We start from the raw sequence: 57,671 nt of genomic DNA, 5'->3' as shown, positions 1-57,671 counted from the left end.
GCGCACGGCGAACTGGCTCAGCGGGTTGTAGAAGTCGGCCTTGACCAGCTGCAGCACGAAACGCAGCAGGACGATCACCAGGTACAGGCTGACCAGGGTTTGCACCACGAAGATCGCGGCGCCGGACAGTGCATTCATCAAAAGCTCCTTATTTGCCCAGTTTCTCGGCCAGCTCGGCCGAGCGCTTCGCCGCGGCCTGCAGGGCCTTTTCGACGATGGCCTCGAAGCCGTTGGCCTGGAACGATTTGATCGCCGCTTCCGTGGTGCCGGCCGGCGAGGTCACGCGGCGACGCAGCTCGGCGGCGTCGACGTCGCTGGAAACCGCCATGCGGGCGGCGCCCAGGGCGGTCTGCAGGGTCAGTTGCGAGGCGGTCTCGCGCGGCAGGCCGAGTTTTTCGCCGGCAGCGGTCATGGCTTCGATCAGCAGGAAGAAATACGCCGGGCCACTACCGGAGACGGCTGTGACGGCGTCCAGTTGCTGTTCGTGCTCCAGCCACAGGGCGGTGCCCACGGCTGACAGCAGCTGTTCGGCCTGGCGGCGTTGTTCCATGGAGACTTCCCGGGTTGCGTACAAGCCGCTGACACCCTGACGCAGCAGCGCCGGGGTGTTCGGCATGCAGCGTACCAGAGGGATCGCGCCCAGCCAGGCCTGCAGGCTGGCGCAGGTGATGCCGGCGGCAATGGAAACCACCAGTTGGCCCGGTTTCAGGTTCGGCTTCAGTGTTTCGCAGACCGCTTTCATGACTTGCGGTTTGACTGCCAGGACGATCACGTCCACGCCATCGATAGCCTGGGCGTTGTCTTCAAAGGCTTCGATGCCGTGCTCGGCCGTGATGCGTGCGCGGGTTTCGGCACCTGGGTCGCTGGCGCGAATCAGTGCGGTGTCCAGGCCCTGGGCGCGCAGGCCGCCGATCAGGCTGGCGGCCATGTTGCCGGCGCCGATAAAGGCAATACGAGTCTTGCTCATGTCGGGTCCTTGTGGGGGAAGAGTGAGTTAAGCATGGAATCAGGCCTGGCCGTAGTCGCGCGCGCCGAACAAGGCGGTACCGATGCGGACCCAAGTCGCGCCTTGGGCGATGGCGGCTTCCAGGTCATGGCTCATGCCCATGGACAGGGTGTCAAGGCCGAGGCCGAGCTGGGCCTGCAGTTCACGCAGCGTGGCGAAAGCGGCCTCTTGCTCGGCGCGGTCCTCGGTAGGTTCCGGGATCGCCATCAACCCGCGCAGGCGAAGGCCGGGCAGGACGTTCACGGCCTGGGCCAGGGCTGGCAGTTCGGCGGGCGAGCAACCGGACTTGCTGGCCTCGCCGCTGACATTCACCTGCAGGCAGATGTTCAGCGGTGGCAGCTCGGCGGGGCGCTGCTCCGAGAGGCGTTGGGCAATCTTCAGGCGGTCCACGGAATGTACCCAGTCGAAGTGCTCGGCGATGGCCTTGGTCTTGTTCGACTGAATGGGGCCGATGAAGTGCCAGATCAAGGGCAGGTCGGAAAGCGCCTGTTGTTTTGTCAGGGCTTCCTGAAGGTAGTTCTCACCCATGTGGCACAGGCCAGCGGCATGAGCCTCGCGGATGGCGCTGGCGGGCTTGGTCTTGCTCACCGCCAGCAGCTGCACGCTGGCCGGGTCACGCCCGGCGGCCCGGGCCGCGCTGTCGATGCGGCGGGCAATGACGGAAATATTGTCTGCTAGGGTGGACATGGTTCGTCGCCGACGGCTTTGGGGTCTGCGGCATTCTACCTGCTTGATCGCCGTTGGGGAGTCTCATGGATGTGACCGACCTGCTGGCCCGGGCCGTGGCCGCGGGCGCCAGCGACCTGCACCTGGCCGTGGGCGAGCCGCCGTTGCTGCGCATGGATGGCGAGCTGCAGCGCCTGGCGGTGCCGGTGCTGACCTGCGCAGCTCTGGAGCAGGGAATGGCCGGCCTGCTCGATGACCGGCAGCGGCGGCAATGGCTGAGCGGTGATGAACTGGACCTGGCGCTGAGCTTGCCCGGCGTGGGCCGCCTGCGCTTGAACCTGTTCCGCCAGCGCAATGGGCTGGGCGCAAGCGTGCGGCTGATCCCGGCGCGGGTTCCCAGCCTCGATGAACTTGAGCTGAACGATGTGTATCAAGTCGTTGCGCAATGCCGGGATGGCCTGGTGCTGGTGGGCGGGCCGACGGGTAGCGGCAAGTCCAGCACCCTGGCGGCGCTGCTCGATCAGATCAATCGCGAACGCGCGTTACAGGTCATCACCCTTGAAGACCCTATCGAATTTATCCACAGCGGCCAGGCTTGCCTGGTCAATCAGCGGGAGATCGGCGTGCACAGCCGTGACTTCGCCCAAGGGCTGCGCAGTGCCCTGCGCCAGGACCCGGATGTGATCATGGTGGGTGAGTTGCGTGATCTGGAGAGTATCCGTCTGGCGTTGCGCGCGGCAGAAACCGGGCACCTGGTGCTGGCAACGGTGCACACCCGCTCGGCGGTGAGCAGCATCGACCGGCTGGTGGAGGTGTTCGCGGCCGAGGAGAAGCCGCTGGTGCGCATGATGCTGGCCGAATCACTGCGCCTGGTGGTGGCTCAGGTGCTGGTCAGACGGGTGGGCGGCGGCAGGGTCGCGGCACGGGAGGTGCTGATAGCGACGCCGGCGGTGCGCAACCTGATTCGCGAGGGGGGCATGGCACAGCTGCAGTCGGTGATGCAGGCGGGTGCGGCGCTGGGAATGCGGACGATGGAAGGGGCGATGCAGGCGCTCAGGCAGAAAGGGCTGGTTGATTAGCACTGCTGCATGCTGGGGCGCAATCGCGGAGCAAGTCCGCGATTGACGGTCTAGCGCTTGGCCAGGGCCAGCGTCTGCTGGTTTTTGGGCAGGACGCGCTTGGCGACCACGTAGTGCTTTTGCCAATAGGGTTTTTCCAGGCTGTCGATACTCACCCGCTTGCCAGTGCGTGGCGCGTGGATGAAGCGATCGTTGCCCAGGTAGATGGCTACGTGATTGACCCGGCGACTCTTGATGTTGAAGAAGATCAGGTCGCCCGGCTTGAGATCGCTCTTGGCCACCTTGACGCCCTGGCCCTGAGCCATCGCGTTGGAGGTGCGCGGCAGGTCGACATCGGCCACATCGTTGAACGCGTACTTGACCAGGCCGCTGCAATCGAAGCCCTTCTTCGGGCTGCTGCCGCCCCAGCGATAGGGCGTACCCAGTACGTTCACGGCGCGGCTGAGCACTTCGCTGCTCTGTTTGGGTGACATGGCCACGGCCTGCATGCCCACAGCTTGTTGCTGCTTGGCGGCGTTGGCCGGGCGAGCGCGCACGGAACTGCTGCGATACTGGATCGGGGTGCGTTTCACCGTGGCATCGGCGTTGGTCGTATAGCCGGTGAATCCGCTGGGAAGTCGTTGCTCACGGTTGGTGGCGTGGGCGGCCAGGGGTAACAAAAGGCAGAGGGTCAGCCATGTCTTGATAAAAGGTGGCATAGATGAAGCTCTTATAAGTGTTGGCGCGCAACTTTATAACAGCTTTTTGATCAGATTCTGATCCGTTGGTCGCTCAAGCACGTACCATATGTCGGGTCAAAACGAAAAAGTCACATTTTTCCTTAGAAAATTTTCGGCTATCCCACGAGGGCTTCGAATGAATGGTTATCAACAGGGTACCCCCTCGCACGACACCCATAGCAAAGTTCTCGGCTACCTGCTGTGGATCTTCGGCTTCACCGGCTCGCACCGCTTCTACTACGGCAAGCCGATCACCGGAACCCTCTGGTTCTTCACCCTGGGCCTGCTGGGCATCGGCTGGCTGATCGACCTGTTCCTGATCCCGTCGATGGACCGTGAGGCCGACATGCGTTTCGAGTCGGGCGGCGTGGACTACAACCTGGCGTGGATACTCCTGACCTTCCTCGGCATCTTCGGCGTGCATCGGCTGTATCAGGGTAAGTGGATCAGCGCGCTGATCTACCTGTTCACCGGCGGGTTGTTCCTGTTGGGCGTGCTGTATGACTTCTGGACGCTCAACAGCCAGATTTCCCAGGTCAACGCCGAGCGTCGCCGGGTATGAAAAAAGGCCTTGTCGCTACGAGCGGCAAGGCCTTTTTCATTACTGACGCCGCTGTTGCAGCAGCAGGTTGCTGAAACCTGCCCCGGCCAGTTGTTTCTGCGCCACGGTCAACTGTTCGCGGTTGCTGAACGGGCCGACCATCACGCGGTACCAGGTCTCTTCCTTCACCGTGCCTGACTCAACCTTGACCGCCTGGCCAAGCAGGATGATCTGCGCACGGACCTTGTCGGCATCGGCCTGCTTGCGGAACGATCCGGCCTGCAGGAAGAACTGGGTCGTGGCCGCTGGCTTGATCACCGGTGGTGCCGGTGGCGGTGTCTGGCCCAGCAGGGCGGCCTGGGCGCGGGCGGTATCGATCTTCGCCGCTTCCGCAGGGGTGACCGGCGTGCTTGGCACGGGCGGTTGTGCCGGCACCGGCGGGGTTTTCTCCGGCACGGCCTCGGGCGGCACGATCACTTCCGACTCAGGCAGCAGGGTGTAGAAGTCATACTTCGGCTTCACTGGTTGCTGGGGCGTCGGTGTGGTGGTCTTGCTCGCTTCGGCGACCTTCTCCTGCTTATGTTGCTCGGGCTTGGTGCGCTTGATATCAGCGCCACCGGGCTCGAGTTTCATCAGGAAGACGATGAACGCCCCCACGGTCAGGCCGACCGCCAGCCACACCCAGCCGGGGATCGGCTGCTTGGCGGGTGGCTGGTGGCGGCTGGCGCCGCGCTTGGGCGCGGGCTTTTTCTTTGCAGCCAACTTACATGCGCTCCAGGGTTTCCAGGCCAAGCAGCTCCAGGCCCTGTTTGAGGGTGCGACCGGTCAGGGCAGCCAGGCGCAGGCGGCTTTGCTGTTGTTCGGCGGTTTCGGCAGAAAGGATCGGGCAGTTCTCGTAGAAGCTGGAGAACAGGCCGGCGAGGTCGTACAGGTAGGTACACAGCACGTGAGGCGTGCCTTTTTCGGCGACGTTATTGAGGATTTCGCCGAACTGCGCCAGGCGCGCGGCCAGGTCCTGCTCGTGCGCTGCCTGCAGGACGATGCTGCCATCGACTTCGTCGAAGCCCTTGCCGAGCTTGCGGAACACGCCGGCCACGCGGGTGTAGGCGTACAGCAGGTACGGCGCGGTGTTGCCCTCGAAGTTCAACATCAGTTCGAAGTTGAAGCTGTAGTCGCTGGTGCGGTGCTTCGACAGGTCGGCGTACTTCACCGCGCCGATGCCGACCACTTCACCGATGTGGCGCAGCTCGTCCTCGGCCAGCGACGGGTTCTTCTCCTTGACCAGCGCATAGGCGCGGTCCTTGGCCTCGGTGAGCAGGTCGATCAGCTTGACGGTACCGCCATCGCGGGTCTTGAACGGGCGGCCATCGGCGCCGTTCATGGTGCCGAAGCCCATGTGTTCCATCTTCATCGGGTGGCCGACAAAGCCTGCGCGGCGGGCCACTTCGAACACCTGGTTGAAGTGCAGGGCCTGGCGCTGGTCGACGAAGTACAGGGCGCGGTCGGCCTGCAGCTTGTTGCTGCGGTAGCGCACGGCGGCCAGGTCGGTGGTGGCGTACAGATAGCCGCCATCGGCCTTCTGCACGATCACCGGCAGTGGCTCGCCTTCGGCATTCTTGAACTCTTCGAGGAACACGCATTGGGCGCCTTGGTCCTCGACCAGCAGACCCTTGGCCTTGAGGTCGGCGACCACGTTGGCCAGGTCGTCGTTGTAGGCGCTCTCACCCATCACGTCGGCCATGGTCAGCTTGACGTTGAGCAATTCGTAGGTCTTCTGGCAGTGCGACAGGGAGATGTCCTTGAAGCGCGTCCACAGCGCCAGGCACTCGGGATCACCGGCCTGCAGCTTGACCACCAGCCCGCGGGCGCGGGTGGCGAACTCCTCGGACTCGTCGAAGCGTTTCTTCGCCGCGCGGTAGAAGTTCTCCAGATCCGACAGCTCGTCACTGGTGATCGGGTTTTCCTGGAGGTAGGCCATGAGCATGCCGAACTGGGTACCCCAGTCACCCACGTGGTTCTGGCGGATGACGTCGTCACCGAGGAACTCCAGTACCCGTGCAACGCTGTCGCCGATGATGGTCGAACGCAGGTGGCCGACGTGCATCTCCTTCGCCAGGTTCGGTGCCGACATGTCGATCACCACCTTTTCCGCCGGGCCGGCCTTGCGCACGCCCAGATGGCCATCGGCCAGGGCAGCGTCGAGGCGGCCTGCCAGCGCTTCGGTGTTCTGGAAGAAATTGAGGAAGCCGGGGCCGGCGATCTCGACCTTGCTTATGTCGGCGCTGGCCGGCAGGGCGGCGATGATCTTCTCGGCCAGGTCGCGCGGCTTCATGCCGGCCGGCTTGGCCAGCATCATGGCGATGTTGCTGGCGAAATCGCCGTGGGTCTTGTCCCGGGCGTTTTCCACCTGGATCGCCGGCGTCAGCCCTTCAGGCAGCACACCGTCGGCGACGAGTTGGGTGAGGGCTTGCTGGATCAGCTGGCGAATGGTGTCTTTCATGGGGTTCTCTTTTCGACCGCAAGCGCGGTGGAGCGCTTCGATGCGCAGGTGGAAAAACTGGGCATTATCCGTTGCCGGGGGCGGGTTGCCAACCTTTTGGGGCGAGCCCGCTCCTACGCCAAACCTCAAACAGTCAGTAAAGGTCGACCGGATCGACGTCCAGCGACCAGCGCACTTGCCGCCCCGATGGCATCTGCTCCAACACTAGCAACCAGGCACTGATCAGTCGATGCAGGGGGGCACGGGCATTGGCTTGGAGCAATAGTTGCGCACGGAATCTGCCCGCCCGTCGCTCCATGGGGGCCGGCACCGGGCCGAGCAACTCGATGCCGTGCAGGCCCTGCTCGGCAAGTATGCGCTCGGCAGCGGCGCAGGCTTCGTCAAGGAAGCCTTCCGCCTGGCCCGGCTTGTGCGCGTCGGCGCGCAGCAGTGCCAGGTGGGCGAACGGCGGCAGTCCGGCCGCACGGCGCTCGCTCAAGGCCTGTTCGGCAAAGGCGAAGTAGCCCTGTTCGGTCAACTGCACCAGTAACGGGTGGTCTGCCAGGTGGGTCTGCACGATGACTTTGCCCGGTTCCTCGGCGCGCCCGGCCCTGCCGGCCACCTGGACGATCAGCTGGGCCATGTGTTCGCCGGCGCGAAAGTCGCCGGAGAACAGCCCGCCGTCGGCATCGAGGATCGCGACCAGGGTGACGCGAGGGAAATGATGCCCCTTGGCCAACATCTGGGTGCCGACCAGGATGCTCGGCTGCCCACGCTGGATAGTGGCGAACAGGTTGTGCATGGCGTCCTTGCGCGAGGTGCTGTCGCGGTCCACGCGCAGGATCGGGTAGTCCGGGAACAGCACTTTCAGGCGCTCCTCGGCACGCTCGGTACCGGCGCCCACGGGACGCAGGTCGACGTGGGCGCATTGCGGGCACTGCAGCGGCAGGCGCTCGTCGTAGCCGCAATGGTGGCAGCGCAGCACGGCGGAGCGCTGGTGCACGGTCATGCGCGCATCGCAACGTGGGCATTCGGAGAGCCAGCCGCAGTCGTGGCACAGCAATGTGGGGGCGAAGCCGCGGCGGTTGAGGAACACCAGCACCTGCTGGCCGGCCTCGAGTGTCTGGCGGATGGCCTGCTGCAACGGGCCGCTGATGCCGCTGTCCAGTGGCAGGCTGCGTACGTCCAGGCGCAGGAAGCGGGGCGCCTTGGCGCCGCCGGCGCGCTGGTTCATGCGCAGCAGGCCGTAGCGGCCACTGTGGGCGTTGTGCAGGCTTTCCAGCGACGGTGTGGCCGAGCCCAACAGGATCGGGATGTTCTCCTGGTGCGCACGCACCACGGCCAGGTCGCGGGCGTGGTAGCGCAGGCCTTCCTGCTGTTTATAGGAGCCGTCGTGCTCTTCGTCGATGATGATCAGGCCCGGGTTCTTCATCGGGGTGAACAGCGCCGAACGGGTGCCGATGATGATGTCCGCATCGCCATCACGTGCCGCCAGCCAGGCGTCCAGGCGCTCGCGATCGCCCACCGCAGAATGCAGCAGGGCGATGCGCGCGTTGAAGCGCTGCTCGAAGCGTTGCAGGGTCTGCGGGCCGAGATTGATCTCGGGGATCAGGATCAGGGCCTGCTTGCCGGCCTCGAGGGTTTCGCGGATCAGCTGCAGGTAGACCTCGGTCTTGCCGCTACCGGTGACGCCGGCCAACAGGTAGGCATGGAAGGCACCGAAGCCCGAGCGCACAGCCTCGAAAGCAGCGCGCTGTTCTTCGTTGAGCGGTAGTTCCGGTTGGGCCAGCCAGTGCTCGTGGCGCGCGGCCGGCAGGTGGCGGCGTACTTCGACTTCCACCATCTCCTTGGCCAGCAGCAGGTCGAGGCTGTCTTTGTTCAGGCCAAGCTTGCTCAACAGGCTGTGGGCCACGCCGTGGGGGTGCTGCGACAGGGTCTTGAGGGCGTCGCGCTGGCGCGGGGCACGGGCGATGCGGGGGTCTTCCAGGCGCGCACCGGGCGCGACATGCCAGAAGCGTTCCTGGCGTGCCTCGGCCGGTTCGCCCTGGCGCAGCAGAGTGGGTAGGGCCCAGTTGAGGGTGTCGCCCAGGCTGTGCTGGTAGTACTGGGCCGTCCACAGGCACAGCTTGAACAATGCCGGCGGCAGGGCTGAGACAGGGTCGAGCAGGGCGCTGGCTGGCTTGAGCTTGTCGGCAGGCACTTCGCTGTGCTCGGCGACTTCTACCAGCACCCCGATCATCTCGCGGCGGCCGAACGGCACGCGGATGCGCATGCCGGGCGTCAGTGCCTGGCGCGCCATGCTCGCGGGCGCCCGGTAGTCGAACAGGCGACGCAGGGGCGAGGGCAGGGCAAGGCGCAGAATGACGTCGGACACGCGGAAGGTCTCTGGAGGGCGTTTCACAAATCAGGCGAGCCTAGCAGACGACGGTCGGTGCAAGCGACAACTTGCGCTACGGCCGCTCTCTGGTATTATTCGCCGCCTAATTACGTGCGGTATTCAACAATAGGTGTTGGGTGGCGGCACGCAGCTCGAGGAAGTGACCATGAAAGCAGATATTCATCCGAACTACGAAGTAGTTGCAGTCACCTGCAGCTGCGGCAACAAGTTTGAAACTCGTTCGACCATGGGCAGCGTCCTGGCGATCGACGTTTGCAACCTGTGCCACCCGTTCTACACCGGTAAGCAGAAAGTCCTGGACACCGGCGGCCGCGTACAGAAGTTCGCCGATCGCTTCGGCATGTTCGGTGCCAAGAAGTAATCATGCACATGGCGAAGCCTTCGGGGTTCGCGCTGTTGCAAAAGAAGGCGCCCCTTGTGGGCGCCTTTTTTGTGGCCGCGATCTGGCATTTCCCGGCCCTGGCCTTCTGCCCGAGGCCCGACAGGGTGCAAGCGGTGGCGGTACGTCACGTGGTCGATGGCGACACCTTGCGCCTGAGCGATGGGCGCAGCGTGCGGTTGATCGGTATCAACGCCCCCGAAATCGGCCGCAAGGGGCGCTCCAGCGAACCTTATGCCGAGGCTGCCAAAAAGCGCCTGCAGGCGCTGGTGAAGGCCAGCGATGGCCGTGTCGGGCTGGTGCCGGGCGTCGAACCCAAGGACAAGTACGGCCGCATCCTGGCGCATATCTATGGCCGCACTGGCAACAATCTGGAAGCACAACTGCTCAGCGAGGGCCTGGGCTACCAGGTGGCCATTGCACCCAACGTGCAACTGTCGGGTTGTCAGCAGCAGGCCGAGCAGCAGGCGCGCAAGGCCAGGGCAGGGCTGTGGCGACAGTCACCGGTCACGCGTGGGCGCGATGTGCGGCAATCCGGATTCGCAGTAGTCGGCGGCAGGATCAACGGGATCGAGCGTAATCGCAGCGGCATCTGGCTGGAGCTTGACGAGAACGTGGTCCTGCAGGTTCCCGCTCGTCTGCAGCGCCACTTCCCCGCCAGCTTCTTCGCTAACCTCAAGGGACGCCAGGTCGAGGCGCGTGGCTGGGTGCTGGATCGTTCCCGCAAGGGCGGGCTCAAGCCTGGGCAGCGACGCTGGCTGTTGCCATTGACCGATCCGAGCATGTTGGCGCTTGTTTCTGGCTAAATAGTTGTAGACATTTTGCTATTGGATTGTACACACTGGCTCCCGTAAGCCCCGTGGGTTATAGCGTAAAGTCGTAGGCCAAAGGCCTTGACACATAGTGACCGGGCAGTCTTGTCGCCCCCCGGCTCTTTGCGTATCCTCGGCGGTCCGTCAGAACAGTAAATAGCGGAATGCCCATCATGTCAGACCTGAAAACCGCCGCTCTCGAATACCACGCTCAGCCTCGTCCGGGGAAACTGAGCGTCGAGCTCTCCAAGCCAACCGCCACCGCCCGTGACCTCGCCCTGGCCTACAGCCCGGGTGTCGCCGAGCCTGTGCGCGAGATCGGCCGTGATCCGGAGCTGGCCTACAAGTACACCGGCAAGGGCAACCTGGTTGCGGTGATCTCCGATGGCACCGCCATCCTCGGTCTGGGTGATCTCGGCCCGCTGGCCTCCAAGCCGGTCATGGAAGGCAAGGGTGTTCTGTTCAAGCGTTTCGCCGGTATCGACGTGTTCGATATCGAAGTCGAGTCGGAGAGCCCGCAAGCCTTCATCGACACCGTTCGCCGCATCTCCATCACCTTCGGCGGCATCAACCTGGAAGACATCAAGGCACCTGAGTGCTTCGAGATCGAGCGCACGCTGATCGAGCAGTGCGACATTCCGGTCTTCCACGATGACCAGCACGGCACCGCGATCGTTACCGCGGCCGGCATGATCAACGCCCTGGAAATCGCCGGCAAGAAGCTCGAAGACGCCAAGATCGTCTGCCTGGGCGCCGGTGCCGCGGCCATCTCCTGCATGAAACTGCTGGTGAGCATGGGTGCCAAGGTCGAGAACATCTTCATGATCGACCGCAGCGGCGTGATCCACGCTGGCCGCGACGACCTGAACCAGTACAAGGCCCAGTTCGCCCACGCCACCGACAAGCGCACCCTGGCTGATGCCCTGGACGGCGCAGACGTGTTCGTCGGCTTGTCCGGCCCGAACCTGCTGAGCGCCGAAGGCCTGAAGTCGATGGCCGCCAACCCGATCGTGTTCGCCTGCTCGAACCCGGACCCGGAAATCGCCCCGGAGCTGGCTCACGCTACCCGCAGCGACGTGATCATGGCCACCGGTCGTTCCGACTACCCGAACCAGGTCAACAACGTACTGGGCTTCCCGTTCATCTTCCGTGGTGCCCTGGACGTTCGCGCCAAGCGTATCAACGAAGAGATGAAGATCGCTGCCGCCATCGCCCTGAAGGACCTGGCCAAGCTGCCGGTGCCGAAGGAAGTCTGCGAAGCCTATGGTGTGCAAGCCCTGGAGTTCGGCCGTGAGTACATCATTCCGAAGCCGCTGGACGCTCGCCTGATCACCGTGGTTTCCGATGCCGTGGCCAAGGCCGCCATCGAGTCCGGTGTGGCCACTCTGCCGTATCCGAAGCACTACCCGCTCAAGAGCGTGGATGACGTGTTCAACGGCTGATCCAGTCGTAGCGTCATGAAAAAGCCCCGGCTCGCAAGAGTCGGGGCTTTTTGTGGGGCGCGGAAAACATCGCGAGACCTGTCCGTTCCCACAAGCACCTGCCTACGTTCGTGCGTGGGGGCGGGCTTGCCCCGCGAAGGGTCGATGGATCAGAACAGATCCATCGGCGCTGCTTCATCTGCCGGCAGCGGGCTGCCCGGAGCTGCGCCGTTGCCCAGTTCGTCCGCCGACGGTGGCGAGTCCTCGGCCTTGAACAGTTCGAAGTAGGCGTTCGGCGTGCTCGGTGTAGCGGCGCGGCCGCTGATTGGGTCGACGCGCAGGCTGAGGATGCCTTCGGGTTCGGCAGGTGGGTGCTCGGGCATGCCCTTGAGCGCGGCGCCCATGAAGCTCATCCAGATCGGCAGGGCCACGGTGCCGCCGTATTCGCGGCGCCCCAGGGTTTCCGGCTGGTCGAAGCCGACCCACACGGTAGTGACATAGTCAGCGTTGTAGCCGGAGAACCAGGCGTCCTTGGACTCGTTGGTGGTGCCGGTCTTGCCCGCCAGGTCCGAGCGGCCAAGGGCCAGAGCTCGGCGGCCGGTACCGCGCTTGATCACGTCCTGCAGCATGGTGGTGAGAATGTACGAGGTGCGGCCATCGATGATCTGCTCGGCAACGGCGGGCGCCTGAGGCACTTGGGGGGGCGGGGTGAGCTGGCCTGCGGCCGACAGCGCTTCGCCTGGCATCGGGGCGGTGCTGATGGGTGCCTCAGGTGCGGCGAGGCCGGCCTGGTCCTGGCTGCCCTGCGGTACGCGTGGCGGGTTGGCGGTGAACAGGATTTCGCCGTTGCGGCTCTCGACACGCTCGATAAGGTACGGGCTGATCTTGTAGCCGCCGTTGGCGAAGGTGCTCCAGCCGGTGGCGATCTCCATCGGCGTGAGTGTCGCGGTGCCCAGTGCCAGCGACAGGTTGCGCGGCAGGTCCTGTTTGTTGAAGCCGAACTTGGCGATGTAGTCGATGGTGCGATCCACGCCCATCGCCTGCAACAGGCGGATCGATACGAGGTTGCGCGACTTGTACAGCGCTTCGCGCATGCGGATCGGGCCGAGGAAGGTGTTGGTGTCGTTCTTCGGGCGCCAGACCTTGTCCAGGTACTCGTCGACGAACACGATCGGAGCATCGTTGACCAGGCTGGCGGCGGTGTAGCCGTTGTCCAGGGCGGCGCTATAGACGAAAGGCTTGAAGCTCGAGCCTGGCTGGCGCTTGGCCTGCATGGCGCGGTTGTAGTTGCTCTGCTCGAAGGAGAAACCGCCGACCAGCGCACGGATGGCGCCGTTGTAAGGGTCGAGGGTGACCAGCGCGCTCTGGGCGGCAGGAACCTGGCTGAACTTGAGCTTGCCATCCTCCTGGCGTTGCAGGCGCACCAGGTCGCCGACCTGGGCCACATCGGCCGCTGATTGCGGCGAGCGCCCCTGCGAGTTGCTGTTGAGGTAAGGGCGGGCCCATTTCATGGTGTCCCAGGCGACGTTTTCCTCCAGGCCGCCACGGGTCATCACCTTCAACCCGGTCTTCTCGACCTGGGTGACGATGGCGGGCTCCAGGCCACCCAGGGTGCGTTGCTTGCTCAGCTCCTGCAGCCAGGCCGCACGCGTCTTGCCAGGGAAGCGCGCTTCGGGGCCGCGGTAGCCGTGGCGTTCGTCGTACTCGCTGAGGCCGTTGAGGACCGCGCTGTTGGCCATCTGCTGCATGTCGCTCGGCACCGTGGTGGTGACCCGGAAGCCTTCGGTATAGGCGTCGCTGCCGTAGCGACCGACCATCTCGGCCCGGGCCATCTCGGCGACGTACGGCGCATTCACTTCCGGGGTCGGTACGTGGTAGCTGGCATTCAGCGGTTCAGCCAGGGCGGCCTGGTAGCTGGCTTCATCGATCTTGCCGAGTTTGTACATGCGCCCGAGGATCCAGTCGCGGCGCTCCTTGGCGCGTACCGGGTTGGCCAGCGGGTTGAAGCGCGAGGGTGCCTTGGGCAGGCCGGCGATCATGGCCATTTGCGCCAGGCTGACGTCGCGAATCGACTTGCCGTAGTACACCTGTGCCGCGGCGTCGATGCCGTAGGCACGGTTGCCCAGGTAGATCTTGTTGACGTACAGCTCGAGAATTTCGTCCTTGGTCAATTCCCGCTCGATCTGCAGGGCCAGGAGAATCTCGTTGGTCTTGCGCGAGAAGCTGCGTTCGCTGGTGAGGAAGAAGTTCTTCGCCACCTGCATGGTGATGGTGCTGCCGCCGCTCTGGATGTGCCCGGACTTGACCAACTGCGAGGCCGCGCGCATCAGGCTGCTAGGGTCGACGCCATAGTGGTTGAGGAAATTGTCGTCCTCAGCGGACAGAAGCGCCTGGATGAACTGTGGGGGAATTTCCTGGAACTTGATCGGCGAGCGCCGCATCTCGCCGAACTCGGCGATCAGCTTGCCGTCGCTACTGTAGACCCTCAGGGGGATTTGCAACTGGACGCTTCTGAGCGCGTCGACCGAGGGCAGGCTGGGGCTAAGATACAGAAACGCACCGCTCACACCGAGAACGAGCGCGCAGATGACGGCGACGAGAGACCACCAGAAGAACTTCAGCAGGCGTATCAAGGCTTTTGGGTGTCCAGGTTGAGAGTGGATTGCGCGCAGGGCCGGCGGACAGGAAAAACGCTGGCCATTATAAGCATTTTTCGCCCCGTCGGGTGACCGCCCGGGGAGAGGGACGACCGCCTGCGCCGCAAGGGGGCAGGCAGCCAATGACCAGGAAGGAACAGCCATGCTTGGACGCTTTGGCAGGGACGCCGGTTCACTGCTGGGGGTGGAAATCGCCTCCGACGCCGTACGGATGCTGCACCTGCGCCGCCAGCGTGGCGGTTGTCGGGTGATGGGTTGGGCGCAAGAGCGCCTTGGTGACGCGCCAGGCAGTTCATTGGGGCGTGACGAGGTGGAGTGCCTGGTCGCGGGACTGCGACAGGCACATGCCAGGTGTCGGACTTCGCAGTCCCGGGTCGCCCTGGCGTTGCCGGCATCGCAGGTCATCTGCAAGGTTTGCCGCCTGCCTGCAGGGTTGCCCGGCCATGGCGTCGAAGCCGCCTTGCTTGCACGGGCCGAGCAGCTGTTTCCCTTTCCTGTGGAAGACCTTGCCCTGGATTTCCAGGTGTATGGCCCATGCGCGGAGGATGCCGGGCAGGTCGAGGTGTTGGTGGTGGCCTGTAGGCAAAGTCAGCTCGACCCACTGGAGCGCGTGTTCGCGCAAGCCAGCCTGCAGTTGGTAGCTGTGGAGGTGGACAGCTTTGCGTTGCGCCGGGCATTGGTGGCCGAGGCGCAGGCAAGCGTCACGGCGCTGCTGCAGTTGGAGCGGGACGAGGTAGTCCTGCATCGTTGGCAGGGAGGCCACATACCGCATCGGCAGCGCTGTGTCGTGCCCTCTGTGGCGCGTTGGGCCGAGGCTGTCGAGGGGCTCTGGCAGTCGGGTGCCCAGGGCGCGTTGGAGCAAGTTGTGTTGTTCGGGGCCGCCGCCGATGAGGTTCGGGCAGCAGAGCTGTCCGAGCGTCTGGGCGTGAAATGCCATGTCGGCCGCCCGGGGCCTCTGGCCGGCGAATTCGATGAAGCCAGCGTGCCCGCTGCCGCCATGGCCTTGGTCTGTGGCTTGGCAATGGGAGGCCTGGCATGAAAGGACGACTGAATCTGATGCCCTGGCGCGAACAGCGCCGGGCAAGCGTTGTGCGGCGATTCCAGATCACCCTGGTCGCCACGCTGGTGGTGGCGCTGTGCGGGGTCATGTTGCTCGATCGAACGGCGCGGTCGCGTCTGGCCAGACAGGCGCAAGTTGTCGCCACGCAGCAGGCGGCCGTTGAGCGGTTGGACGCTTCGCTGCGGCAGATCGACCAGTTGCGTGAAACACGGGATGCGTTGTCGGCCGAGCAAGCGGCGGTGTCTGCGCTGGACGCAGCGCGAGCGCAGTTGCCTGGGCTGTTTCTCGCATTGGAGCAGGCAATGCCAGAAGGCGCGCGCTTGACCGAGGTGGGTGTGGAGGACGGGCATCTGCGCCTTGCCGGATTGGCAGCCTCTGCTTCAGTGGTGGCCCGGCTTATGCGCGGCTTGGAGCAGGTAGCGATGGTACGGGACCTGCAGCTTGTTCACTTGCGGCGTCATGGCCAGGGCGATGAATTCCTGCTGGCGGCGCGCTTGTTGGCGGGTGAGTCATGAACCGCCTGTGGGCCCAGGATTGGCAGGGCCTGGCGGCCCGGTCCCGGTTGTTCCGGTGGATGGTGGCAGCAGGGTTGCTGTTTCTGGTGGCTTTTGTGGGTTATTTCGCCCGCCTGCGTGAGCCGCTCAATAGGCATGCCGAGGCAGTCCAGAGACAGTTGCAGCTACAGGGCGTCCTGGAGGATGGGGCGGGAAAACTTGTCGAGCTGGAGCGAGCGCAGCAGGCTCTGGAACAAGCCAGGATGGGTCTGCAAGCGTTGCGATGGCGACTGGCTGCGGGCGAGGGCATGAGTGAACTGCTTGACCAGTTGGCCTTGTCGGGCCATGAGCATGGCCTGTCGTTCGAACGCATCGAGGTAAACGAAGCGCTGCAGGCAGCAGGGTACCGTCTGCAGCCTCTGGATATCAGCGTGCACGGGCGCTACCCGGCGTTGCGCTTATGGCTTGAGCAGTGGCTACAGCAGTTGCGTTTGCTGAACGTGCCCCATCTCAGGTTGGCCTTGCAGGAAGAGGGCACAGGGGTGGTTGGCGCACGGTTGCTGATACATGCCTATCACCCAGGGGAAGAGCTTCCCGTGCCGGCTGCCTTGGCGGATGAACCTGCCCAGGCTGCTCAGTCGAAGGCCACGTTCGACCCATTTCAGGCCTGGTTGCCCGCCACACAGGGTAAAGAGCTGCGGCATATTCCCTTGGCGCGACTGGAAATGGTCGGAAGCCTGTCCCAGTCAGGGCGCCGGCAGGCATTGTTGCGTTCGGCGGGGCACGTGTATCGGGTCGGTCAAGGTGACCGGCTCGGGTTGGATGAAGGGGTCGTGGTGGCAATCGATGCCGATCGGCTGGAGGTCCGCGAGCAGATCTACCTTGGCGGGCGTTGGCAGGCGCGTTCCAGGTATCTGGTGCTTGTAGAACGTGAGCAGGGAGAGGTCAGGGATGAGGCCGAGACGATGGTTGAGCGGCGTGGGGTTGATGTTGAGCATCCTGGCGGTGCAGGCAGCGGAGCTTCAGGGTGAGCCGATGTCGCTCAACTTCCAGGATGTCGAGCTGCGCTCGGTGCTTAAGGTCATGGCCGAGCACGCCGGCGTCAACCTGGTTGCCAGTGATTCGGTGCAGGGACGGATAACCCTGCGCCTGGAGGACGTGCCCTGGGGGCAGGCGCTCGACCTGGTGCTGCGCAGCAAGGGGCTGGGTAGGCGCCAGGAGGGCAATGTGCTGCTGATCGCCCCCGTTGCGGAACTGGCCGGGCAGGCCCGGGGCATGGGCGAGGAGGTGTTGCTGGAGCCCTTGCGGCGTGAACTGATCCCGGTCTTTCATGCCAAGGCCACCGAGCTGGCGGAGCTGTTGCTGGCGAGCCTGGCCGATGACGGCATTCTGACGGGGCGCGGCAGCCTCAGTGTGGATGCGCGGACCAACACGCTGGTGGTCACCCAGCCTGGCGAACGGCTTGCCGAGCTGCGCAGGCTGGTGACGCAACTGGATGTGCCGGTGCGCCAGGTCATGATCGAGGCGCGTATCGTCGAGGCCAGCGTCGATTACGAGAAGGTGCTGGGCGTGCGATGGGGTGGCCCGTTGTATGGGGTGGACAGTCGCCTGGGTAGCGACCTGTTCGTCGACCTTGGGGTCGAGCGGGCCAATGCCGGGCTCGGCGTGGGGTTGCTGCGCAGCGACATTCTGCTGGACCTGGAGCTCAGCGCCATGGAGAAGAGCGGCAATGGCGAGGTCATCTCCCAGCCCAAGGTGGTCACGGCCGACAAGGAAACCGCGCGCATACTCAAGGGCACCGAAGTGCCGTATCAGGAGACCACCCGCAGTGGCGCCACTTCCATTTCCTTTCGCGAGGCCTCCCTGTCGCTGGAGGTGACGCCGCAGATCACCCCGGATGGCAAGGTAGTGATGGATGTGCGTGTGACCAAGGACGAGCCCGACTTCATCAATGCGCTGAACGATGTGCCGCCGATCCGCAAGAACGAGGTCACGGCGAAGGTCCGGGTGGCCGATGGGCAGACCATTGTGATTGGTGGCGTGTACTCGACGTCGCAGAACAAAGTGGTCGACAAGGTGCCATTTTTCGGTGATCTGCCGTATGTTGGGCGGCTGTTTCGACGCGATGCATTACAAGAGAAAAAATCCGAGCTGCTGGTCTTCCTGACTCCGCGTATCATGAGTGACCAGGCGATTGCTGTGAGTCGTTGATTCTGTGCGAAATTTGATACTTGTAGGGCCCATGGGCGCTGGAAAAAGCACCATCGGGCGCCTGTTGGCCAAAGAGCTGCGCCTGCTGTTCAAGGATTCCGACAAGGAAATCGAGCTGCGAACCGGCGCCAACATACCGTGGATCTTCGACAAGGAAGGCGAGCCGGGCTTTCGCGACCGCGAGCAGGCGATGATCGCCGAACTCTGCGCGCTTGATGGTGTGGTTCTGGCGACCGGTGGCGGCGCAGTGATGCGCGACGCCAACCGTGCCGCGCTGCATGCCGGTGGCCGGGTGATCTACCTGCATGCCTCGGTGGAGCAGCAAGTGGGGCGCACCTCCCGTGACCGCAACCGACCGCTGTTGCGCACCGCCAATCCGGAAGCCACCTTGCGTGCCCTGCTTGAAACACGCGACCCGCTCTATCGCGAGATTGCCGACCTGGTGGTGGAAACCGACGAACGGCCACCGCGCATGGTCGTGCTCGACATTCTCGAGCGTCTGCAGAAGTTGCCGCCCCGCTGAGCGGGGTCTATCCTCGGCGACCAACGCCGAGACGGGGTTGAACGTCACCGCGTGGGGCCACAGCGCCACCGCGCCCAAGTACATTGTGGGGATACATGCAGACACTTAAGGTCGACCTGGGCGAGCGTAGCTACCCGATCTACATTGGCGAAGGCCTGCTTGACCAGCCCGAGCTGCTGGCGCCGCATATTGCCGGCCGGCAGGTCGCCATCGTCTCCAACGCGACCGTCGCGCCCCTGTACCTCGAACGCCTGAGCAAGACCCTGGGTGCCTACTCGGTGCTGCCAGTGGTGTTGCCCGACGGCGAGGCCCACAAGAACTGGGAAACCCTGCAACTGATCTTCGATGCCCTGCTGACCGCGCGTCATGACCGGCGCACCACCGTGGTCGCCCTCGGTGGCGGCGTGATCGGTGACATGGCCGGCTTTGCCGCGGCCTGCTACCAGCGTGGGGTCGACTTCATCCAGGTGCCCACCACGCTGCTGTCCCAGGTGGACTCCTCGGTGGGCGGCAAGACCGGCATCAACCACCCGCTGGGCAAGAACATGGTCGGTGCCTTCTACCAGCCCAACGCAGTGCTGATCGACACTACCAGCCTGAAAACCTTGCCTGCGCGTGAGTTGTCCGCCGGTCTCGCCGAAGTCATCAAGTACGGCCTGATCTGCGACAAGCCATTCCTCGCCTGGCTCGAGGACAATATGCAGGCGCTACGTGCCCTGGACTCCGTCGCCCTGACCGAGGCCATCCGTCGCTCCTGCGCGGCCAAGGCCGCCGTGGTTGGTGCTGATGAGCGCGAATCGGGCGTGCGTGCCACGCTCAACCTTGGCCACACCTTCGGCCATGCCATCGAAACACACATGGGTTATGGCGTCTGGCTGCACGGCGAAGCCGTGGCGGCCGGCACGGTCATGGCCCTGGAAATGTCCATGCGCCTGGGCTGGATCGACCAGCCGGCGCGTGATCGCGGAATTCGCCTGCTGCAGGACGCAGGATTGCCGGTGGTGCCACCACAGGAAATGACCCCGGCGCATTTCATGGAGCACATGGCGGTCGACAAGAAAGTGCTCGACGGGCGCCTGCGCCTGGTGCTGCTGCGCCAGCTGGGCGAGGCCGTCGTCACCGACGACTATTCGACAGAGATTCTTCAGGCCACGCTGGCGGCGGATTACCGCGCGATCGTGGCCCAGCTTTGAGGTTGTGACAACGCAATGACCAGTCTGCATGCCGATGAGGCGTTTCTCGATCATTACCAGCTGAGCCACGATCCGTTCGCACCACGGGTGCCCGGTTTCAAGTTCTTTCCCGCCCAGCGCAAGCCAGTGCTTGGCCAGCTGCACCACCTGGCGCGTTACAGCCAGTTGATGCTGGCGGTCACCGGCCCTGTGGGCAGCGGCAAGACTTTGCTGCGCCAGGCGCTGGTGGCCAGCACCAACAAGCAGTCGGTTGCAAAGCGTGGTGGTATCCGCCCGTGGCGCCAGCGACGCGGCCAGCGTGCTCGGCCAGGTGGCACAGTCGCTGGGCGTGGCGCAGCCGGAAGTGCAGGCGATCCTGTCGCAGGTGGTGCAACTGGCGCTGACCGGCCAGGAAGTCTATCTGCTGGTGGACGATGCGGAACAACTCGACGAGTCGGCACTCCAAGCGTTGCTGGAGTTGGCGGCAGGCGTAGCTGAAGGGCGTCCGCACGTGTTCCTGTTCGGCGAGCCTTCGCTGATCGCCGGGTTGGACGAGCTCAATGCCGATGGCGAGCGATTCCACGTCATTGAACTGGCCCCGTACAGCGAGGAAGAAACCCGCGAGTACCTGGAGCAGCGCCTGGAGGGTGCTGGCCGGGGCATCGAGGTGTTCACCGCCGAGCAGATCGTCGACATCCACGAAAACGCCGACGGCTGGCCTGGGAACATCAACCAGGTCGCCCGCGATACCTTGATCGAAGCCATGATCGCCAGCCGTACCACGGTCAAGCGACCATCCATGGGGTTCAAAATGCCTAAGAAACACGTGCTCGCGTTGTCCGCAGTGGTCGTGGTCGCCGTTGGCGCGGCGGTCCTGATGCCCAAGAAAGGCGACAAGGCCCCGGCCGACGCGCCCCCCGCTGCCCAGGCCCAACTGCCCCTGGGTCAGGGCGGCAACGGCGGCGCGCCCGCCATCGAGTTCTCCGGCTCCTCGCAGCCCATGCCGTTGCCGCTGGTCGGCCAGTCGCAGCCGGTAATGCGCGAACCGCTGGCCCAGGCCGCTGGCATGGGTGAAGGTGAAGACGGCGGGCCGGCCGACAACACTGCACTGCAACCAGCCACGCCATCGGCTGCCGTGCCGCCGACCGTGACCACCATCGCGCCGCCGCAAGGTGCCACCGCCAGTCCTGCGCCGGCCCCGGCCCAGCCGGTGACCAGCGCTCCGGTACAGCCGGTTGCGCCTGCGACAAAACCTGTAGCAACCCAACCGGCAAAACCGGTTGCACCTGCCAAGCCAGCCCCGGCCCCGACCCAGGTCGCGAGCGCCAAGCCTGCAGCCAAACCCGTCGAGAAACCGGCTGCCGGCGGCGCCGGCAACAGCAGCTGGTACGCGGGCCAGAAGCCCGGCAATTATGTGGTGCAGATCTTCGGCACCAGTTCCGAGGCGTCGGCGCAGTCGTTCGTCAAGGCGCAGGGTGGCGACTATCGCTACTTCAGGAAAAACCTGCAGGGCAAGCCGCTGTACGTGGTGACCTACGGCAACTTCGCCAACCGCGATGCCGCCGCTGCGGCAATCAAGAACTTGCCAGCCAAGGTCCAGGCTGGTAAACCTTGGCCACGTACCGTGGGCAGCGTCCAACAAGAGCTGGCCACGGCCCGCTGATACCTTCCGGGCGGCATCACCCCGCCGCCCAGTTGCTGAGCGACTTCTAGCTTTCAACTAGCCTGCTGCGCCTAAGCGCGGCAGGCTTTTCTGTCCCAGACTGCCGGCCACAAGCCCTTTCTTGCAGTCCTGGCTGAAACGCTTCAGACTCCAGTCAAGCCGCTATCACGGCGAACGACTTAAAAACATTCAAAATTGCGACATAAATTTTCAATGGTGAGACATGAAAATTTGTGGGCGTCGCTGTCGCTGTGCAACAATGGTTTTCCATGGCCACCGCAAAAAAGCTGGCGTTTGATCGGCGTGGATGGTAAGTGGTTGTTAAAAAAGAGATTTGCCTCCGGTTGAGAGGTAAACCTGGTGAGAAAGTGTCTATGAAAACAGGTCTGTACCATCCCGAAGAATTCAAGGACAACTGTGGTTTCGGCCTGATCGCCCATATGACGGGCGAGCCGAGTCACCACCTTCTGCAAACCGCCATGCAGGCGCTGACCTGCATGACCCACCGCGGCGGCATCAACGCCGACGGCAAGACCGGCGACGGTTGCGGTCTGCTCATGCAGAAGCCCGATCAATTCCTGCGCGCCGTGGCCCAGGAGCACTTCGCCGTCGAGCTGCCCAGGCAGTACGCCGTCGGCATGGTGTTCTTCAACCAGGACCCGGTCAAAGCCGAAGCCGCCCGCGCCAACATGGATCGCGAGATCGTCAACGCTGGCCTCAAGCTGGTGGGTTGGCGCAAGGTGCCGATCGATACCAGCGTCCTTGGCCGCCTGGCCCTGGAGCGCCTGCCGCAGATCGAACAGGTGTTCATCGGCGGCGAAGGCCTGAGCGATCAGGAATTCGCCATCAAGCTGTTCAGTGCCCGTCGCCGTTCGTCCGTGGCCAACGCCCACGACGCCGACCACTACATCTGCAGCTTCTCGCACAAGACCATCATCTACAAAGGCCTGATGATGCCGCGCGATCTCGCGGCGTTCTATCCGGACCTCGGTGACGAGCGCCTGCAGACCGCAATCTGCGTGTTCCACCAGCGCTTCTCCACCAACACCCTGCCGAAGTGGCCGCTGGCGCAGCCCTTCCGCTTCCTCGCCCACAACGGCGAGATCAACACCATCACCGGCAACCGCAACTGGGCCATGGCCCGTCGCACCAAGTTCGCCAACGACCTGATCCCCGACCTCGAAGAGCTCGGTCCGCTGGTCAATCGCGTCGGTTCCGACTCATCCAGCATGGACAACATGCTCGAGCTGATGGTCACTGGCGGCATCGACTTGTTCCGCGGCGTGCGCATGCTGGTACCGCCAGCCTGGCAGAACGTCGAGACCATGGACGCCGACCTGCGCGCCTTCTACGAATACAACTCCATGCACATGGAACCGTGGGATGGCCCGGCCGGTATCGTCATGACCGAAGGCCGCCACGCGGTGTGCCTGCTCGACCGCAACGGCCTGCGCCCGGCGCGTTGGGTCACCACCACTAACGGCTATATCACCATCGCGTCGGAGATCGGCGTATGGGGTTACCAGCCTGAAGATGTCGTCGCCAAGGGCCGTGTCGGCCCAGGCCAGATCCTGGCTGTCGATACCGAGACCGGTCAGATCCTCGACACCCGACGCCATCGACAACCGCCTGAAGTCGCGCCATCCGTACAAGCGCTGGTTGCGCCAGCACGCCACGCGCATCCAGGCGACGCTGAGCGACGACCAGGGCGTGGCCAGCTACGACGCTGACCAGCTCAAGCAGTACATGAAAATGTTCCAGGTCACCTTCGAGGAGCGTGACCAGGTGCTGCGCCCTCTGGGTGAGCAGGGCCAGGAAGCGGTCGGCTCGATGGGTGACGACACACCGATGGCCGTGCTGTCCCAGCGTGTGCGTTCGCCGTACGATTTCTTCCGTCAGCAGTTCGCCCAGGTGACCAACCCACCGATCGACCCGCTGCGCGAAGCGATCGTGATGTCCCTGGAAATCTGCCTGGGCGCCGAGCGCAACATCTTCCAGGAGTCCCCCGAGCATGCCTCGCGGGTGATCCTCAGCTCGCCGGTCATCTCGCCCGCCAAGTGGCGTTCGCTGATGAACCTGGAGCGCGAAGGTTTCGACCGCCAGCTGATCGACCTCAACTATGAGCAAAGCCTCGGCCTTGAAGCGGCCATCCGCAATATCGCCGACCAGGCCGAAGAAGCGGTGCGCGGCGGCAAGACCCAGCTGGTGCTCAGCGACCGCTACATTGCCCCGGGCAAACTGCCGGTACACGCCTCGCTGGCCGTCGGTGCGGTGCACCACCGCCTGACCGAACAGGGCTTGCGCTGCGACAGCAATATCCTGGTCGAGACCGCCACTGCCCGCGACCCGCACCACTTCGCTGTGCTGCTGGGCTTCGGTGCCTCGGCCGTCTACCCGTACCTGGCCTACGAAGTGCTGGCCGACCTGATCCGCACCGGCGAAGTGCTGGGTGATCTGGACGAGGTATTCAAGTACTACCGCAAGGGCATCTCCAAGGGCCTGCTGAAGATCCTGTCGAAGATGGGTATCTCCACCATCACCTCGTACCGTGGCGCGCAGCTGTTCGAAGCCATCGGCCTGTCCGAGGAAGTGGTTGGCCTGAGCTTCAAGGGCGTGTCGAGCCGCATCAAGGGTGCGCGTTTCGAAGACCTGGAGAGCGACCAGAAGCTGCTCGCCGCCGAAGCCTGGAGCGCGCGCAAGCCGATCCAGCAGGGTGGGCTGCTCAAGTTCGTCCATGGTGGCGAATACCATGCCTACAACCCGGACGTGGTCAACACCCTGCAGGCCGCCGTGCAACAGGGCGACTACGCCAAGTTCAAGGAATACACCACGTTGGTCGACCAGCGTCCGGTGTCGATGATCCGCGACCTGCTGAAAGTGAAAGTGGCCGACCAGGCCCTGCCATTGGATGAAATCGAGCCGCTGGACGCGATCCTCAAGCGCTTCGACTCCGCCGGCATCTCGCTGGGTGCGCTGTCGCCAGAGGCGCACGAAGCCTTGGCTGAGGCGATGAACCGCCTGGGCGCGCGTTCCAACTCCGGCGAGGGTGGTGAAGACCCGGCCCGCTACGGCACCATCAAAAGCTCGAAGATCAAGCAGGTGGCCACCGGCCGCTTTGGTGTGACCCCGGAATACCTGGTCAATGCCGAAGTGCTGCAGATCAAGGTCGCCCAGGGCGCCAAACCCGGCGAGGGCGGCCAACTGCCAGGTGGCAAGGTCAACGGCCTGATCGCCAGGCTGCGCTACGCGGTACCGGGCGTGACCCTGATTTCGCCACCGCCGCACCACGACATCTACTCGATCGAAGACTTGGCCCAGCTGATCTACGACCTCAAGCAGGTCAACCCTAAGGCGCTGGTCTCGGTCAAGCTGGTTGCCGAAGCCGGTGTGGGCACCATCGCCGCCGGCGTGGCCAAGGCCTATGCCGACCTGATCACCATTTCCGGCTACGACGGCGGCACCGGCGCTTCGCCGCTGACCTCGATCAAGTACGCCGGCGCCCCGTGGGAACTGGGCCTGGCTGAAACCCACCAGACCCTGCGCGGCAACGACCTGCGCGGCAAGGTGCGGGTGCAGACAGACGGCGGCCTGAAAACCGGCCTCGACGTGATCAAGGCTGCGATCCTCGGCGCCGAGAGCTTCGGCTTCGGCACCGCGCCGATGATCGCCCTGGGCTGCAAGTACCTGCGCATCTGCCACCTGAACAACTGCGCCACCGGCGTGGCCACCCAGAACGACAAACTGCGCAAGGACCACTACATCGGCACCGTCGACATGGTGATCAACTTCTTCACCTTCGTCGCCGAAGAGACCCGCGAGTGGCTGGCCAAGCTGGGCGTGCGCAGCCTGGGCGAGCTGATCGGCCGTACCGACCTGCTCGATGTGCTGCCGGGCGACACCGAGCGCCAGGGCCACCTCGACCTGTCACCGCTGCTGGGCAGCTCGCACATCCCGGCCGACAAGCCGCAGTTCTGCCAAGTGGACAAGAACCCGCCGTTCGACCAGGGCGAACTGGCCGAGAAGATGGTCGCCATGGCCCTGCCGGCGATCCGCGACATGGCTGGTGGCGAATTCGCCATGGACATCTGCAACTGCGACCGTTCCATCGGTGCGCGCATCTCTGGCGAAATCGCCAGGCTGCACGGCAACCAGGGCATGGCCGCGGCGCCGATCACCTTCCGCTTCAAGGGCACCGCGGGCCAGAGCTTCGGCGTGTGGAACGCCGGCGGTTTGAACCTGCACCTGGAAGGCGACGCCAACGACTACGTCGGCAAGGGCATGACCGGGGGCAAGGTGACCATCGTGCCACCGGCCGGCAGCCCGTTCGAAACCCAGCACAGCGCAATCGTCGGCAACACCTGCCTGTATGGCGCCACCGGCGGCAAGCTGTTCGCCGCAGGCACTGCGGGCGAGCGCTTCGCTGTACGTAACTCCGGCGCCCACGCTGTGGTCGAGGGCACCGGCGATCACTGCTGTGAATACATGACCGGTGGCTTTGTCTGCGTCCTGGGCAAGACCGGTTACAACTTCGGTTCTGGCATGACTGGCGGTTTCGCCTACGTGCTCGACATGGACAACAGCTTCTTCGACAAACTCAACCACGAGCTGGTGGAAATCCAGCGTATCAGTGGTGAGGCGATGGAAGCCTACCGCAGCCACCTGGCACGGGTCCTGGGCGAGTACGTGGAAGAGACCGGCAGCGAGTGGGGGCGTGAGCTCTCGGAGAACCTGGACGACTACGTGCGGCGCTTCTGGCTGGTCAAGCCGAAGGCGGCCAACCTCAAGCACCTGTTGTCCAGCACCCGTGCCAACCCGCAGTAAGAACAGCTGCAAGTGGCGAGCCCCGTGTGCGGGGTTCGTCGGGCTTACGTGATCGTCTTGCAGCTTGCAGCGTGTAGCTGGCAACTGCGGTAAAGAGGTTTTGAAAAATGGCTGAACGTCTGAGCAACGACTTCCAGTTCATCGAAGTGGGGCGCAAAGACCCCAAGAAAAAGCTGCTGCGCCAGCGCAAGAAGGAGTTCGTCGAGATCTACGAACCCTTCAAGCCGCAGCAGTCCGTGGAGCAGGCGCACCGCTGCCTGGGCTGCGGCAACCCGTATTGCGAGTGGAAATGCCCGGTGCACAACTTCATCCCCAACTGGTTGAAGCTGGTTTCCGAGGGCAACATCCTGGCGGCAGCCGAGCTGTCGCACCAGACCAACACCCTGCCGGAAGTCTGTGGCCGTGTGTGCCCGCAGGACCGCCTGTGCGAGGGTGCCTGCACCTTGAACGACGGCTTCGGCGCGGTCACCATCGGTTCGGTGGAGAAGTACATCACCGACACCGCGTTCGCCATGGGCTGGCGCCCGGACATGTCCAAGGTCAAGCCGACCGGCAAGCGTGTCGCCATCATCGGCGCCGGCCCGGCCGGCCTGGGCTGTGCCGACGTGCTGGTACGTGCCGGCGTAACCCCGGTGGTATTCGACCGCAACCCCGAGATTGGTGGCCTGCTGACTTTCGGCATCCCCGAGTTCAAGCTGGAAAAGACCGTGCTGAGCAATCGCCGCGAAGTCTTCACCGGCATGGGCATCGAGTTCCGCCTGAACACCGAGGTGGGCCGCGACATCACCATGGAGCAACTGCTCGCCGAGTACGACGCGGTGTTCATGGGCATGGGCACCTACACCTACATGAAGGGCGGCTTCCCCGGCGAGGACTTGCCGGGCGTGCACGACGCGCTGGATTTCCTGATCGCCAACGTCAACCGCAACCTCGGTTTCGAGAAGTCGCCGGAAGACTTCGTCGACATGCAGGGCAAGAAGGTCGTGGTGCTTGGCGGTGGTGACACCGCTATGGACTGCAACCGTACCTCAATCCGCCAGGGCGCCAAGTCGGTGACCTGTGCCTATCGCCGTGACGAGGCCAACATGCCGGGTTCGCGCAAAGAGGTGAAGAACGCCAAGGAAGAGGGCGTGAAGTTCCTCTACAACCGCCAGCCCATCGCCATCGTCGGCGAGGACAAGGTCGAGGGCGTGAAGGTGGTCGAGACCCGTCTCGGCGAGCCGGATGCCCGTGGTCGCCGCAGCCCCGAGCCGATCCCGGGCTCCGAGGAGATCCTGCCGGCCGACGCCGTGGTGATCGCCTTCGGCTTCCGCCCTAGCCCGGCGCCGTGGTTCGAGCAGTTCGGTATCCAGATGGACAGCCAGGGCCGCGTGGTGGCTCCGGAGAAGGGCAAGTTCAAGCACCAGACCAGCAACCCGAAAGTGTTTGCCGGTGGTGACATGGTGCGGGGTTCGGATCTGGTGGTGACGGCGATCTTCGAAGGGCGTACCGCAGCCGAAGGCATTCTGGATTACCTCGAAGTCTGATGTTGCCTGAACCGGCCTCATCGCCGGCAAGCCGGCTCCCACAAAGGCAGTGCCTTACCCTGTGGGAGCCGGCTTGCCGGCGATGAGGCCATCAGATGCAACCCCAGGACCTCGTTTTGTATACAAAAATGCTTGATCCATGGCACCTGATAGACAAAACGCATGGCCATGGCCGTGCCTTTTGCGTCCGCGTCTGAGAAAATGCCCGCACTTTTTTTCCGGATGCCGACATGACTGCCCTGAAGAACGATCGTTTCCTGCGTGCACTGCTCAAGCAACCCGTAGATGTCACCCCGGTATGGATGATGCGCCAGGCCGGCCGCTACCTCCCGGAGTATCGCGCCAGCCGCGCCAAGGCCGGTGACTTCATGAGCCTGTGCATGAACCCGCAGTTCGCCTGCGAGGTCACCCTGCAGCCGCTGGACCGCTACCCGCTGGACGCGGCGATCCTGTTCTCGGACATCCTCACCATCCCCGACGCCATGGGCCAGGGCCTGTACTTCGAGACCGGCGAAGGCCCGCGCTTCAAGAAAGTCATCAGCAGCCTGGCCGACATCGAAGCGTTGCCGATCCCCGACCCGCAGCAGGACCTGGGCTACGTGATGGACGCGGTCAGCACCATCCGCCGCGAGCTCAACGGCCGCGTCCCGCTGATCGGCTTCTCCGGCAGCCCGTGGACCCTCGCCACCTACATGGTGGAAGGTGGTTCGTCCAAGGACTTCCGCAAGATCAAGGCCATGGCCTATGACAACCCGCAGGCCCTGCACCTGCTGCTGGACAAGCTGGCGCAGTCGGTCACCAGCTACCTCAACGGGCAGATCCAGGCGGGCGCCCAGGCGGTGCAGATCTTCGATACCTGGGGTGGCAACCTGTCGGCGGCGGCCTACCAGGAATTCTCCCTGGCCTACATGCGCAAGATCGTCAGCGGCCTGATCCGCGAGCACGAAGGGCGCAAGGTGCCCGTGATCCTGTTCACCAAGAACGGCGGCCTGTGGCTGGAAAGCATCGCCGATGCAGGTGCTGACGCGCTGGGCCTGGACTGGACCTGCGAGATCGGCGATGCCCGCCGCCGCGTCGGGGACAAGGTCGCGTTGCAGGGCAACATGGACCCGACCGTGCTGTACGCCAACCCCGAGGCGATTCGCAAGGAAGTGGCGCGCATCCTGGCCAGCTACGGCAAGGGCAGCGGCCACGTGTTCAACCTGGGCCATGGCATCACCCCGGAAGTCGACCCGGAGCACGCCGGCGTATTCATCAACGCCGTGCACGAGCTTTCGGCGCAGTACCACCAGTAACCGGTGTGCAACGCAAAAAGCCCGGCCAAGTGCCGGGCTTTTTGTTGTATTAAGTTTCAATTCAGCGATCATCGGTAATCTGGGGCCATCAAAACGCAAACAGGACCCGATCATCATGAAAGCCCGTTACCTGCCCCTGATTCTCGCCCCACTGTTCAGCACCGCCGCCCTGGCCGCCGGCTACACAGGCCCCGGTGCCCAGTCCGTGACCACGGTGGCTGCCGCCAACGATGCCGCCGACGACACCCCGGTGGTACTGCAAGGCTACGTGACCAAGAAGATCAACAACGACGACAAGTACGAGTTCAAGGACAACACCGGCACCATCACCGTCGAGATCGACGACGAAGACCTGCCAGCGACCCCGTTCAACGACAAGACCAAGGTCAAGCTGACCGGCGAGGTGGAAAAGCACCTGATGAGCCGTGAGGTGGATGTGGATATCGTCGAGATCATCAACTGATCCAAGGACCTCATCGCCGGCAAGCCGGCTCCCAAAAGGTTGTGGGAGCCGGCTTATCGTGGCGACGAACCGCGGCGATTGGGCTGCAAAGCAGCCCCACTCAGGCAGTCTTCGGTGCCAACCTGCTCAAATGCAACGCCACCAGCAACGCCACCGCCAACAGGCTGCCGATGAACAGCCCGATACCGTTCCAGCCCCACTGGTGCCAGAACACCCCGCCCGCCGTCCCGGCGACACTCGACCCCGCGTAATAGCTGAACAGGTACAGCGAAGAAGCTTGCCCCTTGGCCCTCAGCGCTCGGCGGCCGATCCAGCTGCTGGCCACCGAATGCGCGCCAAAGAAGCCGAAGGTGAACACCAGCATGCCGAGAATGATCATGGCCAGCGGGTTGGCCAATGTCATGAGCAGGCCGCCGGCCATGACCACGATACTGGCCCAGAACACCTTGCGCCGCCCGAGCTTGTCGGCCAGCGCGCCGACCTGCGCAGAGCTGTAGATCCCCGACAGGTACACCACCGACAGCAGGCCGACCAGCGCCTGGTTCATATGGTAGGGGCCGGCGAGCAAGCGATAGCCAATGTAGTTGAACAAGGTGACGAAGGCGCCCATCAGCAGGAAGGCCTCGAGGAACAGCCAGGGCAGCCCGGCATCCTTGAAGTGCATGACGAAACCGTCCAGCAGGCTGCGGGGTTTCAATGATTGAGCCCGGAAGTTGCGCGATTCGGGCAGCACCTTCCAGAACACCACGGCCGCTACAAGGGCCAGGCCGCCGATCACCAGCATCGCCGTGTGCCAGCTGACGAAGTCGATCAGTACGCCGGTGATCAGCCGCCCGCTCATGCCGCCGATGGCATTGCCGCCGATATACAGCCCCATGGCCAGGCCAATGTGCTGCGGGTGGATCTCTTCGCTCAGGTAGGTCATCGCCACCGCGGCCAGGCCGCTCAGCGACAAGCCCACCAGTGCCCGCGTGGCCAGCACTAGCTCCCAGCTCGGCATCACCGCGCTGGCCAGGGTCGCCAAAGCCGCGCACAGCAAGGCGAAGACCATCACCGGCTTGCGCCCGATACGGTCGGAAATCGGCCCAGTAATCAGCAGCCCGATGGCCAGCATGGCCGTAGACACCGACAGCACCAGGCTGCTCTGCGCGGCGTTGATGGCGAACTCTTGGGACAGCAGCGGCATCATCGGCTGTACGCAGTACAGCAGGGCGAAGGTGGCGAAGCCGCCACTGAACAGCGCCAGCACGGTCTTCATGAAGGCGGGTGTGCCTTTCTCGATCCAGATGTCGTTGACGACAGGGTCGGGCTCGATGGGCAGGGGGGCGACGGCGGATCTCACAGGAGCGGTACCTCGGGGCGTTGCGATGGAAAAATCATATAGCTGGCTAATGATTAGATCCAATATATTGTTCGACCTGTTTAAGACGTTTAACGACCTGTTCGGAGCCGACCATGGAGCTGCGTCACCTGCGTTATTTCATCGCTGTGGCCGAAGAGCTGCACTTCGGCCGCGCCGCCCAGCAACTGGGCATCTCGCAACCGCCGCTGAGCCAGCAGATCCAGGCCCTGGAACAGGAGCTGGGCGCACGACTGTTCGAGCGCACCAACCGTCGGGTCGAGCTCAGCGAGGCCGGTCGGTTGTTCCTCGAAGAGGCCCGGCAAGTCCTGGCCCAGGTGGAAAAGGCCGCCGACGTGGCCCGGCGTGCGCAATTGGGCGAGTTGGGCGAGATGAAGATCGGCTTCACCTCGTCGGCGCCTTTCACCTCGCGGATTCCCCAGGCTATTCACGCCTTTCGCCAGCGTTTCCCCTCGGTGCATCTGAATCTGGAAGAAATGAGCAGCCGTGAAGTGGTGGAGGCGGTGTTCGACGAGTCCATCGAAGTAGGCCTGATGCGGCCGATGCCTCTGCCGGACGGGATCGTTTGTACCGAACTGTTCCGCGAACCCCTGGTGGCCGTGCTCAACGCATCGCACCCGCTGGCCAGCGGCAGCGAGCAGGGGCTGTACATGCAGGCCCTGGCCCGCGAGCCCTTCGTGTTCTTTCCGCGCAGCTATGGCAGCGGCTTGCATGCCCAATTGCTGAGCCTGGCGCGCCAGGCGGGTTTCAGCCCACATTTTGCCCAGGAGGCCGGGGAGGCGATGACTATCATCGGCCTGGTCTCGGCGGGGCTGGGTGTGTCAGTGCTGCCAGCGTCGTTCCAGCGCATGCGCATCGAGGGTGTGGTGTATCGCACACTGCTCGACGAGCAGGCCATGACCGCCGTGTGGCTGGTGCGCCGCGAAGCGTCTGGCTCGGCCATGGCCAATGCCTTCGTCGCGTTGCTGGCCGGGCTTGAGCAGCCCGAAGGTGCTGGCTAAACCGCCGCGCTGGCCACATACTCGGGCATTCGTTGATACACGGAGGTCTGACATGCGGCGCGTGGTGTTCAATCAGAAAGGTGGCGTGGGCAAGTCGAGCATTGCCTGCAATCTAGCGGCGGTCAGTGCCAGTGAAGGCTACCGGACCTTGCTGATCGACCTTGATGCCCAGGCCAACTCGACCCAGTACCTCACCGGCCTGACCGGCGACGACATTCCCATGGGTATCGCCGACTTTTTCAAGCAGTCGCTGTCCAGCGGGCCGTTCGCCAAGAAGAACAAGGTCGATATCTACGAAACCCCTTTCGACAACCTCCACGTGGTGACTGCCACCCCCGAGCTGGCCGACCTGCAGCCCAAGCTCGAGGCCAAGCACAAGATCAACAAGCTGCGCAAACTGCTCGATGAGCTGGACGAGGATTACGAGCGGATCTATATCGATACCCCTCCAGCACTCAACTTTTACGCGGTTTCCGCATTGATCGCGGCCGATCGCGTGCTGATCCCCTTCGACTGCGACAGCTTCTCGCGCCAGGCCCTGTATGGCCTGCTGGCCGAGATCGATGAGCTCAAGGAAGACCACAACGACGACCTGATGGTCGAGGGTATCGTGGTCAACCAATTCCAGTCCCGCGCCAGCCTGCCCCAGCAGATGCTCGACGAACTGCTGGCCGAGGGCCTGCCGGTGCTACCGGTTTACCTCGGCAGTTCGGTGAAGATGCGTGAGTCGCACCACGCCAGCCTGCCGCTGATCCACCTGGAGCCACGGCACAAGCTGACCCAGCAGTTCGTCGAGCTGCATGATCTGCTGGAGCGTAGCGCCTAGATACCTTGGCTGCGCAGCCACTCCAGCAATGACTGGAGTGGAAACGCGCCGGCCTGGCGGGTCACTTCGCGGCCGTTCCTGAACAGGATCAGGCTGGGGATCGAGCGGATACCCAACTGGCCAGCCAGGTTGCGGTTTGCCTCGCTGTCGAGCTTGGCCAGGCGGCAGCGGCCCGACAGCTGGCGCGCGGCTTGTTCGAAGGTCGGGGCGAAGCTCTTGCACGGGCCGCACCAGTCGGCCCAGACATCCAGCAGCAGCGGCAGGTCGCCTTTGATCTGGGCGGCGTAGTTGCCTTCGGTCAGCTCGAACGAGGTGCTCAGCAGCACGTTCTGTTTGCAGCGGCCGCATTTCGGGGTGTCGCCCAGGCGCTCGGCGGGGATGCGGTTGAGGCCGTTGCAGTGGGGGCAGGGGATTACCAGCGGATTGGACATTGGGGTCTCCAGTCGAAAGATGCGTCGGCGAACCGCAGCTCCCACAGGGTTGGCGCGCTCATTGTGGGAGCCGGCTTGCCGGCGATTGAGGGGGAAGCCGTCGCAGAGTTTCACGCGCAGCAATGGAAATCAGGACGAACAGCTGATCTCCAGGTGCTTGCCCCACTCCGGCGGTCGCTCGGCATACGCTTGCATCCCGGGCTGTTCCTCGAACGGTTTGCTCAGCACCTGATGCAGCCGACGCACTTCACTGTAGTCAGCGGCCTCTGCCGCTTCGATAGCCTTCTGCGCCAGATAATTGCGCAGTATGTACAGCGGGTTGACCGCATGCATCCGCTCACGGCGACCTTCGGCATTACTCGGCTCACGCTCGCAGCGTGCCAGGTAGTCCGCACCCCAGGCATCGAAACCGGCCAGGTCGACGAAATCGTCGCGCACCACTTGCAGGGCCTCGGCCACCGGTTGCTCGCCCAGGCGGCGGAAGAACAGCGTGTAGTCCACACCGCCGCTCTGCATGCGTTGCAGCAGGCGTTCGACCAGGGCCATGTCGTCGTCCTCGGCGGTGGTCAGGCCCAGGCGGCGGCGCATCAGGTCCAGATAGTGGGCCTGGTACAGCGGCAGGAACAGCGCCAGCGTCTGCTTCAGCGGCTCGACCTCGATCACTGTGGTCAGGGCCTGGGCCAGGGCGCTGAGGTTCCAATGGGCGATTGGCACTTGGTTGGCGTAGCTGTAGCGGCCGCGGTCGTCGGAGTGGTTGCAGATGAAGTTGGCGTCGAAGTCGTCGAGGAAGGCGTAGGGGCCGAAGTCGAAGGTGATGCCGAGGATCGACATGTTGTCGGTGTTCATCACCCCGTGACAGAAGCCGTAGGCCTGCCAGCGAGCGATCAGCTCGGCATTGCGCTCGACAATGGTGCGGAACATGGCCAGGTAGGGCTGCTCGGCGCTGCGGCATTCGGGATAGTGCTGCTCCAGCACATGGTCGATGAGCACACGCTGCTGCTCGGGCTGTTTCGTGTAGTAGAAATACTCGAAATGGCCGAAGCGCACATGGCTCTGTGCCAGGCGCAGCAGCATCGCGGCGCTTTCGCGGGTTTCCCGCCACACTGCGGTGCTCGAGCCGATCACGCACAGCGCCCGGCTGCTGGGGATGCCCAGGGCGCTCAGGGCTTCGGAGGCAAGGAACTCGCGAATCGACGAGCGCAGTACGGCACGGCCATCACCCATGCGTGAGTAGGGCGTCTGGCCGGCGCCCTTGAGGTGCAGGTCCCAGTGTTCGCCGGCCTCGTTGAGGATCTCGCCCAGCAGCAGGCCACGGCCATCCCCCAGGCGCGGGTTGTAGGAGCCGAACTGGTGGCCGGAATAGACCATCGCGCGCGGGTCTGCTTCTTCCCAGAGCTTGTGGCCGCTGAACAGCTCGGCGAACACCGGCAGTTCGGCCTGGGCGGGGTCTAGGTCGAGCAGGGCCATCGCCGATTTGCTGGCAACGACCAGGCGGGGGTCGGCAATCGGGTCGGGCAGGACCTGGGTGGAGAAGGCATCGCCGAGTTGGGCGAAGCGGTTGTCGAAGGTGAGTTGGTCGAGGGACTTCACGGGGCCTGCTCCTGAATTCGGTGCCATTGGGGCCGCTGTGCGGCCCTTTCGCCGGCGAGCCGGCTCCCACAGGGCAAGGCATGCCATCTTGTGGGAGCCGGCTTGCCGGCGATCGAGGGCAAAGCCCTCGCCTGCATTCTGGAGGGCATGCCTGTCGCAGTCCACTCAGGTCGGCGGCGTGCTGTCCGGTTTGCTGTCCATCGGGATCAACTGCTGCTTACCGTTCTTCGCGTCCATGAGGAACACCTCCACCTGGCGCACCGAGATCTTGATGTTGTGCGCCTTGAACTCACGGTTGATATAGCGGTTGAGCTCGTCCAGCGTCGGGTTGCGGTCGCCGAGGTCGCGCACGTGCATGCGCAGCTCGTGGTCCAGCGAGCTTTCGCCGAAGTTGAGGAAGTACACCAGCGGCTCCGGGTCCTTGAGCACCCGCGGGTTTTCGTGGGCGCCCTTGAGCAGCAGGTCGCGCACCAGGTCCAGGTCCGAGCCGTAGTCGATGCCCAGCTTCAGCGTCACCCGAGTGACGGTGTCGGTCAGCGACCAGTTGATCAGCTGGCCGGTGATGAAGGTCTTGTTGGGGACGATGATGTCCTTGCGGTCGAAGTCGGTAATGGTGGTGGCGCGGATGCGGATCTTGCTCACCGTGCCGGACAGGTTGCCGATGGTGATGGTGTCGCCGATGCGCACCGGGCGTTCGAACAGGATCATGATGCCGGAGATGAAGTTGGCGAAGATCTCCTGCATGCCGAAGCCCAGGCCCAGTGACAATGCCGCCACCAGCCACTGCAGCTTGTCCCAACTGACTCCGAGGGTGGCCAGGGTGCTGACGATACCTACCCCGGCGATTACATAGGACAACAGCGTGGTAATAGCGTATGCGCTGCCCTGGGCCAGGTTCAGTCGTGACAGCACCAGCACTTCGAGCAGGCCTGGCAGGTTGCTGGCCAGGGCCACGGCGATACCGGCGATGACCATGGCGCCGAGCAGGTCGCCGAGGCTGATCGGTACCATGCTGGCAGCTGCGCCGGTGCCGCTGCTGTACTCGTACAGGGTGATGTTGTTGAGGTAGGCGAACACGGTGATCAGGTCCGCCCAGACCCAGTACAACCCGCCGATGAAACCGCCCAGCAGGGCCAGGCGAATCAGGCGCAGCGACTGCTGGTTGACCTGCTCGATGTCCAGGGTCGGCTCCTCGACCACCACCTCGCCATCCAGCCCTTCCTTGGCGGCCTGGCGTTTGCTCAGGGCGCGCTGGTAGGCCAGGCGCCGCGCCGCCACCGACAGGCCACGCACGAACGCGGCCTCGATCACCAGCCAGAACAGCAGCAGGTAGAGCGTGTAGATCAGCCGGTCGGTGAGCTTGAGGGCGGTGTAGTAGTAGCCGAAGCACACCGCCACGAACAGGGCGATGGGCAGGGCGGTGAAGGCCACCCCGACCGCTTTGCGGAACAGCGAGGTGTTCTGGTGCGCGGGGCTGCTCAGCAGCAGTCGGCTGAGCAGCCAGGCCATCAGCGCATAGCAAGTCAGCACCACGCCGATGCCCAGCACGTCGTCGGCCAATGCCGAGGGCTGGTGTTCGGCCACCGCCACCACGCCCACCAGTGCCAGTACCACGGTACCGAGGCGACGTACCCAACCCCGCAGGAACTCGACCTGGGGCTTGTGCCAGCGGAAGTGAATTTCGGCGACGCCGCCCGGGGCAAGGATGCGGTAGGCGGTGTAGAACACCAGCCAGGCCTGGGCGATCTGCCACAACGCGGCGCCAAGGTTGGCGTTCTGTCCGCGGGCATCAAGCTGCAGGGCGTAGCTACCGAGAGTAAGCGCCAGGGCCACCGGCAGTGCCAGCAGGATGTTGATCAGGATCGCCTGGGGCGTGTGCCACTGGCTGTCGCGCTTGAAGTGGCCGATGTCCTGGTGGACCTTGCCCAGGCGCCGGTACAGGGCCTTGCGCCGCCACAGCAGGGCGCCGATCACCAGGATCAGCGGCAGGAACAGCAGTGGCTGCTGCACCAGGCCGTCGCCCAGCTCCTTGATACCCGCGCCCCAGGGCAGGCTGGCCACCTGGTAGGCCAGGCCCTCGGGCACTTGGCGCAGCCACTGCCAGTCCAGCGGTTTGTTGCTGGGGATCCAGAACATCTGCTCTTCCAGCGTGGTGCGCAGGTTCTGGGCAGTGCTCAGCAGTTGTTTCTGGTTCAGTTGCAGGGTGATGCATTCGTTGAGCAGCGCCGACAGCTCGCGGTTCAACCGCTCGAGCAGGTCGCCGCGGGTGATCGCCACTTCCAGCAGGGCCTTGCGCAGCTGCGGGGTGACGTCTTCCTCGGGCTGGCTGGCCAGCAGCTTGTCCACGTAAGCGGACGGGCTGCTCATCTGTTCGCGTTCCTGGTTGATCTCGAACTGGTACAGGCGGATATCGGCGATCTGGTCGGCCAGGTTGCGGTCGAGCTTCAGGTGCGGCAGGGCCTGCTTCTGCTTGTACAGGATCTTCGACAGCAGCAAGCTGCCCTTGAGTACGTTGATCTGCTCGTCGAGGGCCTGGTCGGCCTGGGTGAGGCTGTCGAGCTGCTGCTTGGTGCGCAGGTTCTGCTGGGTCACCTCGTTGAGGCGGTCGGTGCTGCGCAGCAGGTAATCGGACAACTGCAGGTTGGCGGTGCTCTCGGTGGCCAGCAGGTTGCTGCCGCCGGCCTTCTGCGCCTCGATCGACTGGCGGGTGACGGCCTGTTGCGACTGCGCCAGGCGCTTTTCGTTGATCAACGTCTGCAGGTCCTGGATTTCCTGTTCCAGCCTTGTGGCGCGTTCGATCAGCAGGTCGTGGCGGGCGTTGCCCAGGTCCTGCAGCACGCTGTTGCCGGCCAGTTCCTGGCGGCGCAGCAGGGTCAGGGCGTTGAGCGAGGCCAGCTCGGCGTTGAGCTGGTTGCGCTGGTCGGCATTGATCGACTTGCCGTTGTCCTTGCCGCTCTTGAGGCTGTTGTTGATCTGCTGGGCACGCATCTGGTTGCCGCTGATCTCGGCCTGGGCGCGCTCCGGGCGGGTCTGGGAGTTGATGATCAGGCTGTTGGCTTCGGACAGCGCCTTCTGCAGGTCGCCCTGCTGAGTGCTGCGCTCGCTGAGCATTTGTTCGAGCTGCGGCACCGTCAGGCTGGCGTAGCGCTGCGCCACCGGCACGACGCTGGAGGCTTTGAGCTTGATCAGTTCGCGCTGGCTGTCGCGGATCTCCTGGGGGGCATTGGCCAACTGCTGCTTGAGGGCTTCGAGCTTCTTTTCGCTGTCGTCGCGGGCGTTGAGCAGCGCCAGTGTCTGCTCCAGCACCTGCTGCACGGCTTTCTGCTCGGTTTCCGGCAGTTTGCGCTCGGCGATCTTGCTCAGGCTGCTCTGGATGCCCGGAGTGGTCGGGATTTCCACCGCGCCAGCGGCGAACGAGAGGGTCAGGCACAGCCCCAGCAGGGCTGCGCGGCAATGGTCACGCAGGGACATAGGCAGAGTTCTTGTGTTACGCGGCAAATCGGAGTTTAGAGGAACAGCCCGGGGCCGGGGCGGGTACCTTCGGGGAATCTGACGCCCACTTTCTGGATCTTGTTCCCGTCCATGACCGCGACGGTCCAGATCGTGCCGTGCCATTCGATCTGGTCGCCTACTACTGGAGCGCCTCCGACCTTCTGTCGGATGAACTGCGCCAGCGGCATCTTCGCGTCCAGGCCATCGAGTTTCAGGCCGTAAAGCGCCGCCACCGCACCCAGCTCGGCATCGCCTTCGAGCACGAAATCGCCGAAGAAGCGCAGGTCGAGGCCGCGTTGCGGCGCCTGGCTGAACAGCTTGCCCAGCGCCGGCAGGTTATGTTCGTGGCCGATCACGCAGAGCATGTCGCCGACCTCCAGCACGGTGCTGCCCGACGGGTGCAGCAGCTGCTCGCCGCGGAACAAGGCGGCGATCCGCGTGCCTTCGGGCATCTTCAGCTCGCGCAGGGCGGCGCCGATGCACCATTTTTCGGCGCCCAGGCGGTAGACGAACAGCTCCCATTCGCTGGTGACGTGTACCTCGAGCGCGGAGCGCGAAATCGGCGCCGGGTCCGGCGGTACCGTGACCTTCAGCAGCTTGGCCATCCACGGCAGGCTGGTGCCTTGCACCAGCAGCGACACCAGCACGATGAAAAACGCCAGGTTGAAGAACAGCTGGGCCTGGGGCAGGCCGGCCATCAACGGGAACACCGCCAGAATGATCGGCACCGCGCCGCGCAGGCCGACCCAGCTGATGAAGCCTTTCTCGCGGCCATGGAAGGCCTTGAACGGTAGCAGTGCGGCGACCACCGACAGTGGCCGGGCGACCAGGATCATCCACAATGCCAGGCCCAGGGCGGGCAGGGCGATGGGCAGCAGGTCGTGGGGCGTGACCAGCAGGCCCAGTACCAGGAACATGCCGATCTGGGCCAGCCAGGCCATGCCGTCGAGCATGTGCAGGATGCCGTGGCGACTGCGGATCGGCTTGTTGCCCAGCACCAGCCCGCACAGGTAAACCGCGAGGAAACCGCTGCCGTGCAGGGCGTTGGTCAGGGAGAACACCACCAGGCCGCCGGCCACTACCAGGATCGGGTACAGGCCGCTGGCCAGGTTGATGCGGTTGACCAATTGCAGCATCAGCCAGCCGCCGCCCAGGCCTATCAGACCGCCGATGCCGAACTCGCGCAGCAGGTGGGTGAGCAGGCTCCAGTGCAGGCCGGTCTGGCCGCTGGCGATCATGTCGATCAGGGTCACGGTGAGGAACACCGCCATCGGGTCGTTGCTGCCCGACTCGATCTCCAGGGTGGCGGTGACTCGTTCGTTGAGGCCCTTGCCGCCGAGCAGCGAGAACACCGCCGCCGCGTCCGTGGAGCCGACGATGGCGCCAATCAGCAGGCCCTGGATGAGGCTCAGGTCGAACAGCCAGGCGGCGACCATGCCGGTCAGTCCAGTGGTGATCAACACGCCCACCGTGGCCAGCGACAGCGCCGGCCACAGCGCCACGCGGAAGCTCGCCACCCGGGTGCGCAGGCCGCCGTCGAGCAGGATGACCGCGAGCGCCAGGTTGCCCACCAGGTAGGCGGTCGGGTAGTTGTTGAAAATGATGCCGCCACCGTCCACGCCAGCGACCATGCCGACCGCGAGGATGATGACCAGGATGGGGATGCCCAGGCGCGATGACAGCGAGCTGACCAGGATACTTGCACCCACCAGCAATGCGCCGATCAGGAACAGGCTGTTGATGGTGCTTGCATCCAAAGGCAGGTACTCCGGGACAGCGGGGGAAAAGGGACGTGCAACTATGAACCTAGCAGGTCGCGTGCCAATCGATTCTAACCTGATGAATTGGCAGCCTGTAAAGCGTTTCTGCAGATGTAGAAAAGGCACCTCGAAAGGTGCCTTTTCTTGTGTTGCCTGTTACGGCCTCGTCGCTGGCAAGCCAGCTCCCACAGGGTCGTCACAGCCCTTGAGTACGGGGTGCTAGCTGTGGGAGCCGGCTTGCCGGCGATGAAGCCAAGCAGGTCAGGCCTGCTTCACTTCACGCATCGGCTTGCCCTTCACCGGTGCATCGCCCGCCACGTAGTACTTGGCGGTGCTGCGCGGCAGCGGCTTGCGGCCACGGATCTTGTCCGAGATCTTCTCGGCGATCATGATCGTGGTGGCGTTGAGGTTGCCGGTGATGATCAGCGGCATGATCGACGCATCGACGACGCGCAGGCCCTGCATGCCGTGCACGCGACCCTCGCCATCGACTACGGCCATGTCGTCGGTGCCCATCTTGCACGAGCAGGACGGGTGGAAGGCGGTTTCGGCGTGCTCGCGGATGAATTTGTCCAGCTCTTCATCGGTCTGCACGTGGGCGCCCGGGCTGATCTCACGGCCGCGGTACGGGTCCAGCGCCGGCTGGGCCATGATTTCGCGGGTAAGGCGGATGCCGTCGCGGAATTCCTGCCAGTCCTGCTCGGTGGACATGTAGTTGAACAGGATGCTCGGGTGCTGGCGCGGGTCTTTCGACTTGGCCTGGATGCGACCACGGGCTGGCGAGCGCATGGAGCCCATGTGTGCCTGGAAGCCGTGCTCTTTCACACCGTTCGAGCCGTTGTAGTTAATCGCTACCGGCAGGAAGTGGTACTGGATGTTCGGCCACTTGAATTCAGGGCGGGTGCGGATGAAACCACCGGCCTCGAACTGGTTGCTGGCGCCGATGCCGGTGCCGTTGAACAGCCACTCGGCACCGATGGCCGGCTGGTTCCACCACAGCAGCGACGGGTACAGCGACACTGGCTGGGTGCAGGCGTACTGCAGGTACAGCTCGAGGTGGTCCTGCAGGTTCTCGCCGACGCCCGGCAGGTCGTGGACCACTGGAATGTCGAGGCTTTCCAGCAGGGCGCGCGGGCCGACGCCGGAGCGCTGCAGCAGTTGCGGCGAGGCGATGGCGCCGGAAGAAACGATGACTTCCTTGCGGGCGCGCGCTTCGACGCGCTCTTCGCTGTCACCGACCAGGTAAGTCACGCCAACAGCGCGCTTGTTGTCGAACAGCACGCGGTCGCTCAGGGCGTGGGTGACGATGGTCAGGTTCGGACGCTTCTTGGCCTGGTCCAGGTAGCCACGGGCGGTGCTGGAACGACGACCATTCTTGGTGACCGAACGGTCCATCGGGCCGAAGCCTTCCTGCTGGTAGCCGTTGAGGTCTTCGGTGCGCGGGTAGCCGGCTTGCACGCCGGCCTCGACCATGGCGTGGAACAGCGGGTTGTTGCCGGCTTTCGGCGTGGCCACGCTGACCGGGCCTTCGCCGCCGTGGTAGTCGTTCGGGCCGATGTCGCGGGTTTCGGCCTTACGGAAGTACGGCAGGCAGTCCAGGTAGGTCCAGTCCTCGAGGCCTGGCAGTTCAGCCCAGCCGTCGAAGTCCATGGCGTTGCCGCGGATGTAGCACATGCCGTTGATCAGCGACGAACCGCCCAGGCCCTTGCCGCGGCCACATTCCATGCGGCGACCGTCCATGTGCGGCTCCGGGTCGGTCTCGTAGGCCCAGTTGTAGCGGCGACCTTGCAGCGGGAAGGCCAGGGCGGCCGGCATCTGGGTGCGGAAGTCGAAGCGGTAGTCGGGGCCACCGGCTTCCAGCAGCAGCACGGTGACGCTGGCGTCTTCGGTCAGGCGGGTGGCCAGGGTGTTACCGGCGGAGCCGGCACCGACGATGATGTAATCGAATTCTTGGGACATTGAAGTACCCTCGTTGGCAGTTGTCAGGGAGCGGAAACGCCCGCGCTCAAGGGCGCGGGCGTGGCGGAACCAGGTTTAGAAAACCGAGTTGTAGCCGCCCAGCTCGACCTGAACCGACTTGATGCGAGTGTATTGAGCCAGCGAGCTGACACCGTTTTCACGGCCGACGCCCGACTGCTTGTAACCGCCAACCGGCATTTCGGCCGGCGACTCGCCCCAGGCGTTGATCCAGCAGATACCGGCTTCGAGCTTGTGGATGATGCGGTGGGCGCGGCTGATGTCGTTGGTGCAGACACCTGCGGCCAGGCCGTATTCGGTGTCGTTGGCGCGACGGATGACTTCTTCCTCGGTCTCGTAGCTGAGGATGCTCATCACCGGGCCGAAGATCTCTTCCTTGACGATGGTCATGTCGTCGGTGCAGTCGGTGAACACGGTCGGGGCGACGAACGCGCCCTTGGCGAAGTCGCCGTCCAGCAGACGCTCACCGCCGCACAGGACGCGGGCGCCTTCTTCTTTACCCTTGGCGATGTAGGACAGCACGCTTTCCATGTGCTGGAAGCTGACCAGCGGGCCGAAGTTGGTGTTCTCGTCTTCCGGGTTGCCGGCACGGATGCGGGCGACGCGCTCGGCGATCTTGGCTTCGAAGGCGGCTTTCATCGCGGCAGGGATGAACACGCGGGTGCCGTTGGTGCAGACCTGACCGGAGCTGTAGAAGTTGGCCATCATGGCGATGTCGGCGGCCTTGTCCAGGTCGGCGTCGTCGCAGATGATCAGCGGCGACTTGCCGCCCAGTTCCATGGTGACTTCCTTGAGCGACGAGCTCGAGGCGCTGGCCATGACTTTCTTGCCGGTGGTGGTGCCGCCGGTGAAGGAGACCTTCTCGATGCGCGGGTGCTCGGTCAGCCAGGTGCCGACTTCGCGACCGCTGCCGGTCAGCACGTTGAACACGCCGTTCGGCAGGCCGGCTTCGGTGAAGATCTCGGCCAGTTTCAGGGTGGTCAGCGAGGTGACTTCCGACGGCTTGAAGATCATCGCGTTGCCGGCGGCCAGGGCCGGGGCGGATTTCCACAGGGCGATCTGGATCGGGTAGTTCCAGGCGCCGATACCAACGGTCACGCCCAGCGGCTCGCGGCGGGTGTAGACGAAGGACGATTCGCGCAGCGGAATCTGCTCGCCTTCGATGGCCGGCACCAGGCCTGCGTAGTATTCCAGCACGTCGGCGCCGGTGACGATGTCGACGTAGCGAGTCTCGGAGTACGACTTGCCGGTGTCCAGGGTTTCCAGCATGGCCAGCTCGTCGTTGCGCTCGCGCAGGATGTCGACGGCGCGGCGCAGGATGCGCGAACGCTGCATGGCGGTCATGGCGGCCCAGACTTTCTGGCCACGCTCGGCGCTTTCGACGGCCTTCTCGACGTCAGCTTGAGTTGCGCGCTGCACGTGGGCGAGGACTTCGCCGGTAGCCGGGTTGATGGCTTCGAAGGTGGCATCGCTGCCAGCGTCTACGTAAGCGCCATCGATGTAGAGTTTTTGCGTTCCGAAACGGGCCATAGTGTCCTCGCAAGTGCAGTGTGTGGTTGGCTGCCGCGTCACGCTCCTGCCGGTTGGCTGGTCGCTGCGCGCGGCTGTTCAGAGGCCTGGTTGTTTGTATCCAGGGACTGCTGTTTAGCCAGTTGTAGATCCATGTATTCGTAAGCGATGCGTATTGCCTGCTCGGTGTCGAATGCGTCACCCGAGAGGGCGCCACGCAACCACAGGCCGTCGATCAGGGCCGCCAGCCCGCGGGCGGCCTTGCGCGCATGGTAGAGCGGCAGGACACGGCGGAACTGGCAGCACAGGTTGGAGTACAGGCGGTGGTCGTTGATCCGCTGCAACCTGTGCAAAGACGGCTGGTGCATGCTGGAGGCCCAGAAGGCCAGCCAGGTTTTCATTGCCGGGCCATTCACCTGGCTCGCATCGAAGTTGCCTTCGATGATCACCTTCAGGTGGGCACGCGGGCTGTCGTCCGTGAGGGCCTGACGACGCGCGATCACACCCTCGTTGAGCATGCTCATGATGTAGCGCATCGTCGCTGCGATCAGGCCGTTCTTGTCCTGAAAGTAGTGACTGATGATGCCGTTCGACACGCCGGCCAAACGGGCAATCAGCGCAATGCTGGCATCTCCCAGTCCGACCTGATCGACCGCCTGCAAGGTGGCTTCGATCAACTGCTGGCGGCGGATGGGTTGCATACCGACCTTGGGCATCTTGCTATCTCCTCAGGCCTGCGGGCAGACGACAAGCGGCTACCTCGGCGAAGGCCAGTCTATTTTGTTTTGATTGAACGTTCAATCAATAAAGAATAAGCTCTGCGACAATTTGTGCCATTGACAGTTTTTGGGACGGTCACAGGGGCACGAATCGACACCCCAGGAAATCGCGTAACCCCCGGAATACAAGGCGTTGACGGGCATGAGCGATGCGAAAGACAGATTCTGCCGAGTGGCCACAGGCCGCGCGGCCGGCCCTTTGGAGCGGGCCAGGTGTCTGTGGCTAATGCGCGCACCCAGCGATGGCGTGCGCAAGAAGCGACAGGCGACCGGTCTGGTTTTTTGCAACGTTTCGATTCGGGATCACGGTTTCCAGGGTGCCTTTTATAACACCTTGCGCAGTAGGGCTATTGCACCAATTGCGTGGGACATAACTGTTTAGCCTCCACTGCCGCACTGCCCGGAGCATTCGTGCAATGAGTTCTGCTTCCCTGACAAAGCCCCCCGCCGAGCGGGTACGGGTCAACCACGTGGTGTTTTTCACCTCGGCGCTGATGATCCTTGTTCTGACTGCCTTGCTGATCGCTGTACCCGATATCGCCGGCCAGGTGCTTGGCGTCGCCCAGAAGTGGCTGACGCGCACCTTTGGCTGGTACTACATGCTGGTAATCTGCGGTTACCTGCTGTTCGTCGTCTACCTGGCATTTTCCGACTTCGGCAAGCTCAAGCTGGGCGGCAAGGACGACACCCCGGACTTCAGCTACGGCGCCTGGGCCGGCATGCTGTTCTCCTCCGGTATCGGTATCTCGCTGCTGTACTTCGGCGCTTCCGAGCCACTGGACCACTACTTCAACCCACCGGAAGGTACGCCTGCCAGCCTCGAGGCCGCGCGCCAGGGCCTGCAACTGACCTTCCTGCACTGGGGCCTGCACGGCTGGGCGATCTACGCCCTGGTCGGCCTGGCCGTGGGTTACTTCGCCTACCGTCACAACCAGCCGCTGGCACTGCGCTCGGCGCTCTACCCGCTGGTCGGTGAGCGTTGGGTCAAGGGTGGCGCGGGCCATGCCGTGGACATCTTCGGCATGTTCGTCACCTTGCTGGGCCTGGTGACCAATCTGGGCATCGGCTCGATGCAGGTGGCCTCGGGCCTGGAATACCTGTTTGGCATGGACCACAGCAAGACCAACCTGCTGGTGGTGATCCTGGTCATGGCCGGCGTGGCCACCGTGGCCGCGGTGTCGGGCGTGGAGAACGGCATCCGCCGCCTGTCCAACCTGAACATCCTGCTGTTCAGCGGCCTGTTGATCTTCGTGCTGCTGGCCGGCAATACCCTGCACCTGCTAAACGGCTTCGTGCAGAACGTCGGCGACTACCTCAACGGTGTCGTGCTGAAGACCTTCGACCTCTATGTCTATGAAGGCGACAACGACAAGTCCGAGCGCTGGCTGGGCCTGTGGACCGTGTTCTACTGGGCCTGGTGGATCTCCTGGGGCCCGTTCGTCGGCATGTTCATCGCCCGTATCTCCAAAGGCAGGACCGTGCGCCAGCTGGTCAGCGGCGTGCTGCTGATCCCGTTGGGCTTCACCCTGGCGTGGCTGTCGATCTTCGGCAACACTGCGCTGGACCTGGTGATCAACCAGGGCGCCGTGGAACTGGGCAAGACCGCGCTGGAACAGCCGTCGATGTCGATCTACCAGCTGCTCGAGTACTTCCCGGCGGCGAAGATCGTCATCGGTGTGGCGGTGTTCGTCGGCTTCGTGCTGTTCCTCACTCCGGCTGACTCCGGCGCGGTGATGATGGCCAACCTGTCGTGCAAAGGCGGCAAGGTCGACGAAGACGCCCCGCACTGGATGGTGGTGTTCTGGTCGGTGGTGATCACCCTGGTGACCATCGGCTTGCTGTTCGCCGGTAACTTCGAAGCCATGCAAACCATGGTGGTACTGGCCGGCCTGCCGTTCTCGGTGGTCCTGGTGCTGTTCATGTTCGGCCTGATGAAGGCCATGAAGCAGGACGTCGCGGTCGAGAGCGAGCGCGCCGAACTGGCCGCCCGTGGCCGTCGCGGTTTCAGCGAGCGCCTCAGTCAGCTGGACCTGCAGCCGACTCAGGCCGTGGTGCAGCGGTTCATGGACAAGCAGGTCAGTCCAGCGCTGAAAGAGGCCGCCGAGCAGCTGCGTACCCTGGGCTTCGAGGTCGAGACCCGGGTAGGTCAGTCGCGCAACATGATGGGCCTGCGAGTGATGATGGAAGAGGGTAATCCCTTCGTCTACGAAGCCAGCCTGGATGGCTACCTGGCCGCGCCGAGCGAGGCGCCGGTCGAAGGGGAGCCGGAAGTGCAGCAGCGCTTCTACCGCGCCGAGGTCTACCTGCACGACGGCAGCCAGGAGTACGACCTGATGGGCTTCACCCGTGAGCAGATCGTGCGTGACGTGCTGGATCAGTTCGAAAGCCACCGCCAACTGCTGGGGCGTGTGTACAGCTAATCCGGACCGCGCATGAACGAGGGCCCCGATCGAAAGACCGGGGCCCTCGTCGTTTCAGTCGTCGAGTGCGTTCAGGATGTCGCTGCGTGGTGTCGATTTCTTGCCGTCCACATCAACGGCAATGCCGCACAACTTGAGGGGCAGTTGTGATTTCAGAATGATGTGGCTGTCAAACATCAGTGGTCGATAACGCATTGGCAGATTGCAGTCCAATTTCTCGATCGGGCCGAACTTGATCAGGTAGCGTTTGAGATTGGGCTGGTCGTGCTGCCATTGGATCCTGACATGCCCGTCAGTCGTGCGTTCGCTTGAGTAACTCACCTGCGACACCTGCGCTGGAAGCACTTCGATCGGCAGGCTCCAGGCGTTGTTCATCAATGCGTGTGAAGGCCTTTGCTGTTGCGACCCGACGCCAATCACGCATAGGAAGTACCTGCCTGGTGCGGTGCCGATCGGGTCATCGATCCGATTGCTTCCTGATAGGACTGCGCCACTATAATTCACAGGATCTTCACAGGCCCGCGCATCCTGCGTCGGCTTGTAGCGGTAGTAGCGAGTGTCGATGGTGAAGCCCACGCCCCATGTGGGGGAAAGCGTAGTCCCGTCATCGTTCGTCGCTAGCCTGCGCCAACGGCTCCCGGGCTTGTCCTGCTTGAGTTCGAACCCGGGCAGCAGGTCGCAGTTTTGCTGTTCCAGATCGACCTGTCCTGCGCGAAAGCATGCCTTTACTCGCTCCACCGGCATGGCGAAATTGACGGGCCCATTACCCAGCTGATCGTCCTGATGGTCAGCGCAGGGGTTGTGCAGGCTGCACGGTAGGCTGTCTGATCTATTCTGGCGGCCACTGTTCACTACGCTGACAACCTGGCCATTGCTGCTGTCGATCACTGGGCTGCCCGAGGCACCCTCGTGCATGCCTGGGCAGTCATTGCTCCGGGCATTGCGCCATACCCAGGGATACTCGATGACAACCTCGACGGCCTGTTCCGTGCAGCTACTCAGGCGTAGCCCTTGGTCGGGACGACTGGGTTCGCCGATCACCTGCACGTGGCTGCCTGTTGCCGGGCTTGGGCCGAGACGTAGAGGCTGGATGCCCTCGGCCATGACCTGCTGCAGGCGGGCGTCGAGTTCGATCAGGGCCAGGTCGCTACCTTGCATGCTGCTCCAGACAATGCGCTTGAATGGAAAGGTCTTGCGCTTTGCAGCGGTGTCCACGAAGTAGTTGAAGCTGATCGAGCCGTCCAGTGCCTTGTCCTGGACGATAGTGCCGTTACGTTGGTCGACACAGTGTCCGCTGGTGATGACATATGCCGGACCGCTCGACGGCGTCGAAGGATCACGGCTGTCGACAAGCGTACCGATGCACTGCGTGCTATCGGGCAAGGACAGCCGCCCGATTCCGCTCCAGCGCGCATTCTCGCCTTGGGCGTTATTGAGCGTCTCGGGTGTGGTCGATGGGATAACGGGCTGGCTGGCGAGCGCCTGGAGGGAAAGACCGGCCATGAGCACGGCAGGCCAATGGAGGGGGAGTATGGGCATTGAATTCTCCTTGTCGAATTGCCGGCTCTAATTTGGCCGGTCGCGAACAGGAGAAAGCGGTACTTAAGTTAGCCTGGCGCGAACTGCCTTTCGCTCCAGTTACCCAGGAAGTTGAGCGCATGCTTGCCAGCACAAGCACGCCCAGGACCTGACGGTTTCAGCGATTACTGTAGCGGCCCTGCCGGCCATGGGCGGGCATGGCCTGGTTGCCACGTTCGCCAATCATCTGGTGCAAACCGATCAGCTCTATGCCCTGTCGCGTCAGCTGGGGTATTTCCCTTTGCAGTACCTCCAGGGTCTGCGGGTAGGGATGGCCGATCAGTACCGCCGAGCCCTGTCGGCGGGCCAGGGCAATACCTTGCTGCAGCTGCGTGTTGATTGCCTCGACGGTGCGCACGTCATCAAGGAACACATCCCGGGAGACATGGGCCAGGCCGGTAGCCTGCGCCTCTGCCGCCGCCACCGTCGCCGCACTGGTGCGGCTGTCGACGAAGAACAGATGGCGGCGTTGCAGCTCACCCATCAACCAGGTCATGGGCTCGCGCTGGGCGGTCATGCGGCTACCCATGTGGTTGTTGATGCCGGCGGCGTAGGGCACTTTGGCCAGGGCGGCATCCAGGCGCCGGGCCAGCTCTTCGATGGCGATGCCCGGGTGCCAGGCGTAAGGCCCGGCAGCCGGGTCCATGGGCATGTGCAGGATCACCGTGCGTCCGGCCTTGTGGGCCTGGCGGGCGAAGTCGGTGGCATGCGGGGTGTCGGGCATGATCGCCATGGTCACAGGGCCGGGCAGGGCGAGCGTGCGGCTGTCGCGCTCGCTGCTTTGGCCGAGGTCGTCGATGATGATGCTCATGTAGGCCTTGCCGGCGGGCGCCGCGTGCGCGACGACTGCCAGCAGGCAGAACAGCAGGGACAGCAGATAACGCATGGGGGGCTTCAGTCACCCTTGGTGATGTTCAGACCTTTGAGCAGGCTGAGTGCCTGGCTGAGCTGGAAGTCGTTGTCCTGCGGGCGATCCTTGCGCTTGGCGCTGCCGGTCGGTCGGTCGGCGCCGCCGTTGCCGTTGCCCAGGTGGCCTTGCAGGTCGGCTTCCTTGAAGTTGTCGTTGTCGGCTTCGGCGGTGAGCTTGGCCGGGCGCACTTCGATGTCCGGGACGATGCCCTGGGCCTGGATCGACCGGCCATTGGGGGTGAAGTACAGCGCGGTGGTGAGCTTCAGCGCACGGTCGTTGGCCAATGGCAGCACGGTCTGTACCGAGCCCTTGCCGAAGCTGTCGGTGCCCATCAGCACGGCACGCTTCTGGTCCTGCAGGGCGCCGGCGACGATCTCCGAGGCCGAGGCGCTGCCGCCGTTGATCAACACCACCAGTGGCACGCCTTCGCTGGCATCGGCCGGGTCGGCGGAGTAGCGCAGCTCGGAGTTGGCGATGCGGCCCTTGGTGTAGACGATCAGGCCTTTGGTGAGGAAGTGGTCGGCCACTTCCACCGCCGACTGCAGCACGCCGCCGGGGTTGTTGCGCAGGTCGAGAACCACGCCGCGCAGCTTCTTGCCGTTGTCCTTGCGCAGCTTGGCCAGGGCCTTGCCCACCTCTTCGCCAGTCTTGACCTGGAACTGGGTGATGCGGATGTAGCCGTAGTCGTTCTCCAGCAGCTGGCTCTTGACGCTCTTGACCTGGATCACCGCGCGGGCCAGCGTCACGTCGAACGGCGTGCCGCCGTCGCGCACCAGTGTGAGGGTGATTTTCTCGCCAATCTTGCCGCGCATCTTGTCCACGGCCTCGGTCATGGTCTGACCGCGGGTTGGCGCGCCATTGATCTTGACGATCAGGTCACCGGCCTCGATGCCGGCGCGGGAGGCCGGAGTGTCGTCGATGGGGGAGACCACCTTGACGAAGCCGTCCTCCATGCCGACCTCTATCCCCAGGCCGCCGAACTCGCCGCTGGTGCTTTCCTGCAGCTCCTGGAAGTCTTCGGGGCCAAGGTAGGCCGAGTGCGGGTCGAGGTTGCTGAGCATGCCTTTGATGGCGTTTTCCAGCAGGGTCTTGTCGTCGACCGGTTCGACATAGGCCGCCTTGATGCGGTCCATGACCTCTGCGAAGGTGCGCAGCTCCTCCAGCGGCAGCGGCGCCTTGGCGGTCACCTCGGTGGCCGGCACCGCGGCCTGCCTGGCCACTGGCTTGGCCGGTTCGGCGGCAATGGCCAAGGGCGCGCCGATGACCAGGGCGATGGTCAGGGCCAGCTGGGTGAGGCGAGGCGAGTGCAGCATGTCGAACGAACTCCTGATCCTGTTGGTGCTCCTGCTGGGAGCATCGGCGCCGCCGTTTCGTGGGCGGCGCCGTAAAAGTAGCATTATCTAGCCTCGGCACCATTGCGCGGGGTCGGTGGGCTGGCCCTGCTGGCGAATCGCGAAGTACAGGCCGGCGCTGTCCTGGCCGCCACTGTCGCCGACAGTGGAGATGGCTTCGCCGGCCTTGACGATGTCGCCGGCGTTCTTGAGCAGGCTCTGGTTGTGGCCGTACAAGCTTAGGTAGCCATTGCCATGGTCGAGAATGACCAGAAGTCCAGCACCGCGCAACCAGTCGGCGAACACCACCCGCCCGCCGTGCACGGCGCGCACCTGGGTCCCGGCACTGGCGCTTATCATTACCCCGTCCCACTTGGCCCGCGCGTCACCGCCGCGGGTATCACCGAAGCGTGCCAGCAATCGACCGTTGACCGGCCATGGAAGTTTTCCCCGAGCGGAAGAAAATGCGCCGCCGTAGCTGGCTGTGTCGCTGGACACCACCGGGCCAAGGGTTGTCCGGGCCTTCTTCGGGATTTCCTCGGGTTCCCGGCTGCGGGCCTCGGCGGCCAAGGCCTGCGCCTTCCGGCGCTGCTCTTCTTCCTGCTTGGCCAGCAGGGCGCGTTGGCGGGCCTCCTCGGCCTCGCGCGCCTGGCGGACGAGGGTTTCCTCGATGGTCTTGAGCACCTTGCCCAGGTCGGCCTGGTCCTGCTCGCGGCTCTGCAGTTTCTGGTCGCGCTCCTTCATGTCGCTGCTGAGCTTGGCCAGCACCTGCTGGCGCTTGTCGCGTTCGGCGACGAGGGCCTGGCGCTGAGTGTCGAGCTCGGCACGTTGTGCCAGCAACTGTTGCTGGTGGCCGGCGATGTCCTGCTCGACGTTGGCCAACTGGCGCAAGGTCTCGTTGAAGGTGCGCAACTGGTCCATGCGCGCTTTGCTGAGATAGTCGTAATAGGTGAGGGTACGGGCGAATTTCTCGGGATTCTGCTGGTTCAGCAGCAGCTTGAGGTATTCCTCGCGACCATTGTTCTGGTACGCGGAACGGGCCTGGATGGCAATCAGGCGTTGTTGTTCAACGCGGGCGCTCTGGAGTTTTTTTTTCTCGTGGTCAAGGCGCTCCAGCTCGCCCTCGGTCTTTTTTAGTTCTTGCTGCAGTGCCTCCACCTGTTTTTCGAGGTTGCCGATATCGGTCTCGGTGGCCTTGAGGTCTTTCTGCACGCCGGACTTTTCCTCCTGGAGCTTGCCCAGCATCTTTTTCAGCTCGGCGATGTCCTGGCGGGTGGCGTCCAGCTGTTGTTGGGTCTGCGCGCGCTCATCGGCAGCGAAGGCCGGGGCAAGCAGACATGACAGGGCGAGTAGGAACAGGGCGCGGAGCATGGGGTTGGGCGTACCAGGGATGGAGACTGGCCTAGTATGCCCGCGCAGGCGTGCAAAAAAAAACGCCCAGCGGCGTGTGCGGCGGGGCGTTGGTCTGGAATTCATGTGTATTGGGGCTGCTGTGCAGCCCTTTTCGCCGGCAAGCCGGCTCCCACAGGAGTAAGTGCCTGACTCAAACGTGTGGGAGCTGGCTTGCCAGCGAAAGGGCCGCAAAGCGACCCCAGTACACCGATCAAGCGTCGATCAGGATCGAGGTACCGGTCATCTCCGCTGGTTTTTCCAGCCCCAGCAGCTCGAGCATGGTCGGCGCCACGTCCGCCAGCACACCGCCGTCACGGACTTTCACGTGGCGCTTGCCGACGTAGATGAACGGCACCGGCTCGGTGGTGTGGGCGGTGTGCGCCTGGCCTGTGCATTCGTCTTCCATCTGCTCGACGTTGCCGTGGTCGGCGGTGATCAGGGCTTCGCCGCCGACCTTGTCCAGCGCCTCGACGATGCGGCCGACGCAGCCGTCCAGCGCCTCCACGGCCTTGACCGCGGCATCGAACACACCGGTGTGGCCGACCATGTCGCCGTTGGCGTAGTTGACCACGATCACGTCATAACGTTGCTGCTCGATGGCCTCGACGATACGGTCGGTGACCTCAGGGGCGCTCATTTCCGGCTGCAGGTCGTAGGTGGCGACCTTCGGCGACGGGATCAGGATGCGCTCTTCGCCTTCGAACGGCTCTTCGCGCCCGCCCGAGAAGAAGAACGTGACGTGGGCGTACTTCTCGGTTTCGGCGATGCGCAGCTGGGTCTTGCCGTTCTTCGCCAGGTACTCGCCGAGCACGTTGTGCAGGCTGGCCGGGGCGAAAGCCGCGGGGGCCGGGATCTTCGCCGAGTACTGGGTCAGGCCGATGTAGGCCGCCAGCTTGGGCAGGCGCGCGCGCGGGAATTCGTTGAAATCGGGCTCGACGAACACGCGGGACAGCTCGCGGGCGCGGTCGGCACGGAAGTTCATGAAGATCACCGCGTCGCCGTCTTCGACCTTGACCGCCTCGCCAATGCGCGTGGCCTTGACGAACTCGTCGCTCTCGTCGCGGGCATAGGCGGCTTCAAGGCCGGCCACGGCGGTCGCTGCGGTGTATTCGGCGGCGCTGTCGACGATCAGGTTGTAGGCGGCGCTGACGCGGTCCCAGCGGTTGTCGCGGTCCATCGCATAGTAGCGGCCGATCAGGCTGGCGATGCGGCCCTTGCCGAGCTTGGCGAAGGTGGCGTCGAGCAGCTCGATGGACGACTGCGCGCTGCGCGGCGGCGTGTCGCGGCCATCTAGGAAGGCATGCAGGTAGATCTTCTCGGCGCCACGCTGCGCGGCCAGTTCGGCCATGGCGATCAGGTGGTCCTGGTGGCTGTGCACGCCGCCGTCGGAGAGCAGGCCGAGGATATGCACGGCCTTGCCGGCGCTGGCGGCTTTTTCCACGGCACCGACGAGCACCGGGTTTTCGAAGAACTCGCCGTCACGGATGGCCTTGGTCACCCGGGTGAAGTCCTGGTACACCACGCGGCCGGCGCCGAGGTTCATGTGACCGACTTCCGAGTTGCCCATCTGCCCGTCGGGCAGCCCCACGTCCATGCCGGAGCCGGAGATCAGACCGTGCGGCTGGGTGGCGCGCAGGCGGTCGTAGACCGGCGTGTTGGCAGCAAAGATGGCGTTGTATTCGGGGCTTTCGCTGTGACCGAAGCCATCCAGGATGATCAGGACCAGAGGTTTAGGCGTACTCGTCATCAATCAAACTCACGGTTGTTCAAAGATGATAAAGACACGCATTTTAGGGCAAATCCGCCAGCGACGGCGAATATTCCTCCCATTGCCCGACCAGCGCGGTCAGGCATGCAACATGAGGCGCGTTTGCCGCCAGCCCGGTGGGCTTTGGCGGTCATGGGGGGCTGTGTATACTGGCCGCCATTTTCAATCGCCTGGAACACCCCTGATGGTTGCTCACCTGATTCAATTCGCGACAGATCACTTCATCCTGGTGGCCATTTTCGTCGTCCTGCTGGTCCTGCTGCTGGTCAATGAAGTCCGCCGTGGCGGCCAGAGCCTGAGCAACGGCCAGCTGACTGCCCTGGTCAACGCCGACAAGGCCGTGGTGATCGATATCCGCACTGCCAAGGAATACTCGGCCGGGCATATCGTCGGCGCGCTGAGCATGCCGCAGGACAAAGTGGCCGGCCGCATGACCGAGCTGGAAAAGCACAAAGACAAGACCCTGATCGTCGTCGACGCGATGGGCCAGCAGTCCGGTACCCTGTGCCGCGAACTGCTCAAGGCTGGTTACACCGCCGCCAAGCTCAGCGGTGGCGTTTCCAGCTGGAAAGCCGATAACCTGCCCCTGGTGAAGTGATATGAAGCCCGTCATCGTCTATTCCAGCGACTACTGCCCCTACTGCATGCGCGCCAAGTACCTGCTCGAGAGCAAGGGCGTGGCGTTCGAGGAGATCAAGGTCGACGGCAAACCCCAGGTTCGCGCCGAAATGAGCCAGAAGGCCGGCCGTACCTCGGTGCCGCAGATCTGGATCGGCAGCACGCATGTCGGTGGATGCGATGACCTCTATGCCCTGGAGCGCGCGGGCAAGCTCGACGCGCTGCTGGCGGCCTGATTCGCACTGCATTCAAGAACATTAGGAAAAGGATCTGCCATGACTGACCAACAGAACAACGGCGCTGGTGCTGAAGAAACCGCACCACAATTCTCCCTGCAGCGCATCTACGTGCGCGATCTGTCGTTCGAGGCTCCGAAAAGCCCGCAGATCTTCCGCCAGCAGTGGGAGCCGAGCGTATCGCTGGACCTGAACACCCGTCAGAAAGCCCTGGAAGGCGACTTCCACGAAGTGGTGCTGACCCTGTCGGTGACCGTCAAGAACGGTGACGAAGTGGCGTTCATCGCCGAAGTGCAACAGGCTGGTATCTTCCTGATCGCCAACCTGGACGCGTCCTCGATGAGCCACACCCTCGGCGCGTTCTGCCCGAACATCCTGTTCCCGTACGCCCGCGAGACCCTGGACAGCCTGGTGACCCGTGGCTCGTTCCCGGCGCTGATGCTGTCGCCGGTCAACTTCGACGCCCTGTACGCGCAAGAGATGCAGCGCATGCAGGAAGCCGGTGAAGTGCCGACCGTGCAGTAATTTCTGCCGGTAAAGAAAAAGGCGACCTTCGAGGTCGCCTTTTTCATGTCTCTTGCTGGGGATAGGGCCCGAGCGGCGAGCACATCAGCTTCCGGCAAACCCCTGCTGGCGCCACGCCTCGTACACCGTTACGGCCACGGTATTGGACAGGTTCAAGCTCCGGCACCCCGGCCGCATCGGCAGGCGCAGGCGTTGTTCGGCAGGCAGGCTGTCCAGCACCTCGGCCGGCAGGCCACGGCTTTCGGGGCCGAACAGGAAGGCGTCACCGGGCTGGTACTCGACCTCATGGAACGGGTGCGAGCCTTTGGTGGTGAACGCGAACAGCCGAGGCTGATTCAGGCTTTCCAGGCATTCGGCCAGGCTTTGGTGGCGCTGTAGCGTGGCATACTCGTGGTAATCCAGCCCCGCGCGGCGCAGGCGTTTGTCGTCCAGTTCGAAGCTGATGGGCTCGATCAGGTGCAGGGCGCAGCCGCTGTTGGCGCACAGGCGGATGATGTTGCCGGTATTCGGCGGAATTTCTGGTTGAAAAAGGATGACGTGAAACATGCACGGCTCCAAGCGTGAAGATGACGAGCATTCTACCCCCGAACCCGACCCGCGTTCGAAGGCCTGGCCGCGGGTGCTGCTGTCGCTGGCGATCTTCGGCATGCTCGTGGGCCTGATGATCGGCCGGCTGACCGCGCCCGAGGAGCGGGTGCTGGAGCAGGTCGAGGTGGTGCAGGGCGGGCTGGACCTGTGGTTCAACGAAGAGCCGCAACTGCATGGCGAGACTGTCGAGGGTACCGTGGCCGTGGTGTTCCAGGCCGAGGGCAAGGCCGCGCGGGGCCAGTTGATGTTGCAGGGCAAGCCGGTGGGCTGGCGTTTGCAGAAGAGCGAGGAAGGCTTGCTGTTGACGCTGGTCGCTGCGCGCCCCCTTCGCGGCGAATGGGCCGGAGCGCAGGAGGCGGGACGTTGGCGGGTGCAGGTGAGGCTGCATGAATAAAAGAGGGGATATCCCGGCCTGCCTGTACCGAGGTCCCCAAAACTGGAGGTACTGGATACAAAGCAGGGAGCGTGCCAGGTCTTGCAGGCCCTGAAATGCGGTGTTCCGGCCATTTTTCGAGGGTTTTGAAGGCTAATCTGCCTTGTGCTGGTGCATGCGGCACAGCAACGGTGCAGCTGGGGCCTGATAGTTTTGCCAGTTTCGGCCACTGCCAGCATTGGTTAACGTTCTGCTCATGAATCATGCTCCTGTGGAGGGATTGTTCATGAGCCTGCACTTGCCGATGCTCGATCACCAGCGATCATCTTTCGGGGGGAGTTCCTACTCCAGGGCGTATACGCCATACGGTGCCGCTGCATTTGCAGAAGGCCCGACTCTCGGCTTCTGCGGGCAGCTCTGCGAAAGACCTATGGGCACCTATCAGCTGGGCAACGGCTACCGCTGCTATTCGCCAACCGCATTGCGCTTCCTGTCACCGGATCGCCACAGCCCATTCGGCAGAGGGGGGCTCAACGCATATGGCTATTGTGCTGGTGATCCAGTCAATCGGAGTGATCCTGGTGGGCGGTGGTGGGGGTTGGTGAGGGATGCCGTCTTCTCGGGCCTCGTCTTCCAGGATGGAGCAAGGGATCTGCACAAAAGTCTCCTGAATAGGGGGGAGGTGCAGGCGAAAAAGGCGCATTCTACCGATCATCGTGTACTGAATGAGGTGGCCCCTAGCCTGACACGGCTCACCGTCGATAGTGGTCAGGTCGCTTTGGGAGGGCTTTCGTTTGCCACTAATGCGCTTCAGTTGGCGGGTGTGGCGGTGAACCCTGTTGTGGGCAGTGTGGCGGCATGGGCGGGTTTTGCGCTCTGGGGAGCGAAGAAAGCTGCCCAGTATCGTGAGGCAAGGCAGGCGCAGGATCCCTTGCACTATCTGACGCTGAGTAGCGTGAAACAGGAACAGAAAATTCCTGCGTTGTTCGGGCAAGTGAGGGAGTCAATCAACGCCGGCACGGCCTCGAATCTGTCCGAGGTAGTGATACAGCAGGCACACAATGACGTTCTTACGGCCGCTGGTGAATTAAGGGACATGAAGTAAGTCGATCTATTCCTGCTTCATGTCTGTTGCGCTCTATTGGCAGTTGAGCCGCCAATTGGTCTGAATCATGTGTTGCCTACGAGAGGGCCATGTTTGGCCCTCCCAGGTTTGCAGCAGGTCGATGCTCAGTGGTCTTCGCCCTCGTCCTCATCGGAGCCATCCACCTTCATCCCCAGCTCCTTGATCTTGCGCGTCAAGGTGTTGCGCCCCCACCCCAGCAACAACGCCGCATCACGACGACGCCCGGCCGTATGCTTGAGCGCCGTCTCGATCATGATCCGCTCGAAACTGGGCACGGCGCTGTCGAGCAGGCTCGACTGGCCACGGGCAAGGGCCTGGTCGGCCCACTGGCGCAGGGCCTGTTCCCAGTTGGTCACCGGCGCGGCGTCCTGGGGCAGGTTGAGCAGTTCCGGCGGCAGGTCGCCGATCAGCACTTCGCGGCTGGAGGCCATCACGGTGATCCAGCGGCAGGTGTTCTCCAGCTGGCGCACGTTGCCCGGCCAGGGCAGGTTGCGGATGAATTCCTCGGTCTCGGGCTTGAGCAGCTTGGGTTCCACCGCCAGCTCCTGGGCGGCGCGGCCGAGGAAGTGGCGGGCCAGGGCCGGGATGTCCTCACGTCGGTCCGCCAGGCGCGGGATATGGATGCGGATCACGTTGAGGCGGTGGAACAGGTCTTCACGGAACTTGCCGGCCTGCACCAGCGACTCGAGGTTCTGG

The 57,671-nt window shown here is 63.9% G+C and carries 45 protein-coding genes and 2 pseudogenes (2 of these 47 only partly in view); 24 read left to right on the top strand and 23 right to left on the bottom strand.

All coding sequences use genetic code 11. The features are described 5' to 3' along the window. The 3 genes in view from ACZ9C1_RS16880 to ACZ9C1_RS16870 are tightly spaced (at most 39 nt apart) and all read right to left on the bottom strand, a layout consistent with a single transcriptional unit that may run on beyond the window. Positions 1-138, bottom strand: the beginning of a protein-coding gene (locus ACZ9C1_RS16880; protein WP_023630880.1) for a YggT family protein. The gene continues 453 nt to the left of window position 1, outside the view; only the first 138 of its 591 coding nucleotides appear in the window; its start codon is at positions 136-138; the stop codon falls past the left edge of the window. A gap of 10 nt (positions 139-148) precedes the next feature. After that, positions 149-967 carry a pyrroline-5-carboxylate reductase gene (proC, locus tag ACZ9C1_RS16875; RefSeq protein ID WP_277502244.1) on the bottom strand — a complete coding sequence of 273 codons (819 nt, stop codon included), beginning with the start codon at positions 965-967 and terminating at the stop codon, positions 149-151. A gap of 39 nt (positions 968-1,006) precedes the next feature. Continuing rightward, entirely contained in the window at positions 1,007-1,693 is a 687-nt protein-coding gene (locus tag ACZ9C1_RS16870) for a YggS family pyridoxal phosphate-dependent enzyme (protein WP_110697357.1), read from the bottom strand. A 65-nt stretch (positions 1,694-1,758) separates the two neighbouring features. On the opposite strand from ACZ9C1_RS16870, the gene ACZ9C1_RS16865 reads away from it, so the two are divergent. Beyond that, positions 1,759-2,751, top strand: a complete 993-nt coding sequence (locus ACZ9C1_RS16865) for a type IV pilus twitching motility protein PilT (RefSeq protein WP_476254185.1) — start codon at positions 1,759-1,761, stop codon at positions 2,749-2,751. A 50-nt stretch (positions 2,752-2,801) separates the two neighbouring features. On the opposite strand, the gene ACZ9C1_RS16860 is transcribed toward ACZ9C1_RS16865, so the two are convergent. Continuing rightward, positions 2,802-3,449: a C40 family peptidase gene (locus tag ACZ9C1_RS16860; protein ID WP_102681781.1), complete on the bottom strand. Its 648-nt coding sequence runs from the start codon at positions 3,447-3,449 to the stop codon at positions 2,802-2,804. Positions 3,450-3,606: 157 nt separating this feature from the next. Between ACZ9C1_RS16860 and ACZ9C1_RS16855 the strand changes: the two genes are divergently transcribed. Next, the gene (locus ACZ9C1_RS16855) at positions 3,607-4,032 is read left to right on the top strand and encodes an NINE protein (protein ID WP_457378461.1); all 426 of its coding nucleotides are present in this window, start codon (positions 3,607-3,609) and stop codon (positions 4,030-4,032) included. Positions 4,033-4,071: 39 nt separating this feature from the next. Here the strand turns inward: ACZ9C1_RS16855 and ACZ9C1_RS16850 are convergent, their stop codons facing one another. The 3 genes from ACZ9C1_RS16850 to ACZ9C1_RS16840 form a co-directional block, all read right to left on the bottom strand. Then, the gene (locus ACZ9C1_RS16850) at positions 4,072-4,773 is read right to left on the bottom strand and encodes an SPOR domain-containing protein (RefSeq protein ID WP_102681779.1); all 702 of its coding nucleotides are present in this window, start codon (positions 4,771-4,773) and stop codon (positions 4,072-4,074) included. Position 4,774: 1 nt separating this feature from the next. Further along, on the bottom strand, positions 4,775-6,511 hold the full coding sequence (gene argS, locus ACZ9C1_RS16845; RefSeq protein ID WP_277502241.1) for an arginine--tRNA ligase: 1,737 nt from the start codon (positions 6,509-6,511) through the stop codon (positions 4,775-4,777). A gap of 133 nt (positions 6,512-6,644) precedes the next feature. Next, positions 6,645-8,864 carry a primosomal protein N' gene (locus tag ACZ9C1_RS16840; protein WP_476254184.1) on the bottom strand — a complete coding sequence of 740 codons (2,220 nt, stop codon included), beginning with the start codon at positions 8,862-8,864 and terminating at the stop codon, positions 6,645-6,647. Positions 8,865-9,033: 169 nt separating this feature from the next. Here ACZ9C1_RS16840 and rpmE point away from each other — a divergent pair, with 169 nt between their 5' ends. The 3 genes from rpmE to ACZ9C1_RS16825 all read left to right on the top strand — a co-directional run bounded on the left by rpmE (position 9,034) and on the right by ACZ9C1_RS16825 (position 11,521). Then, positions 9,034-9,249, top strand: coding sequence for a 50S ribosomal protein L31 (gene rpmE / locus ACZ9C1_RS16835; protein ID WP_031315083.1), 216 nt, complete (start codon positions 9,034-9,036; stop codon positions 9,247-9,249). A gap of 2 nt (positions 9,250-9,251) precedes the next feature. Continuing rightward, complete coding sequence (locus ACZ9C1_RS16830; RefSeq protein ID WP_457378460.1) at positions 9,252-10,073, top strand: thermonuclease family protein; 822 nt, start codon at positions 9,252-9,254, stop codon at positions 10,071-10,073. 179 nt (positions 10,074-10,252) lie between these two features. Next, positions 10,253-11,521, top strand: coding sequence for a malic enzyme-like NAD(P)-binding protein (locus ACZ9C1_RS16825; RefSeq protein WP_046853841.1), 1,269 nt, complete (start codon positions 10,253-10,255; stop codon positions 11,519-11,521). Positions 11,522-11,670: 149 nt separating this feature from the next. On the opposite strand, the gene ACZ9C1_RS16820 is transcribed toward ACZ9C1_RS16825, so the two are convergent. Beyond that, the gene (locus ACZ9C1_RS16820; RefSeq protein WP_476254580.1) at positions 11,671-14,130 is read right to left on the bottom strand and encodes a penicillin-binding protein 1A; all 2,460 of its coding nucleotides are present in this window, start codon (positions 14,128-14,130) and stop codon (positions 11,671-11,673) included. A 169-nt stretch (positions 14,131-14,299) separates the two neighbouring features. Between ACZ9C1_RS16820 and pilM the strand changes: the two genes are divergently transcribed. The 11 genes and pseudogenes from pilM to ACZ9C1_RS16765 all read left to right on the top strand — a co-directional run bounded on the left by pilM (position 14,300) and on the right by ACZ9C1_RS16765 (position 29,385). Further along, positions 14,300-15,196: a type IV pilus biogenesis protein PilM gene (pilM, locus tag ACZ9C1_RS16815; protein WP_476254183.1), complete on the top strand. Its 897-nt coding sequence runs from the start codon at positions 14,300-14,302 to the stop codon at positions 15,194-15,196. Beyond that, the gene (locus ACZ9C1_RS16810; protein ID WP_277502238.1) at positions 15,193-15,732 is read left to right on the top strand and encodes a PilN domain-containing protein; all 540 of its coding nucleotides are present in this window, start codon (positions 15,193-15,195) and stop codon (positions 15,730-15,732) included. Before pilM ends, ACZ9C1_RS16810 begins: the two co-directional genes overlap by 4 nt. After that, the gene (locus ACZ9C1_RS16805) at positions 15,729-16,742 is read left to right on the top strand and encodes a pilus assembly protein PilP (protein WP_457378458.1); all 1,014 of its coding nucleotides are present in this window, start codon (positions 15,729-15,731) and stop codon (positions 16,740-16,742) included. The genes ACZ9C1_RS16810 and ACZ9C1_RS16805 overlap by 4 nt, the downstream gene beginning before the upstream one ends. Next, positions 16,699-17,922, top strand: coding sequence for a type IV pilus secretin PilQ (locus ACZ9C1_RS16800; RefSeq protein WP_277502236.1), 1,224 nt, complete (start codon positions 16,699-16,701; stop codon positions 17,920-17,922). The genes ACZ9C1_RS16805 and ACZ9C1_RS16800 overlap by 44 nt, the downstream gene beginning before the upstream one ends. A 4-nt stretch (positions 17,923-17,926) precedes the next feature. Next, complete coding sequence (aroK, locus tag ACZ9C1_RS16795) at positions 17,927-18,445, top strand: shikimate kinase AroK (protein WP_038706967.1); 519 nt, start codon at positions 17,927-17,929, stop codon at positions 18,443-18,445. A gap of 95 nt (positions 18,446-18,540) precedes the next feature. Further along, complete coding sequence (aroB, locus tag ACZ9C1_RS16790) at positions 18,541-19,638, top strand: 3-dehydroquinate synthase (protein WP_457378457.1); 1,098 nt, start codon at positions 18,541-18,543, stop codon at positions 19,636-19,638. Between the two features lie 15 nt (positions 19,639-19,653). Beyond that, positions 19,654-21,280: pseudogene (locus ACZ9C1_RS16785) on the top strand (AAA family ATPase). Between the two features lie 374 nt (positions 21,281-21,654). Next, positions 21,655-26,101: pseudogene (gene gltB / locus ACZ9C1_RS16780) on the top strand (glutamate synthase large subunit). 107 nt (positions 26,102-26,208) lie between these two features. Next, positions 26,209-27,627: an FAD-dependent oxidoreductase gene (locus tag ACZ9C1_RS16775; protein WP_046853848.1), complete on the top strand. Its 1,419-nt coding sequence runs from the start codon at positions 26,209-26,211 to the stop codon at positions 27,625-27,627. 230 nt (positions 27,628-27,857) lie between these two features. Beyond that, on the top strand, positions 27,858-28,922 hold the full coding sequence (gene hemE / locus ACZ9C1_RS16770; protein ID WP_139674130.1) for a uroporphyrinogen decarboxylase: 1,065 nt from the start codon (positions 27,858-27,860) through the stop codon (positions 28,920-28,922). Positions 28,923-29,037: 115 nt separating this feature from the next. Further along, positions 29,038-29,385: a YgiW/YdeI family stress tolerance OB fold protein gene (locus ACZ9C1_RS16765; protein WP_046853850.1), complete on the top strand. Its 348-nt coding sequence runs from the start codon at positions 29,038-29,040 to the stop codon at positions 29,383-29,385. A gap of 100 nt (positions 29,386-29,485) precedes the next feature. Here ACZ9C1_RS16765 and ACZ9C1_RS16760 read toward each other — a convergent pair whose 3' ends face one another. Further along, a complete protein-coding gene (locus ACZ9C1_RS16760) occupies positions 29,486-30,727 on the bottom strand; it encodes an MFS transporter (protein ID WP_431196982.1) in 1,242 nt (413 codons plus the stop codon). Between the two features lie 113 nt (positions 30,728-30,840). On the opposite strand from ACZ9C1_RS16760, the gene ACZ9C1_RS16755 reads away from it, so the two are divergent. Both ACZ9C1_RS16755 and ACZ9C1_RS16750 read left to right on the top strand, forming a co-directional pair. After that, complete coding sequence (locus ACZ9C1_RS16755; protein WP_476254182.1) at positions 30,841-31,746, top strand: LysR family transcriptional regulator; 906 nt, start codon at positions 30,841-30,843, stop codon at positions 31,744-31,746. 52 nt (positions 31,747-31,798) lie between these two features. Further along, entirely contained in the window at positions 31,799-32,572 is a 774-nt protein-coding gene (locus ACZ9C1_RS16750; protein ID WP_094011035.1) for a ParA family protein, read from the top strand. On the opposite strand, the gene trxC is transcribed toward ACZ9C1_RS16750, so the two are convergent. The 7 genes from trxC to betI form a co-directional block, all read right to left on the bottom strand. Continuing rightward, positions 32,569-33,003 carry a thioredoxin TrxC gene (gene trxC, locus ACZ9C1_RS16745; protein ID WP_102681765.1) on the bottom strand — a complete coding sequence of 145 codons (435 nt, stop codon included), beginning with the start codon at positions 33,001-33,003 and terminating at the stop codon, positions 32,569-32,571. The genes ACZ9C1_RS16750 and trxC overlap by 4 nt on opposite strands. A 129-nt stretch (positions 33,004-33,132) precedes the next feature. Next, positions 33,133-34,593, bottom strand: coding sequence for a protein adenylyltransferase SelO (gene selO / locus ACZ9C1_RS16740; RefSeq protein ID WP_476254181.1), 1,461 nt, complete (start codon positions 34,591-34,593; stop codon positions 33,133-33,135). A 165-nt stretch (positions 34,594-34,758) separates the two neighbouring features. Beyond that, the gene (mscK, locus tag ACZ9C1_RS16735; protein WP_476254180.1) at positions 34,759-38,064 is read right to left on the bottom strand and encodes a mechanosensitive channel MscK; all 3,306 of its coding nucleotides are present in this window, start codon (positions 38,062-38,064) and stop codon (positions 34,759-34,761) included. Between the two features lie 35 nt (positions 38,065-38,099). Continuing rightward, entirely contained in the window at positions 38,100-39,842 is a 1,743-nt protein-coding gene (locus ACZ9C1_RS16730) for a potassium/proton antiporter (protein ID WP_198754696.1), read from the bottom strand. A 264-nt stretch (positions 39,843-40,106) separates the two neighbouring features. Then, on the bottom strand, positions 40,107-41,804 hold the full coding sequence (betA, locus tag ACZ9C1_RS16725) for a choline dehydrogenase (RefSeq protein ID WP_102681761.1): 1,698 nt from the start codon (positions 41,802-41,804) through the stop codon (positions 40,107-40,109). 75 nt (positions 41,805-41,879) lie between these two features. Continuing rightward, complete coding sequence (gene betB, locus ACZ9C1_RS16720; RefSeq protein WP_046853877.1) at positions 41,880-43,352, bottom strand: betaine-aldehyde dehydrogenase; 1,473 nt, start codon at positions 43,350-43,352, stop codon at positions 41,880-41,882. A gap of 38 nt (positions 43,353-43,390) precedes the next feature. Beyond that, on the bottom strand, positions 43,391-44,047 hold the full coding sequence (gene betI / locus ACZ9C1_RS16715) for a transcriptional regulator BetI (protein WP_277502230.1): 657 nt from the start codon (positions 44,045-44,047) through the stop codon (positions 43,391-43,393). A 479-nt stretch (positions 44,048-44,526) separates the two neighbouring features. On the opposite strand from betI, the gene ACZ9C1_RS16710 reads away from it, so the two are divergent. After that, positions 44,527-46,530 carry a BCCT family transporter gene (locus ACZ9C1_RS16710; protein ID WP_102681758.1) on the top strand — a complete coding sequence of 668 codons (2,004 nt, stop codon included), beginning with the start codon at positions 44,527-44,529 and terminating at the stop codon, positions 46,528-46,530. A gap of 54 nt (positions 46,531-46,584) precedes the next feature. Here the strand turns inward: ACZ9C1_RS16710 and ACZ9C1_RS16705 are convergent, their stop codons facing one another. The 5 genes from ACZ9C1_RS16705 to gpmI form a co-directional block, all read right to left on the bottom strand. After that, entirely contained in the window at positions 46,585-48,069 is a 1,485-nt protein-coding gene (locus tag ACZ9C1_RS16705; protein WP_277502229.1) for a trypsin-like serine peptidase, read from the bottom strand. A 157-nt stretch (positions 48,070-48,226) separates the two neighbouring features. Then, positions 48,227-48,994 carry a divergent polysaccharide deacetylase family protein gene (locus ACZ9C1_RS16700; RefSeq protein WP_139674108.1) on the bottom strand — a complete coding sequence of 256 codons (768 nt, stop codon included), beginning with the start codon at positions 48,992-48,994 and terminating at the stop codon, positions 48,227-48,229. An 8-nt stretch (positions 48,995-49,002) separates the two neighbouring features. Further along, positions 49,003-50,331 carry a S41 family peptidase gene (locus ACZ9C1_RS16695; RefSeq protein WP_476254179.1) on the bottom strand — a complete coding sequence of 443 codons (1,329 nt, stop codon included), beginning with the start codon at positions 50,329-50,331 and terminating at the stop codon, positions 49,003-49,005. Positions 50,332-50,418: 87 nt separating this feature from the next. Further along, positions 50,419-51,720: a murein hydrolase activator EnvC family protein gene (locus tag ACZ9C1_RS16690; protein ID WP_476254178.1), complete on the bottom strand. Its 1,302-nt coding sequence runs from the start codon at positions 51,718-51,720 to the stop codon at positions 50,419-50,421. Positions 51,721-51,952: 232 nt separating this feature from the next. Then, entirely contained in the window at positions 51,953-53,488 is a 1,536-nt protein-coding gene (gene gpmI / locus ACZ9C1_RS16685; protein ID WP_277502228.1) for a 2,3-bisphosphoglycerate-independent phosphoglycerate mutase, read from the bottom strand. Between the two features lie 205 nt (positions 53,489-53,693). Here gpmI and ACZ9C1_RS16680 point away from each other — a divergent pair, with 205 nt between their 5' ends. The 3 genes from ACZ9C1_RS16680 to secB are packed head-to-tail and all read left to right on the top strand — an operon-like array spanning position 53,694 to position 54,888. Further along, entirely contained in the window at positions 53,694-54,107 is a 414-nt protein-coding gene (locus ACZ9C1_RS16680; RefSeq protein WP_023628822.1) for a rhodanese-like domain-containing protein, read from the top strand. A gap of 1 nt (position 54,108) precedes the next feature. Beyond that, the gene (gene grxC / locus ACZ9C1_RS16675) at positions 54,109-54,363 is read left to right on the top strand and encodes a glutaredoxin 3 (protein WP_003249204.1); all 255 of its coding nucleotides are present in this window, start codon (positions 54,109-54,111) and stop codon (positions 54,361-54,363) included. Positions 54,364-54,402: 39 nt separating this feature from the next. Then, positions 54,403-54,888: a protein-export chaperone SecB gene (gene secB / locus ACZ9C1_RS16670; RefSeq protein WP_102681752.1), complete on the top strand. Its 486-nt coding sequence runs from the start codon at positions 54,403-54,405 to the stop codon at positions 54,886-54,888. Positions 54,889-54,972: 84 nt separating this feature from the next. Here secB and trmL read toward each other — a convergent pair whose 3' ends face one another. After that, entirely contained in the window at positions 54,973-55,434 is a 462-nt protein-coding gene (gene trmL, locus ACZ9C1_RS16665; protein WP_031314454.1) for a tRNA (uridine(34)/cytosine(34)/5-carboxymethylaminomethyluridine(34)-2'-O)-methyltransferase TrmL, read from the bottom strand. Between trmL and ACZ9C1_RS16660 the strand changes: the two genes are divergently transcribed. Then, a complete protein-coding gene (locus ACZ9C1_RS16660; protein ID WP_102681751.1) occupies positions 55,433-55,870 on the top strand; it encodes a hypothetical protein in 438 nt (145 codons plus the stop codon). The genes trmL and ACZ9C1_RS16660 overlap by 2 nt on opposite strands. 265 nt (positions 55,871-56,135) lie before the next feature. Further along, positions 56,136-56,954: an RHS repeat-associated core domain-containing protein gene (locus tag ACZ9C1_RS16655; RefSeq protein ID WP_476254177.1), complete on the top strand. Its 819-nt coding sequence runs from the start codon at positions 56,136-56,138 to the stop codon at positions 56,952-56,954. Between the two features lie 125 nt (positions 56,955-57,079). Here ACZ9C1_RS16655 and ntrC read toward each other — a convergent pair whose 3' ends face one another. Then, on the bottom strand, positions 57,080-57,671 hold the 3' end of the coding sequence (ntrC, locus tag ACZ9C1_RS16650) for a nitrogen regulation protein NR(I) (protein ID WP_277502226.1). 845 nt of this gene lie beyond the right edge of the window; the window shows 592 of its 1,437 coding nt (coding positions 846-1,437); the start codon falls outside the window, past its right edge; it ends in the stop codon at positions 57,080-57,082.

The sequence above is a fragment of the Pseudomonas sp. TE21435 genome (genome assembly GCF_056279265.1).
Note: the sequence above shows the minus strand (reverse complement) of the source record. Positions and strands in the feature narration are given on the sequence as shown.

Bases quoted from the DNA above. Each gene is read 5' to 3' on its own strand.
- ACZ9C1_RS16660 (WP_102681751.1), top strand. From the start codon at position 55,433: ATGCACGGCTCCAAGCGTGAAGATGACGAGCATTCTACCCCCGAACCC.
- hemE (WP_139674130.1), top strand. From the start codon at position 27,858: ATGACTGCCCTGAAGAACGATCGTTTCCTGCGTGCACTGCTCAAGCAA.
- ACZ9C1_RS16690 (WP_476254178.1), bottom strand. From the start codon at position 51,720: ATGCTCCGCGCCCTGTTCCTACTCGCCCTGTCATGTCTGCTTGCCCCG.
- ACZ9C1_RS16830 (WP_457378460.1), top strand. From the start codon at position 9,252: ATGCACATGGCGAAGCCTTCGGGGTTCGCGCTGTTGCAAAAGAAGGCG.
- gpmI (WP_277502228.1), bottom strand. From the start codon at position 53,488: ATGACGAGTACGCCTAAACCTCTGGTCCTGATCATCCTGGATGGCTTC.
- betB (WP_046853877.1), bottom strand. From the start codon at position 43,352: ATGGCCCGTTTCGGAACGCAAAAACTCTACATCGATGGCGCTTACGTA.
- ACZ9C1_RS16825 (WP_046853841.1), top strand. From the start codon at position 10,253: ATGTCAGACCTGAAAACCGCCGCTCTCGAATACCACGCTCAGCCTCGT.
- ACZ9C1_RS16865 (WP_476254185.1), top strand. From the start codon at position 1,759: ATGGATGTGACCGACCTGCTGGCCCGGGCCGTGGCCGCGGGCGCCAGC.
- grxC (WP_003249204.1), top strand. From the start codon at position 54,109: ATGAAGCCCGTCATCGTCTATTCCAGCGACTACTGCCCCTACTGCATG.
- ACZ9C1_RS16695 (WP_476254179.1), bottom strand. From the start codon at position 50,331: ATGCTGCACTCGCCTCGCCTCACCCAGCTGGCCCTGACCATCGCCCTG.
- ACZ9C1_RS16855 (WP_457378461.1), top strand. From the start codon at position 3,607: ATGAATGGTTATCAACAGGGTACCCCCTCGCACGACACCCATAGCAAA.
- ACZ9C1_RS16700 (WP_139674108.1), bottom strand. From the start codon at position 48,994: ATGCGTTATCTGCTGTCCCTGCTGTTCTGCCTGCTGGCAGTCGTCGCG.
- secB (WP_102681752.1), top strand. From the start codon at position 54,403: ATGACTGACCAACAGAACAACGGCGCTGGTGCTGAAGAAACCGCACCA.
- proC (WP_277502244.1), bottom strand. From the start codon at position 967: ATGAGCAAGACTCGTATTGCCTTTATCGGCGCCGGCAACATGGCCGCC.
- argS (WP_277502241.1), bottom strand. From the start codon at position 6,511: ATGAAAGACACCATTCGCCAGCTGATCCAGCAAGCCCTCACCCAACTC.
- ACZ9C1_RS16800 (WP_277502236.1), top strand. From the start codon at position 16,699: ATGTTGAGCATCCTGGCGGTGCAGGCAGCGGAGCTTCAGGGTGAGCCG.
- ACZ9C1_RS16860 (WP_102681781.1), bottom strand. From the start codon at position 3,449: ATGCCACCTTTTATCAAGACATGGCTGACCCTCTGCCTTTTGTTACCC.
- trxC (WP_102681765.1), bottom strand. From the start codon at position 33,003: ATGTCCAATCCGCTGGTAATCCCCTGCCCCCACTGCAACGGCCTCAAC.
- ACZ9C1_RS16870 (WP_110697357.1), bottom strand. From the start codon at position 1,693: ATGTCCACCCTAGCAGACAATATTTCCGTCATTGCCCGCCGCATCGAC.
- pilM (WP_476254183.1), top strand. From the start codon at position 14,300: ATGCTTGGACGCTTTGGCAGGGACGCCGGTTCACTGCTGGGGGTGGAA.
- rpmE (WP_031315083.1), top strand. From the start codon at position 9,034: ATGAAAGCAGATATTCATCCGAACTACGAAGTAGTTGCAGTCACCTGC.
- ACZ9C1_RS16775 (WP_046853848.1), top strand. From the start codon at position 26,209: ATGGCTGAACGTCTGAGCAACGACTTCCAGTTCATCGAAGTGGGGCGC.
- trmL (WP_031314454.1), bottom strand. From the start codon at position 55,434: ATGTTTCACGTCATCCTTTTTCAACCAGAAATTCCGCCGAATACCGGC.
- aroB (WP_457378457.1), top strand. From the start codon at position 18,541: ATGCAGACACTTAAGGTCGACCTGGGCGAGCGTAGCTACCCGATCTAC.
- ACZ9C1_RS16805 (WP_457378458.1), top strand. From the start codon at position 15,729: ATGAACCGCCTGTGGGCCCAGGATTGGCAGGGCCTGGCGGCCCGGTCC.
- ACZ9C1_RS16705 (WP_277502229.1), bottom strand. From the start codon at position 48,069: ATGCCCATACTCCCCCTCCATTGGCCTGCCGTGCTCATGGCCGGTCTT.
- ACZ9C1_RS16680 (WP_023628822.1), top strand. From the start codon at position 53,694: ATGGTTGCTCACCTGATTCAATTCGCGACAGATCACTTCATCCTGGTG.
- ACZ9C1_RS16810 (WP_277502238.1), top strand. From the start codon at position 15,193: ATGAAAGGACGACTGAATCTGATGCCCTGGCGCGAACAGCGCCGGGCA.
- ACZ9C1_RS16755 (WP_476254182.1), top strand. From the start codon at position 30,841: ATGGAGCTGCGTCACCTGCGTTATTTCATCGCTGTGGCCGAAGAGCTG.
- betI (WP_277502230.1), bottom strand. From the start codon at position 44,047: ATGCCCAAGGTCGGTATGCAACCCATCCGCCGCCAGCAGTTGATCGAA.
- betA (WP_102681761.1), bottom strand. From the start codon at position 41,804: ATGTCCCAAGAATTCGATTACATCATCGTCGGTGCCGGCTCCGCCGGT.
- ACZ9C1_RS16710 (WP_102681758.1), top strand. From the start codon at position 44,527: ATGAGTTCTGCTTCCCTGACAAAGCCCCCCGCCGAGCGGGTACGGGTC.
- ACZ9C1_RS16765 (WP_046853850.1), top strand. From the start codon at position 29,038: ATGAAAGCCCGTTACCTGCCCCTGATTCTCGCCCCACTGTTCAGCACC.
- ACZ9C1_RS16750 (WP_094011035.1), top strand. From the start codon at position 31,799: ATGCGGCGCGTGGTGTTCAATCAGAAAGGTGGCGTGGGCAAGTCGAGC.
- mscK (WP_476254180.1), bottom strand. From the start codon at position 38,064: ATGTCCCTGCGTGACCATTGCCGCGCAGCCCTGCTGGGGCTGTGCCTG.
- ACZ9C1_RS16655 (WP_476254177.1), top strand. From the start codon at position 56,136: ATGAGCCTGCACTTGCCGATGCTCGATCACCAGCGATCATCTTTCGGG.